A 57,671-nucleotide genomic window follows, 5' to 3' on the forward strand; every position below is an offset into this window, starting at 1 on the left:
ATAAACAACTGCTCATAGGACTTTGCTTCCCGATCGTTGGACAAGAGCTTCTCACCTGCTCGAATAGGCATATTGTCTGGTAGTATACCCATACGAGCCTACTCTCATGCTTGCAAGTTGAGAGAGTTTTGACTTCACAAAAGATCCCACTATTATCTTTTGCGGAAATCCATTTGGCGCTCAAAACAAAAACGAATCAGTTTCTGGCGCTCCCTGTCCAAAATTTCAACAAATCGGACCATGGCAAGCTGCTTGCCGGTTTCCAATTGCTTGACGCGCACAACTTCGCCGTTAAATGGAATATGCTCGATGTTGCCATTCTTGTAAGGAACGAGCAGCCAGCAAGAAATAATCGTGTTGATGCCAAGCGGAATTTGGCCGTCATATTCCATCGAGATGCCGCCACCGCCAACATCGTCCGTCACACCGATAAATTGAATCTGGTCAGACACTTTGACCGCAATTTCCAGTTCAGCCGGCACCCTTAGAAAACTTCGGCGTTGGACTTGCGTAATAGCTTCCGGTTCGGGCTTATGAAGTTCGACTAACCGTAACACGTCTTCCCGAAACCCGGTAACCGATGTTGTGAAGTAATGTTTCACACCGCCTTGTGCAATATAGAAGGTGTTCAACTCATCGCCATAATACAGCTTCTTGAGACGGCCTGTCTGCTCATTCATAGGAATTTCTATCAAGATTGAGTTATCCGTTACATCGGCGATTCTGGCTTTGTATTCAATCCTGGATTCTTCATCATCAATACTGTTGACTTGTATATGTAAAATTTGGTTAACCTTGGGCAGCAATCCCTGCACCTCCGAAACATAGGATGACACAATTATAACCACGACGCTCTTATTTGAATAGCAAAAAAAAGAAGATGGGCTCGAATCTGCTCGAACCCACTTCTCTTTTTCGGCTTTATGTTGTTTTATTTGCCGCAGCTTGTGCTTGATCCGGGCGAATCGTCTCGATTTTTTCCTCCATTCCCAAATCAGCATTGATAAAAACACGATATAGATTATTGTTCATTTTCCCGATAAATTCATGGCAGAGAACCTCTTCATCCAGATCATTTTTGATGATAGCGAGAGATTCCCCCGTCACTTTCATATTAGGGCTAAGCTGTTTCCGCGCTTCGGCCGCTGTAATTTTGGGTTGTCCAATATTCCTCTGGACTTGGCCATAAATATAATCCGTCGCTTGGAGTCCGATCACTTCGAGCGTGTCCAGCGCAACCTTAACGCTGATTTGCTGCGGATAAATGGTAACATCCTTCTCACGTTTAGCGAAAATAATATTCGCAATGTTTTGATATTGATCATAGCTGACTGCACTCATATCTTTATATTCATGCTGATCCAAGAACTCATTCGCAATATCGCGGGCTTGTCTAAGATCAAACTTCGACTCTTTGACATCACGTGGCTTCATGAAATAAATCAAATGTCCGCCTTTTTTCGTATAATCCATTTGCGCACTGTCGGCGCCGTTCGTTCCGCTCGGAACCACAACGCTAAAGCTCTGATTTTCAGGCGTATTCCCGCCGTTTTCTACGACTTGCATATTGGCCGTGTCGGCTTGCCCCAGGAATTGAGCTGCCTTTTGCTTAATTTGATCTGCCGTCATATCATTGCCGGACAGCATGCTTATTTTTTTCTGGGAAAGCATGCCCATACTGCCAGGGCCCCAATTCAGCTCCTCGTAGGCGCCAACTTTTTTATCAACGATGGAAAAACCGTCAATGATCGCATTATCATGCACTTCATTTTCGGAAGCCAAGGCCATTTCCACGTCCATCCAACGCAAATTGTTCGTCATTACTTTGTCCTGAACCCCGCGTATTTCCTTCGTAATCTCAGCGGAATGATCGTAAAGCGAACTTAGCGTTTTTATTTCCGTTTCCGTTAACGGCTGCTTGGTCATGTCGCGGACGGACATCCGGTAGGAATAATTTGCCATATTCGCTAAGAAGTCCTCGGTTTTGTTGAAAGGCAGCAAGGTTAGCGGAAGCTGTGTAATGTCACTTTGAGCCTGGCTGGTCAACCGCCATACATTCACAAGTCCTTTGCGGTATGATGGCTCCGCCGTCGAATTAACAGCAAGTGTGTTCCCTAGCTCCGTATGCAGCTTATCCATATGGAAGGAGAGATCATGGAACGCACGCTGATATTGGTTCTCTGCTTTAATCAAAATCGTATTTTTCTCCTGATGCTCCAAGTAGCCCCAAACCGATGCACCGATTAAGGCAACTAATAGAAATGGAAACATGACAATGCTCAATCTTTTATACACGTGAATACCCCTTTCATCCCCTAAACTTGCGCTTAGTTTTTGCGCGGATAGACAGGTTTATACAAGATTGACAACAAAAAGAGGCCTATTCGTAAAGAATGGCCTCCCGTTATTCATCCGTCTCTATTTCAAAGTCATGCTCATTGCTGCAAATACATTGCCTGAATCCCGTTTCGATTTTACCTTTTTCTCTTTTACCTTTCAGCACGAACTTTTCCCCGCATTGTCTACAACGGATCTTTACTTTCACTCGTGTTATGGACATGTACACCCTCCCGGTGCTTCCGAGCCTATGAGCCAGGAATCGCGTTCTATACAGTCCAGTATTGCCCAAATTAACTCATTTTAATCTTCTCATCTGCTGATGCGACGCGTAGTGGGGAATGCGCATTCGCCCGGTCAACCCGCCAAATCGTCCGAATCCATAGAAATGTCATAACCGGAATCATGACCCAAATCCAGTTGGATTTGAAAAAGAGCAAAATGTAATCAAACAATCCATGCCAGAAGATGGGCAGAAGAAGTGAGAACCACAGGTACTTTTGGGCCTTGTTAGGAACGAATTTGGCTTTACCCAAATAATAACCCATCATAACCCCGAACAGCGCATGCGCCGAAACCGGCAGCAATGCGCGGATCATTAGCGCGGAGAAGGATGCTGCATTTAAAAATGCGTAAATGATATTTTCTAATGTCGCGTAACCCAAGCTTACCGCAACCGCGTATACGATACCGTCATAGGGTTCATCGAATGCTTCATGTCTGAAGATCAGATGATACAGAACGAACCATTTCATGAACTCTTCAATGCCCCCGGAAAGGAGAAACGATGAAATAAATGTTCCCTCGCCAAATTCTTGAACCAAAGCATTTTGAAGCACCATAGTCGGGTATACAAGCAGCACACCAAATAGGAACATGCGGATAACTAAATGAATAGGTTCCGTTTCGTATTTATCTTTTAGATAAAAATAGGCAAGCAGTGAGAGGCCTGGGGCTACGGCTGCAAGAACAATCGGTAGTATTTGCAAATGCGGCTTCCCCCTTATGCTAGAAGTTATGAAGTACCCTCAGTACAGTCATTTTATATTCCATTATAGTCATTTTGAAATGACTTTTCTATGATTTATTCCGTAAAGAGTGCGCAATCATTATGGAAAACAAGAGGGATATTCCCTATTGTGCCATTTCGGTTCTTCGTTAATGCCAGCGATATCGCCTGTTGGCCCTCCACATCCGATGCTACAGGCTGCATGATCATCACGACATCGGCGGAAGCCTGCACCCGGTCTGGAACGTTATCTTGACCTAACTCCAGTGCGGTAGCTGCGATAATCGGGCAATCCCATTCGCGGGACCATTGCTTAAGCGTAAACGCGATAGCCGCTTGTTGCTGCTGCCAAGTTAATGCCGCCGCGGCTTCGCCCATCGGAATTCGTTGCAAATGATCAATGAAAATGACGGGTTCTTTGCCCACGATCACGGCGATTCGCTCAATATTTGCAGCTACTTGATCCAGCGTTGTACTCATCGTACACTCAAGCATCCAAAGCATTTTACTAATCTTGCCGTACTGCTTATTCGCCTCAGCCACTTGTTCGGGATCAATTTTTCCCCCAAGCACTTTCTGCGGCGCTACACCGATAATCCGCGCAATGCTGCGGGACCACAATTCGAAATTCGTCATGTCCCAGGAAACAAATATGACCGGCGTTTCTTCAAGTGCGATATGATCAGCCATTTGTTTCAGCAGCATGCTTTTGCCTATTGATCCTGACCCTGCAAGAAGGTACAAACCGTTGCCAAATCCGCCGAATAGGAGCGTGTCCAGCTTATCAAAGCCCGTTCGAATCGAGGCGACTTGCCCGCGGAATCTTTTCATATATTCTTCCAAATAAACCGTACTATTCTTAATATCCGGCGCTACAGGAGCCAACATAGCCTCCTCAACAGATTGATTCACGAGCCCCAGGAGAGCTTCAACCGGGTTCTGCGCTCTGACGAAAAGATCATTGATGTCGCGAATAGTCTCAGGTAAGGAGATAATGTAAGTTTCGTTTCCCTGCTCTCTCAGAACAGATTCAATCCTTGTAGACTCTCTCCGTCCGTACTCATCGTTCCCCATGCAAATATAGACGCGTTTTCCCGTAAAAAGGGAGAGATGATGTTCTTTGAATATCCCATAATCCGGCACACAAACAGCCGGGACTTTGGCCTGCGTAAGAGAAAGCACATCGAAAATGCCGCTGCACAAAATAACTTCATCGGAATCTTCCAAGGCGGAGTAATTAAAAAGGTATTGATCAACTCCGTACAGAGCCTTGTATTTCGGTTCCTTATTGTCAATCGAGCGTCCGATTAAGTCGACAATCTCACCGTCGTAATTACGGATTGGCAGGATCACTCGATGCTCAAAATAATCGCCTAGCTGATTCTGATCGACGTAGAACCCAATTTTTCCGATTTCAAAACCGATCCGGAATAATTGAGCGGTCTCCTCGGTGATGCCTCTTTTTTGCAAGTACAAATAGGCTTCTTCTCTCATCTGTTTCTGGTAATAGCTTAGTAAACTGTCCAAATCAACCGCTGCCAATGTTGGCGCCAGGCGTTTATGCTCTAAGTTCGTCATGATTTTCTCCCCCATCGTCTCTTTACAAGGATGCAAAACCACTTTCTATCCAATTAAAAAAAGCATCAACAAAAACGGTTGTTTTTGAAGATGCTTGTTTCATTCAACAACAAAAGAAAAAGAGGAAGGCCTTTATTTAAAGTGCTGACAGAGCACCTTCACGGCGTCATCGGCAATAATCGTCTTCCCATACTCTTCAAGCACCGCTTGTGTTACGGAAGCAGCTTCCCCGAATTCGGACAGGACCGCGATTAACGCTTGGTACTTCGTATCTTCAAGGTCAACAGGTTCTAGTTGTAAAATATATTTCCCTTTGTAGGAATAAAGGGTACCGCCTTCAATAAGAAGCGGATTGATTACTTTGGAGACACGCAGCAGATCTTCAAAATCACGGAACGCATAGGAGACTAAATCGCTTTGTTCAAGCGTTACTTCCATCTCATACACTTCTTCAGCTTCATGATCATCATACGAATCTGAATTCGCATACAAATCAAGCTTGCCTCTTGTTACAATGACAACCATTCCCTGGGCTGGCAGTGCAAACACCTCAACAGCTAGAGGTCCGGACGGGTCAAATCCGAGCTCTGAATAGGCTTGATCCATCATTTCACTGAATAGTTCGTGTACTTTGGGGATTTCTCTCCACATGTCGTCCTTTTGAATTCCGCGTTCAGTTAAGTCATCGAATGTTAGGAAAATCCGTATCTTATCCTGACTTAAGCGTTCTATTTTCATGATAGGATCCTCCTTTGAGCCTTCCGATTGGAAAGCTTGCATCGAAAGCATGGTCATCTTATTAAAACAGAATATGATAAAAAAATAAAAATGTGAACCTTGGAGTAAGATTTGGACAAGTATTCTTTTATCGTTTTCACCTACCATGTTAACACTATTTGATTCCAATTGCACGCGCAAGTTATGTATAAAAGAAAAAGCACAGCCGGCCCCGTGGGTTAGCCTGACTGTGCCTGCTGCGAGAATTTATTGAATTGTCGACGTATTTTCTTTGTTGGCTTGCAAAATTTCGTTAACCGTTACACTCAAATGCGGATCTTCTTTCACGATTTTTTCCACCTGGCTGAGCCCTCCGCTTGAGTTTGCGCTTGAGTTAGCACTCGAATTGGTGCTTGTACTTGAGAAATTCCGGACCGGTGAATCGCCAAATGATTTGCTCGCAAAGGTATCTTTCGCCTTATCCACTACCTTGCCCATCGATTCACTGGATGAGCTGAACGCGGAGAACAACATGGATTTACTTTTGCGATTCAGATATACGACCGCCGCTGCTCCGGCAATGCCACCTAACAAGAAAGTACCTATTTTCATTGGGTCTCCCTCCATGTTAATTTAGTATGAATCCTTCATAGGTTGCGCGAGTTGAAGATTGGGCATACGTCCAAACAAGAGGAAAACAAAGGAGATATGTTCTGGAAGAAATGTGGTACTATAAGGAGAGATATAAGAAGTTAATTTGCCTGAGGAGAACGAGAAATGACTAACAAAACCAGTGTCCTGTTGATCAGCATGATGATATTCCTAACGGCCTGCAGTGAAAGCCAACCGGCCAAGAGCCCGGTTTCCACAGCCAGTGCGACACCAACAATGGCAGCCACGACTGCTGCTAGCCCTACTCCCACGGCGGCACCTACCCAAACACCGGCTCCCACACCTACGCCGGAGCCAACGAAAGCAGTCCCGCAAGAAGTGAAGAAGGACTATCATATGAACAAAAATTATGATATCGTCCCCAATGACCCTAACGGAAACAAGAAAATTATTCTCCTGACTTTTGATGATGGACCCAAAGAACAAGAGATGAATCAATCGTTAATCAATATTCTCAAAAAACATAACGCGAAGGCGATTTTCTTTTTTAACGGCTACCGGATTAAGCAAAAACCCGAACTCGTTAAGCTCGTCCATGAGAGCGGCAATGTCATCGGCAACCATGCCTGGGACCATGACAATATGAAAGACATGCCGAATGCCAAAATTGATCAGCAAGTGGACGATGTTCAAAAAGCGATTACAGACTTGACGGGGCAAGCTCCGCAATTTTTCCGTCCGCCATTCGGTTCGGGCAATGACTATTTGAAAGCCAAAATCAAAGCCAATCATATGCTCTATATGACTTGGTCAAACGGTTCATTGGATTGGGAAATGACCAATCAAAAAAACGATCCGAACAAGGTCATTGAGAATGTCATGAAGCAGCTGCATGGCGGCAGCAACATTCTGATGCATGAATTGCCTTGGACGGTCAAAGCCCTGGACACTCTCCTGACGCAGTTAGAGGAGAAAGGGTATACGTTCGTCGATCCCAATGCCATTGAGCTCGAAATGCGATAAAAAAAGAAGCTTTGCAGCCCTCTTTCCTAACACAAAGGGCTTGCAAAGCTTTTTCTGTTAATAGCTGATATTGACCGTTTTCGAGCTTTCCACATAGGTGACTTTCGCTCCAAGCGCTTCAGACAATAGCCGAACCGGGATCATCGTTGTTTCATTCACCAACTTGGCCGCGGCCCCGGTTTGATGCTCCACCCCGTTCAAGCTATACACATCACGGTTCGTATAGAACATGATCGTTTTGTCTTTTTTCTTATAAACCGCAGCCTTAAGCTTATCATCCCACTCGACCGTTGCACCAAGTGCCGCGGCAAGATCTCGAATATATAGAAACGAAGTACCCTCTTGAATATAAGGCTTCTGTTTCATCGTATATGGAATGAGGTCCAGAACATATTTATCGCCGGACAAGGCGAAGGAAACGGTATGATTTCGATTAAGCCCGAAATTGCCCATTTGCAGGACATAAGAAGCCGGATCACTATGCAGTTTTAGCACACCTAATCCTTCGCGCGGCTCTGTGCGGAATGTCCATTCCTTGTCGTAAGACTTTGTGCTGCCATCCTTCATTGTTGCTGTCAGTTTAACTTTCGCTTCATAGGTCGTATCCAACGTTAGCAGCTTAGAAGGCATCAAGATAACCTCTGTACTCAAATGATCGTCTGTGCCTGGTTCGTTCTTCAAGAGGCTGACAGCACGGCCGTTTTCATCCTTTAGTTCCGCCTCGTCCAAACTCACACTCTTCACGTCCGGCCCATTGATTGAGGCCATGATCGGATAGCCGACCGGATAGGTCTCTTCAGCATGAATACGAATCGGATCTGGCGTTTCATGTCCATCAAAGACGGTTGGCACATAAACGTCGTTGCTTCCTGGCGAAACAACGAGTTCAGGTGCTGCTCCATCTGAAAATCCAAATTCAATTACATGATAGGCCCCTACTCGATAAACACCAATTTCGGTGAGACCAGGCACCATGAATGGCGTTCGGTGATAAGGCGCATCAAACAAACTATCAATAGCTTCAACGAGCGAAACCTGATTGTAAGCAACATCTTCGCTGCTCGCGCGTGCGTATCCGATAAATTGCGAGCGTTCTCTTAAGGACTTTCCGATATAGCCTGGCAGCGCCGGATCCTCATCATGCAGGGAAACTGCCGTTTTGATCGGATCGATTTTGTTTTGCGACAAATATTGCGCATGCTTCTGAGCCGCTAGATTCAGGGCATCACTGAATTTTACTTGGGGCAAGCCCATTTTGATCCGATAATCATTAATCGCTTGCAAGCCATCTTGCTGCTCCTGGCTTGTCTCCGAAGATAGCGTGGCAGCTCCTTGTACCACGGTAAAACTCCAATTCATTTGAACAGGCTCATAACCGTCAAATTTAAAAGACAAACGGGCTGAATACGTGCCAGGTGCCAAATCTTCCTTTGGTTGATATACATATTTAACAGAAACAGGATTGTAAGTAGCTTGCACTTCCTGATCATTGAGATAAAAATGATAGCTGTCTGGTGTTTTCCCTTCACTTAACTCTAAATCAACCCCGATATCCGGTCTCAATAAGCCTACATTTCCCTGCGGATAAGCCAAATACCCATAGGAAAACGCGTAAGACGGCTTTGAGGGCCAAATGAAACTGGATAATAAAACAAAAAGCGCAGCTATTATTTTGACAGAAGCAGTCCATTTTCTTCTCGCTTGAATCGCATTCATTGCAACTAAATCCTCCCATGACAAAATGAGCCCATAAAAAAAGAAGCTATGAATCTATCATAGCTTCTCTATTTGCTTAACACAAACTTAACTCAACTGGCAGATTTTACGAATAGTTCCTAATCCCCCAAATCGTTAAACTGATGACAAGAATTACAAATAACCACAGCAATGTAACATAAAAAATTTGGGTCCATTTTCCCCGTTCAGAGGGATGCACTGCTTTCCGCGGCGGTAAATAGGTGTCATCTTCCTCCATTTCAATCGTCCTTCGTTGAGAACGAGAAGGCATTTTTCCCTCTGCATTCATGTGCTCTGTTCTTCCTCCTCCTTACCAAAACGAAGTATGCATCCCATGACAAAGTCAATGATAAAGTGGGCAATGATTGGCGTCCAGAGGCTCCCGGTTTGTAAGTAAATCCAGCCGAGGCCGTAGCTTATACTAAACACCATCCCTGTCATGAGCCAATGCTGCAAATAACGGATATGGATCGCCGCGAACAATATACTGGTCCAATAAGGTCCCCAGGCATGCTGAATGGCTCCGCGAAAAAGCACTTCTTCGCAAATCGCAACAATAAATGAAATGAGCGCGATATGCCAGATCGGACGCCGTCCGAAAATCATCTCATTGATTCCGCCGTCATCAGACACTTCTTTGGGCACCCACCTTGAGATTAACATATCAATCCCAAGAACGGCTATTGCAAATAAAGTCCCCCAAATCGGAATTTTCCAACCGCCCTGAATCGTGAACATGGAAATAAAGTTATGATTGCTCTGAAATAAAATGATAATAATTCCGATAATAAGCGTAAGCACTTGGGTTATGTACAGATTGAGCAGTAAAGTTCGGTCATTGAGATCATTCACATCGACTTTTCCGAAGCGGATATTCTTAAAATCGAATTTTTTCATAGATGCAGCCTCTTTCCTCACATATTCCCTTTTATACCTATTTCACCTATACTAAGTTAAAAGAAAAAGAGAGAATAAGGAGCTTGATTATGGATAAGCGTCTTACCCGCACTGATTATTTATTTGCCCTCATGTTTATCTTTATGCTTGTTTGTATCCTTGGCGCCTTCTTCTACGGATTGAAAATCGGGCAGGAAAAATCGGATCAGAAATACGAGAAAATATTGCACGCTGACAAAGCGGTTGCTCAGGAATATGGAGCCTACGACCAACAAGTTCTCGTTTCTTATTACCATACCATCTTTTTGCCCTTTAGGGAATTTCAGAATAAATGGTTTGAATTAATGAGTCAAATCGAAGCCGGCAATTCAACCGTCGATGCCTCGGCCGTTCTCAAAGAATTGAGCAAGCTGGCTGACGAGAAATATACCGCCCTCCAAAGCAAAAATATGCCGGCTACCTCGCCGCTGCTCGTCCAATCCCATCAAGGATATCTCAAAAGCTTGAAGCTCTTTGCGGATACGTTGAAAGGGTATCAAAGCAAAGCCAATGGGCTAAGCGGACCTCAGCTGCTTGATGCTATTCAAAAAGATGCTTATTTCGTAGAAGCCAAAACACAAGCGCTAACGTCTCAGAAAAATTACTTTGATTCTATTGTTGCTTGGAATGGCACAATCGATCCTGATATTGAAAACTTCGACCCTAACAATAATGCGAACTTGGATCAATGGCGTGCAATGAACTTAAATGTCAAAAATCTGTACATCACAGCAAAATTGCTGAAAAACAAATCGTTTGCTCCTTTTTACCCACAGGATTTGACGATTCGCATTGATGAATTTATCGCCTCCGGAGAAGCCAAGAAACTGAACGTGAATGATGTCAATCAAACGATGGACCTTCTGCTTAGTACGAATGCCGTTCGCTCCGGCGATTTTGTGAAAGGCAAAACCAAATGGTATGCGAACGAACCGCTGCCACAACTCCCTTTCTTCTCGGATGTCACTTAAACGAATACATAACATGAGCAAAAAGGAGTTAAGCGCCCTCAAGGTGCTTAACTCCTTTTGGTGCCAATAATGTGGCTCAGTCGTATTGAAATCCTCGAAGCATCCCAACTGCTGCCATTCCACCGTCAACATTAATAACGCGCTCTATGCCGTTCTCTTGCAAATACTCAGCAACCCGATAACTGCGCACGCCATGTGCACATACGAGATAAATGTCCTGATCTTCCGGCAGTTCTCCTAAACGATGGGGGATTTGTCCCATTGGGATCAGCTTGGCTTCATCCAGATGATAATAATCCCATTCATGGGGTTCCCTCACATCGATAATGATGCTATCCTTCAATGTCTGTTGAACCAATGCTTCAACAAACTTCTGTGGGTGAATACTGGCAATCTCCACTATAGCACTTCCTTTCTTACCTGCTGCAATGCAATACCTATTTATCCAGTACAATAGCGAAAATCGTAGTAAAATTCAAGCAAAAATACCATTGCTTTCTGAGGATCCTTGCTTTAAAATAAACAAAAATGCTTTCGCATCGCTGTCAAATATGGCTTTCATGTGAATTTGATGAAAATGATTCGACATGTATTGACACGATTTCAACAGCATGGTAATCTAATGAAAATTCTATCACAGTAAAGCGTTGACGGAGCCAAGCAAGTAAAGTAGTTTTCAGAGAGCCGATGGTTGGTGCGAATCGGTAGCGAACATTTTGCGGAGCACTCCAGAGTTATTGCATTGAACGAAAGTAGATGCAATCGGAACAGGAACACGTTACAGTTCCAGGTCGAAAGACCGATTGAGGCTTCTCATGCGAATGGGCAGCGAACTAGGGTGGTACCACGAAAGCAATCTCTCGTCCCTTTGGATATAGACATCCGTGTCTGTTCCGGAGGGTTGGGAGTTTTTTTTATGTTCATATTCTAAGGAGGTTCGAATGATGTACAAAGTTCTAGTATCCGATCCAATTAGTGACATGGGAATTCAAATGCTTTATGATGCAGCTGACGTTGAAGTGGTAAAACAAACGGGTCTATCCGAAGATGAGCTCGTTGCCATCATTGGCGAATATGATGCTCTCCTGGTTCGCAGCCAAACGAAAGTAACAGAGAAAATAATGAGTGCGGGGTCAAAATTAAAAGTAATCGGCCGCGCTGGTGTAGGCGTCGACAACATTGATCTCGAAGCTGCAACAAAACGCGGTATTATTGTTATCAATGCGCCAGACGGCAATACAATTGCAACTTGCGAGCTTACTTTTGCCATGATGATGTCTACAGCTCGTATGATTCCACAAGCCTATAAGAAAACAGTTGGCGGCGAATGGGACCGCAAATTTATCGGTGTTGAGCTTCGCAATAAAACACTCGGTATCCTCGGAATGGGGCGTATCGGAAGCGAAGTAGCAAAACGCGCGAAAGTATTCGGCATGGAAGTTATCGGGTATGATCCGTTCTTGACGGAAGAGCGCGCTGAGAAACTGGGCGTTAAGCTTGGCACTGTGAATGAAATCGTAGCGAAAGCTGACTTCATCACGGTTCATACACCACTTACACCTGAAACACGTCACTTGATTTCCAAGCCTCAATTCGAGATCATGAAACCGGGCATGCGCCTGATCAACTGTGCTCGCGGCGGAATTATTGATGAAATGGCGATGGTTGAAGCTATCGATCAAGGGATCGTAGCTGGTGCTGCTTTTGATGTATTCGAAGTAGAACCTCCGCAAAAGGATCACCCGTTCTTGAACAATCCAAAAGTAATCGTCACTCCTCACCTTGGTGCTTCTACGATTGAAGCACAAGAAAACGTGGCGATCGACGTTTCTGAAGAAGTTCTTCATATCCTGCGCAACGAGCCGTTCAAAAATGCGGTTAACTTGCCGCCAGTACCGGCAAATGTTTTGAACAAACTTCAACCTTACTTCGGACTTGGCGAAAAGATCGGTTCCATTCTGGGTCAAATCGCACAAGGCGCTGTATATGAAATTGTCGTCAATTATGCAGGCGATCTCGTTGATGTGGATACAAGCCAATTAACTCGTTACATTGTTAAAGGTGTTTTCGAGAACCAATTGGAAGGCATCAACATCGTCAACGCGATGCACTTGGCTAAATCACGTGATGTGAACATCGTTGTTCAAACTTCAAATACATCCAGCTCTTTCACAAACCTTGTAACAGTTACCGTAAAAACGAAACAAGAAGAAAAAACGCTTGCTGGAACTTTGCTTTCCGGTTACGGAGAACGTATCGTGCGTATTGATCAATATCCAGTTGACTTCTCTGCTGAAGGAAACCTGCTGCTTATTTCCCACAATGATAAACCAGGGATCATCGGTCGCGTAGGAACACTTCTGGGAAGCAACAACGTGAACATTGCAACGATGCAAGTAGGCCGTAAAGTGATCGGCGGTTCCGCTATCATGGTTCTGACAATCGACAAATCGGCTCCTGCTGAAGTGTTGGCAGAACTGTCGACCCAAGCCGAAATCGTGAATGTTCGTGCGCTTAAAGTATAAACCACTCGCTTAAAGGTACAAAGTGTTTCACGAACAACAAGATTTTGTCTGAATATTCTACAAAATGAAAGGCGTTTGCTGTGAGTTTTCACAGCAAACGCCTCTTTTGTGTCGAATTTGTGACATTAATTGGGTTCACAAGGCAGTAAAATCGTGAACGTTGTTCCTTGCCCCAGCACACTTTGGGCTGTAACGATTCCGAAGTGCGATTCTATAATATTTCTAACGATGGCAAGACCCAAGCCTGTTCCTCCCGATGAACCGCGCGTACGGGCTTTATCGGCTTTGTAGAACCGTTCGAAGATGAACGGCAGGTCATTGGCAGGTATCCCCTGCCCCTCGTCGGAGACCTCAATGCGAATTGCGGGCTTATTCTTATACTTAGCCCGCTCCGCTTTCACGGCAATATTGGCACCTGAGGCCGTATGCCGGAAAGCATTATCGAGCAGGTTCGTCAACACCTGCTCGAGCCTGTCCTCATCCCCTCGTTCGAGGATGAGGGGCTCATCCGGCAGCGCCATGCTTAGCGCGATGCCACGCTCTTTGGCCAGCACCGAAAATTTGCGGTGCATGCGCCGGATCAGGGAGTCGACTTCGACCTCCCTGAATACCAGCTCGAGATGGCCGGCCTCCATCCTCGCCAGATCGAGCAGGTCACGGACGAGGCGCCCCATGCGGAGCGACTCGTCGTGGATGACCTGCACAAGCTCCATGCGCTCTTCCGGCGTGGTGGGGATATCATCCAGCAGGGCTTCACTATAGCCCTGCAGCATCGAGATCGGCGTACGCAGCTCATGCGAGACGTTCGCCACAAAATCTTTGCGCAGCTTGTCGAGGAGCTCTTCCTCCGTCACATTACGGAGAACCGCTACCGCGCCGCGTACCTCTTCGCTTTGCTCGCTCATGTATAAGGGCGTCATGGCTACAGACCATACGCCGTTCTGGACATGGAGCTTTGTTGCAGCTTCCGATGATTCATCCACAACCGCCTCAAACAGCGGGATCAGCGGGACGGGAATCGGAACCAGGAACGGATTGCTGTAGCTGGTCAATCCCCAATCACCGAGCGCTGTATCCGGCTTACGGTAGCGTTTGGTCTCCTCATCATCCTCCGACCATTCGATGGTGCTCCACTCCTGCACGATTTTCTCCCCTTGCGGATTCGTCAGCATAACAGACCCATTCGCATCCAAGGTGATGACCGCATCGGTCATACTGTGCAAAATGCTGGACAAGTGCTCTTTCTCTTGGGAAAGCTCACGGATGCTTTCCTGCATTTTCTCTCCCATATGGTTAAACGTCTTTGCCAATTCACCGATTTCATCTTTGGAAATAATAGGTACTCTGGTCCCGTATTCTCCTCTGGTGATGAAATCCGCCGCTTTTTTCAACTGCTGAAGCGGTCTTGTAATTTTAGCAAACAGGAAGAAAGCAAAAAAGGTCGTCATCAGAAAACCAACAATAGACACATAAATAAACAATCTGAGCATGTAGGACTGTGTCGCTTCAAGAGATTGCAAGGATTGATAAATAATCGTCGCTCCGGCGATGCTGCCCTGCAAATTTTTCAGCGGAACAGCTACAACCAGATACTCTTCACCGGCTTTTAAACGGCCAATTTTGGATTTGTTAATTGATTTATCGATGGTTTCACCGGCAAATACACGCTGCAGTTCAATATCCGTGTACAGATCCCTGGCGTGGAAACCGCCTAACGTATTTCCTAGAGTGGATGGCAACGTCATTTCCTTCATATCCTTGGAAATCACCAGCATTTTCGCATCTTGAAACCCTAGCAGTTCATTGCTTAACTGATAAAACTGTTCATTATACATATGATGAGAGGCTTCTTCAGAGAAATTCCGAGCAAGCTTCTCGATATTGGCGGTTTGATCCTTGGCTTGGGAGAAATAGTTTTCCATATAATTGACAAGAAAAAGACCTAGTATGAGCAGTACTACCCCAACTAGGCCAATGATGGTCAACCAAAGCTTACCTACGACGCTTCTGAATATAAACACGTTATTTAGGCACCTCTAGCTTATAGCCTACTCCCCACACGGTCGTAATCATCGCAGCTGCATCCGGGGAAACTTTGTTTAATTTTTCGCGGAGTCTTTTCACATGGGTATCGACCGTCCGCAAATCTCCAAAAAATTCATAGTTCCAAACATCCTTCAAAAGCTCCTCACGTGAGAACACTTTATCCGGTGACACAGCCAAATAATGCAGCAGTTCGTATTCTTTTGGCGTCAACGCCACTTCCTGGCCACCTGCCGTTACACGATGGGCATCATGTTCAATGATTAGGTTTGGAAACACGATATTGTTGCTTGAGCTTGCATCCTTAGACAGATAAGCTGTCGCTGAGGAACGGCGCAAAATGGCTTTAACCCGGTAAATCACTTCGCGTGGAGAGAACGGCTTCACGACATAGTCGTCCGCACCCACTTCAAATCCGCTGACACGGTTCGTTTCCTCCCCTTTGGCGGTCAGCATGATGACTGGCGTAGATTTCACCTGGCGAAGGCGCGCACACACTTCAATTCCATCTATTCCAGGGAGCATGACATCGAGAAGCACAAGGTCATAGTCCGTTTCAGTCGCCATGCGCAGAGCGTTCTCTCCGTCCTCTGCTTCTTCAATGATATAGCCCTCTTTTTCTAAATACATGCGGAGCAGTCTCCGAATTCGTTCTTCATCATCAACAACGAGTATGCTAGCTTTCATTTCCATGGAGCTTCACATCCTTATCTAAATTAAGTTCGATTTGATTTATACACCTGCATAGGAGTGCAGCCCAGCGATAACAAGGTTTACCCCAACTAACGTAAACATAACCACGATAAAGCCGATAACGGTTAACCAAGCTGATTTCTTGCCTTGCCAGCCTTTGGACAACCGAAGATGTAAAAATACGGCGTAAAATAACCAAGTAATCAGTGCCCATACTTCTTTGGGATCCCAGCCCCAGAATCGTCCCCACGCTTCCTGAGCCCAAATCATCGCAAAAATCAATGCGCCCAATGTGAAAATCGGATAACCGATGGCAATAGCGCGATAACTGATTTCATCGAGATCCTCAGGATCCATCCCTTTCACGATAGGACCAATAGCTGCCCCTAACGGTTTGCGGGCTATCAGTCGAGCCAGCCAGTAAAGAACTAGACCTCCAAGAACGGACCAAATCACCGTGTTCAACTTACGCCCCGCACTTGCGCCTTCCATCCAGGACGGTGCTGTAAACAGCGGTTCCGTCATGCCCAAGAACGGCTTCATTTCAACTACCTTCGTATTGTAAGGCTTCACGATCGGAGGCAGTACGAAAGTCTCTTCTTGAATGCTCGTTTGCTGCTGCCCTTGCGCATCCATAACCGTCACTTCTTTGGAGAATACAGCTTTATAGCCCGAACCGTTAAATGTAAAAATAGAAGCAATAAAAGCGATTAGCATTAGGATAAAAAAGAGCGTTAGCTCCACGCCTCTTTGTTCACGTTTATCTGTTTGGGTGGTGCCTTTAAAGTCCACGGCACGCAGAAGATACATAAGTCCGCCAGCAAAACCGACGCCGAAGAAGGCTTCACCGGTTGCCGCTGTCGTTACATGGATCTTCAGCCAGTAACTTTGCAGTGCCGGAATCAGAGGCTGAACCTCGCTTGGGAAGACAGAGGCATACGCAATAATAATAAAACCAATCGGCAATGCGAAAACACCAAGTACAGGCGTTCGATAAATGAGATACACGATCAAGAAAGCGAACATGATCATCATCCCGAGGAAGGTCATGAATTCGTACATATTTGAAGTCGGAATGTGATTCCCTTCCGCCCATCTTGTAAAAAAGAATGTCACTTGGCAAGCAAATCCGACAACAGAGGTAAGGAAGGCTACGAAGCCCCACTGTTTCTGATGCTGTTCCGGATCACGATTGCTCCACTTTTTCCCGGTAATCGAGAGGACGAAAAGCAAAAATGCTGCCAGGTAAACGAAAAATGCGATAAGTAAAAAGGTGCTGCTGACTGAATTGACATTCACCCCTGGTTCCCTCCATTGTCTAATGATTTCGGCAGTATGTCCAAATTATTTTTCTTTAAGGCTGCTGCAACCTCATTGCGTAAGCCGAACCAGTTTTTGTTCGTATGTCCGCCGAGTGTAAGTTTACCTTGGTCGATGCGAATCCAGATACGGCGATGCTGCCAGTAGAAGCCCATAATGACCCCAATCATGAAGATCGCAGATCCTACCCAGATATAAGGCATGGCTTTGTCAACACGAATGTTAAGGTAAGTCGTATAGTTGGCAAACTGAACGCCTTCCATAGTCCCAACGGCAATCTTTAGCTTCTGGCTAATCGCGCCGTTAATCGTATCTTGGGAGAACGTTTCTTTGTCAATTTGTCTTGGGAAATACAAATACGGTTCACCATTGGCCGCCAATCCCGGACCTGTGATGCTAAAAATAAATGCCGGGGCTTTCGGCTCATTCGACTTGGAGATAGGTTGTCCTTTCTCTAGGCCAAACTCAGGGAAGAACCCTTTTAAAGTCAGCTTATAAGGGCCAACTTGATAAACATCCTTCGGATTATTCATCGGAAGATCGAAACTTCCATACGTTTCGCCTGTTGCTGGATTGCTAAGTGTTGGCTTGACTGAAATCAGGAGCGGTGTGGCTTTGTAGTCAAATTGATACGCTTGCAAGCCTTTATAATCCAAAGGATGATTCACGAGAATATTCGCTTTATGCACTTCTTCTAAAACAGGCTCTTTCGTTGAATCGTCACAATTCGCCGAGCAGTGATACAAGACAGCCTGTGTTTCATACGTTTTGGGAACGATTTGTCCCTTGGACTTTATGCTTTCAGGCAAATCTTTTTCGTCATAAAGCTCTAACGTAAATTTTTCATTTTTTATAAAATAAGAAGTATGGGGGATGGCTTTGGTTTCACCTTCCAAAATACCCATATACTCATCCATATGCCAGCCCGGGATGCTTCTCATCAAAACACCGATCAGAAAAATAATAAGACCAATATGGTTAATGTATGGGCCCCAACGGCTGAAACGGTATTTCTCGGCAAGCAGTGCCGTTCCATCTTTATGTATGCGGTAATTTTTTTTGCGTAAAATCACGCCGAGCTTATCGGTCCATGCTTCCTCATCTGTACCTGACGGCAAGTCGGTCACAAGGGTCACCTTTTGCCGGGTCAAGAAATTGAGATGCTTGCGGATTTGCTGCTTGGATAATGCGCGGTAGAGCGGCAAAACACGATCCAAACTGCAGATGACAAGCGACGTCCCGATCATAAATAGCAAGGTGATGAACCACCATGAGCTGAATGTGTGCGAGAGGCCAAGAAAATGATAAATTGTTCCCAGTTTCCCGTACGTTTCCGAATAATATTGCGCAGGGTCCATATCCAAAAACGTGTTTTCCTGCGGATATATCGTGCCAACGGCAGAAGCCAGCAAGGTGATGAAAATAATCCATACCGCTATTTTAACCGAGGAGAAGAAATTCCAGACTTTATCTAAAATTGAGGGGTTCGATTTCTGCGAGCGGCGGGCCATACCGTCATAACGCATTTCAAGTATATCTCTGCCATCCGTATCGATCAGCGGATTCCCGCAGGATTCACAGAGCGTAGTTCCTGTGGGGTTCTGATGCCCACAATCGCATTTGGTGTTGTAGAACATGATGACCTCCTGAAAACTCTAAGCATTCACTTCAATTAAGATTTAACGGCAAGCTTCGAAAGCGTTTCATCAACAAAAGCTTCGGTCATTTGCCCAATTTTTTTGACGGCTACTTTGCCGTCTGCGCCGATAAAGAAGGTCGTCGGATAGTCCATTACGCCATATTGCTTGCGCACAACTTCTTTCGCATCCAACAGTACAGGCATGTTCAAGTTATACTGATCCATGAAGCCTTGAACGGTCACTTTGTTTTTGTCGACATTTACTTCCAGGAAAATAACGCCTTCTTTGCTCCATTTGTCATACTGCTTCTGCAGCGCAGGCATTTCTTCCTTACACGGCGGACAAAAAGTGCCCCAGAAATTAATTAAAACCGGCTTTCCCTTGTATTCCGATAACTCATGTGTCTTGCCATCTAAGCCGACTAATGAGAAATTCGTCGCTTTGTCGCCAACTTGGGGGTATTTTTTACTGTCAGAAGCCGACAAATTCGTAATAATGGTAAACACGCCAATAATAAGCACGATCGCAAAGATCCCGATCTGTACCCATTTCTTTCTTGCACCCACGATTAATCACCTTCACTTTTTCTTTAGCTATGTTAGATTTTTCACATAGGGTAATACCTTTATTATAACGAAAAGAAGGCCAATTCTTATTGGCCTTTTTGAACGTTATGTGTCTTGAGAGCCTCGTTCCTAAGCTCTTCAACCTCTTTGGGCGTCAAGTGGCGAAACTTCGCTCTTGGCAGCCCTGTAAGAAAGATTGGACCGAATTTAATCCGTTTCAATCGAATCACCGGGAAGGAAATCGCTTCGAACATCCGTCTGACTTGCCGATTCCTGCCTTCGTAGATCGTGATCTGAATGACGGACTCATTCTTCTCTAAATTCACATCCGCATACTCAACCTCAGCCGGTGCTGTCATCCCGTCTTCTAACTGTATGCCCGTTTTTAGCTTGTCTAATAACGTCCCGTGCGGCACTCCTTTGACAGTTGCTTGATACGTCTTCGGCACATGATGCTTAGGATGCGTGAGCAGATGAGCAAATTCCCCGTCATTGGTTAAAATGAGCAAGCCTTCCGTATCATAATCCAACCGTCCGACCGGATACACGCGTTCTTTGATTCCTGGCAAGAAGTCTGTAACTACTTTACGTCCTTCAGGGTCCGTCGCGCTTGTAATGACACCCTTCGGTTTATGTAAAATCACATAAATCTTCTTTTGTTGGCCGATAGCTCGTCCATCGACTCTGATTTCATCCTCAGCCGGGTTCACCTTCACGCCAAGCGTCGTGACAACTTCACCGTTCACTTGCACACGCCCCGCAGTGATGATTTCTTCACATTTCCGGCGGGAGGCGACCCCCGCTTCGGCTAATACCTTTTGCAGTCTTTCCATTATCCGCTTTCACCTCAAGCTAATGATAACGGAGTTGACTGCAAATCACAAGAGCGCCGGCTCAGCTAAACACTAAATAGCAGATGACAATCGATGCAACGAAGCCGACAATGTCTGAAATGAGCCCTACCTTCAAGGCATACCCTGCCTTACGAATGCCAATCGCTCCAAAATACACCGTAATTACATACAAAGTTGTATCCGTGCTGCCTTGAACGGTAGAGGCGATTCGGCCAATCATCGAGTCCGGACCAAATTGTTCAATCAAATCGGTCGTAAAAGCGAGCGAACCCGCTCCGGTGATCGGCCGTAGAATCGCCAGCGGCAGCACTTCGGTAGGAACACCGATGCTTTCAAAGAAAGGCCGCATCCAGCCGATTAACAAATCCATCGCACCCGAAGCGCGGAAGACGGAAATGGCGACCATCATGCCGACCAGATGCGGAATGATTTTGATCGCCGTATCAAAGCCCTCTTTGGCGCCATCAACGAACGATTCATAGACAGGCACCTTGCGATAAGCCGCATATAAAGGGATGAACACGATCATGATGGGAATAGCCCATGCAGATATGAGCGAAACGAAGGCATACATGCGGAATCATCCTTTCAGCGGAGGGATGGGAGAGCGAGACCTTCGGTACCATCGGTCCACAAAAATAGCAACGGCCGTCGAGATGATCGTAGCAATCAGCGTCGTACCCACGATTTCCGCAGGATTGACGGAATTGTAATTCATGCGTATGGCAATTAACGTTGTAGGAATTAACGTGATGCTTGACGTATTCAACGCAAGCAGCGTACACATCGCTGTACTTGCCGTGTCTTTATCCGCATTCAACTTTTGCAGCTCTTGCATGGCTTTAATCCCCATCGGCGTTGCCGCATTGCCCAAACCCAGAATGTTGGCGCTCATGTTTGACATGATATAACCGATAGCCGGATGGTTTTTGGGGACGCTCGGGAACAAAAATCGCACCGCAGGCTGCAGCAATCTGGCAAGCTTGCTCAGCAGGCCGGCATCTTCGGCAATTCGCATCATTCCCATCCAAAAAACGAGCACGCTAATGAGTCCGAAGCAAACCGTCACACCGCTTTTTGCGCCATCGAAAGCAGCTTGCGTCACGGCTTCAACATTCCCATTCAAAGCAGCAACAACGAAGCCGATGACGATAAAAAACAACCAAATCCAATTCACCATATCGATGGCCTCCTTGTGAGCCCTCTAGTCCGCCCACTCTGATCTAGAGATTGAAAACAACTCCTGAATTAACATCCGGCAAATTAAACTATAATGGGTGAGCAGCGTTTCTTGATAAGGTTTGCTCTCTTGAAAAGAGAACGTGGACTGGCTCTGCGCTTGTAATAACGGACTCGCTTTATCGTATAGCGGCACCGTTTGAATCAGTTGCTGCTGCAATGAAAACTGTATGCTCCCCCGCTCAGCCAACCGGTATGCGGTGGAAGAAGGATCGACCAGTTTCACTTGATGCGTCAACTGAGCCGCTTCGCCTTCCGCCAGTGGATAAGAGAACGTTCTACCCGCTACCCATGGCGTTCCCTCGACGGCATCACCTTTGTTGACGATCGTCTGCAGCGGATAATAGGTGAAACCGTATTGCAGCAGCCTTGCATGATCGGCCCAATCATCGCCATCATTCAGTGTGACGACGGCGAGCTGTTGGCCGTTCCTGGTCGCTGAAGAAACAAGGCAGCGCTTCGCAAGCTTTGTATACCCTGTTTTCACACCGTCCGCTCCTTCAAAAAGAGAGAGCATCTTGTTTTTGTTCAACCACGAATAATCCCAAGCTTCATTCGGGTTCGGCACTTTTTTCAGCTTCGTCGAGACAATCTCCTTGAACACCGGATTCTTAAGCGCATAAGCCGTAAGCTTGGCCAAATCGTTAGGACTCGAACGATGGCCTTCGCCTTCATCGAGCCCGGATGGATTCGTAAAATGCGAATGATCCATGCCAAGCGAACGCGCTTTCTCATTCATCAGATAGACGAAGCCTTCCACGCTTCCGCCCACATGTTCGGCAATGGCCGTAGCTGCGTCATTCCCCGAGCGCAGCATCAAGCCATACAGCATATCATGCAGTCTCATCTCTTCGCCAAGCTTCAGGTAGATGGATGAGCCTTCTTTGCCGAAGGCCGTTTTGCTAACCTTCACTTTATCGTTCAACTTCCCTTGTTCAATCGCGATAATGGCGGTCATGATTTTGGTCAAGGAGGCGATCCGCATAGGCGTGTCCCCTTTTTCACTATAAAGGATGCGTCCAGACTCCACGTCAATGAGCGAGGCACCAACCGCATTGGTACGAATGCCTGGCGGCGCTGCTTCCACTTGCGCCCAAGGTGCGAGCAATAGACTGATCAATGCGCTGCACAAGATGATGAACCCGACACTTTTCTTCATCGTTATCCCCCTACTTACCAAATAGACAAGACAAAAACTTTGTACAAGTATATGCTTTGGAAATGGGGATATGTCCAAGTCCTGTTATTTACAAAAGGAGAATCCATCGGTATAATGGGTTGGAATTGAATAACGAGATCACCGGAGGAGCCTGTCATTGCAGGCTCCTTTTTGCCATTTTTCGGATATTACGGGGAAAATGGTTAGTATCTGTGTGCTTGTGCAATAACTAAAACGGAAGAAGATGGAGGTTAATTATGCTTACTTGGATAGCTCTTATTATTTTTTTAGTCACTTATGCACTCATTATTTCGGAAAAAGTCAACCGCGCCGCGATCGCCTTATTGGGTGCTGTGATCATGGTTTTCGCGGGTATTCTGGATGTTCATAAAATATTCGTGCAATATATGGAATGGGAAACCATCACGCTCTTAATCGGAATGATGATCCTCGTGGGTATTACGAACCAAACAGGCGTCTTTCAGTTTGTTGCCATACGCGCGGCCAAAGCCGTCAAAGGCGATCCGATGAAGATCTTGCTTGTTCTATCCACGTTAACCGCTTTTGGTTCTGCCCTTTTGGACAATGTAACGACGGTTCTGCTTATTGTCCCAGTTACCATCGCGATTACGCGCATATTGGAAATAAACCCTGTCCCCTTTCTGATGGCTGAAATCATTGCTTCCAATATCGGAGGAACAGCTACATTAATAGGCGATCCGCCTAATATCATGATTGGGTCCGCGAACCCGCATTTAACGTTCAATGCTTTTCTTATTCATCTAGGCCCAATTGCACTCATTATTATGATTGTATCGCTTGTCATGCTTTACCTCATGTTCCGCAAACAGATGCATCCCAATCCCGTATTGCAAGCCAAACTGATGGAAATGAATGAACGGGAAACCATCCAAGATCAGCGGCTCATGGTCAAATCCTTGATTGTTTTAGCGCTAACCCTCATCGGTTTTATGCTTCATGCGGTCATTCATGTCGACGCGGCCGTCGTTGCGATAACAGGTGCGATTTTACTAATGCTTTTCGGATTAAAAGAACACGATATCGAGAAAGCTTTCGCTTCGATCGAGTGGGTGACGATTTTCTTCTTCGCGGGATTATTCAGCCTGGTGGGGGGATTGCAAGAGGTTGGACTGATTAAAAAGCTGGCCATGCTTGCCCTGGATGTAACAGAAGGCAACATTCAAAGCGCCTCCTTGCTCATCCTTTGGGGTTCTGGATTGGCTTCGGCAACCATCGACAATATTCCATTTGTCGCGACCATGATTCCTCTCATCAAGGATATGGCGGATGGGCTTGGCCTTGCGGTAGATTCAGCGCCAATCAACACATTGTGGTGGTCGCTTGCATTAGGCGCATGTTTAGGAGGAAACGGCACTATCATCGGTGCGTCAGCGAATGTCATCGTGGCTGGCCTTGCTGCCAAAGAGGGGAAAGGTTTTAGTTATTTGGAGTTTTTAAAAGTAGGCGTTCCTATTACGCTGGTTTCATTGCTGCTCGCGCATGTCTACATTTATCTTCGTTACTTGCTGTGATCACGCATAAAAAAAAGCTGTCACAGAGGACAGCCCAGGCGATAACCGACTCTTATACGATGAAGTTTTGATTCTCGATATTCGTTACGTTGTTGGCGCCGTTTGTTCCGACTGTGCCCGATTTCGTGTTAAAACCTTTAACCATGCTTTGAATGCGGTCTACAACCTGCGGCGCAGAATCGATGAGGCGTTCCAGGATATGCGTTTGGTTGTCGAGAGGAACAACTTTAACGCCATTTTTGCCAACAACGAGGAAGGCAATCGGTGTAATGGAGACCCCGCCGCCGCTGCCTCCTCCGAAAGGAAGGGCAACCTTGGCGTTCAGCGCATCGTTTTTGCCCATCGTGCCGCCTTCAATCTCAATTTCGGAATCGGTCACGAACTCGCTGCCGCCCGCTGCAAATCCGAAACCGACTTTGGATATTGGCATAATGACACTGCCATCCGGAGTTTCAACAGGGTCTCCGACAATCGTGTTAACGTCGACCATTTCCTTGATATTTTCCATGGCGACTTTCATGAGTCCTTGAATCGGGTGTTCTGACATGATAATATTCCTCCTTAGCGTTTTTCGCCATTAAAAACTGGCATCGGAAGCTTAAGTGTCTAAGACCAATATTGGTTCTTTTTTAGAGTACCCTTAGAGGAATATCGTTATGTACATCACGAAGCTGTTTTAAATCTTGACCTTGCTTTCAGAGCCATTTGAATCCAGGTGCGTATGCCGCCTTTTACTTTAGCAGCCCTGACCATTAGCCTGACGCCTGCAAAAACCATATGCCAGACGCGGATTCGGGCAGCAACCCGTACTTCCGTTGAGAAGTGTTTCTCATTAAATTGCGGAATCACGTCTACCCGCGGCGTTGCCCTCACCTGAACATAGCGCATTGTAAAGCCTAAGAGCGACGATTTAATCCCCCAGATGGCTCCCGTCGTAATAGCCGTTTCCGGAGCATCTCCCACACCGACGCGCGTTACCCATTTTAACTCGGTACATTCCACTCTGGCTAAAGTTTGCCGCGTCCAATCATACAAATTGAGCGTATGAACAAGCAAGTCTTTGGTTTCCTTATAAAATTGAATCACTTTGTCCTTCGTAATGTGATCCTTGCTCTCATCTTTCAGCTTTGCGTATGTTTTATTCACAATTTCCGATTTGATCAGGATCCCTTTCGTGAATCCCTTGAACTGTATGATGGGGATGACATAGCGATAACGGATTAATCCAAATAAAGCACGCATCTCCACAGTAAGTGTGTCATTATCTTTCACTCTGGAGAAATAAAACTCTCCCCGAATGAAACTGAGCAGCGCAATGATAATGGCAAGGATGACGATTAGAAGCACGAATCCTACCCACAACAACCCCATTCTCCCCCTTAACAAAAAAACTCCACAGCCAGAAGAGATCTTCTGGCAAGTAGAGTTAGTATGAGCTAATTTAGGAAATGAAATGCATTTACCGTTACTCGGTTTCCTCCGAAACATCCTCGAGTGTAATCTGTTTCTGATCTCCGCTCATCCGATCAAACAACATGCGAGTTTCTTCCTCCAGATCAAACTCTCCTTGGAAGCTGCCTGAATCCGGCAGTTCCTGGATGGAGCTGAGCCCGAAATACTCAAGAAATTGTTTGGATGTGCCATACAAGATCGGTTTTCCTACTGCATCTGCACGTCCAACTTCCAATATAAGATCTTTTCCTACCAGAGTAGCCAAAGCACGATCACATTTCACGCCGCGTATCTCTTCGATCTCTACTCTGGTAATGGGTTGTTTATAAGCGACGATGGATAAGGTTTCCAGTGCTGCTTGCGATAAGGATGAACGTGAAGGTGTGTAAGCCAGCCGCTCAAAATATGGCGCATGCTCAGCCAAAGTCGTTAACTGGTAAGCACCGGCTACCTCAACGATCTGGACTCCTCTTCCCTTGCGTTTAAATTCCGTGCGCATATCCTTAAGCAAATCGCGAACGATGTACAAATCAAGCTCCATGACCTCAGCTATTTGTTTGGCATCCAATCCCTCGTCACCAGAGGCAAAGAGGAGTCCCTCAATAATCGATTTCATCTGTGGAAAACTGAGTGTCAATGTCTGAACCCTCCTCTTTGGCTTGAATCACGATATCTTCAAATAATTGATATTGATAACATACGACTTTTTTCATTTTCATCAATTCAAGAATGGCTAAAAATGTGACGACGATCTCTTCCCGAGTCATTTCATAATCAAACAATTTCGAGAAAAGCAGCTTGCCGCCTTTCACTTTTAGCAAATCTATAACCTCTCTAATCCGTTCTTTGACAGATATTTCGTCTCTTCGAATTCTAGTAACAATATTGCGGTTCACAAGCTTGCGAAGCGTCCGCTGAAAAGCGAATAGCAAATCAGCAACGTCCAGCCCTTCAACAGGGTTCTCCTGCACATGCGGCAGGAATGGCGTCAGGTCTTCTGGCTCACGCGTATACACCAGACTCCGCTCTACTTCTTTATCTCTAAGCATATCGGCAATAGACTTGTACTTTCTGTACTCAATAAGTTTAGCGACCAACTCTGCGCGAGGATCAAGCTCGTCTTCCATATCATCAAAATATTCGTCAAATTCAATAACAGGCGGCTTAGGCAGCAGCATTTTGCTTTTGATAGAGAGAAGTGTAGCGGCCATGACTAGAAACTCGCTTGTAATCTCCAACTCCAACTCTTGCATGGCTTGTACATATGCCAAATACTGATCTGTAATTTCTTTGACAGGAATATTATAAATGTCGAGTTCATTTTTATCGATAAGATGAAGCAAAAGATCAAGGGGGCCTTCAAAAGCTTCTAACTTATAGGTAACTTTCATGTCATCTCCCCCTTGTCATAGTGAAAATATATTCATAACAAACTGCGCGGCAAACGGATAAATACGTTCCAAGGCCCATTGGCCGGTAGGTGTAATCATCAAAACGATGACAAGAAAAAGTGCATATCGCTGATTGCGATCCATCCATCTTTGATTTTTCGAAGGAATAAGGCCTTTAAGGATATACCAACCATCTAGCGGATAAAGCGGTAACATATGTATAAGGCAAATCATGAGATTGACAATGACGCCGTACTGCAAATAGACTCGCCATTGTTCCACGGTGATCGACTCGGATGCTCCTCCGAAAAAATCAGGAAGAAAGAAATAGAGCCACCAGAAAAACAAAGCGAGCAGCAAATTGGTCAAAGGACCTGCTGCATACACAATTGTATGATAAAGTTTTGGCTTTTTAAACTGCATCGCCTCTACCGGCATTTTCTTCGACCAGCCATATGGACCAAAAACAATCATCGCCAACCCCAAGGCATCCAAGTGTACCAAGGGGTTAAGCGATAAGCGTTTGCTATCCCGGGCTGTCCGGTCTCCGAGCAGCCAAGCAACTCCTGCATGTGCAGCATCATGGAGCGTCATCGCAATCAGGAAGGCGAGCAGCCTGGGAAGCAGTGATTCCAGATGATAATAAGAAAGCATTAGGAAGTGAATTGTTTCGTCAAGTTCGCCATCTCAATGGCCGTTACTGCCGCTTCCCAACCTTTGTTGCCAGCTTTCGTTCCCGCGCGTTCAACCGCTTGCTCGATGGAATCCGTCGTTAAAACACCAAAGATTGTTGGAACGCCTGTTTTCAGGTTAATGGCAGATACACCTTTTGCAACTTCACTGCACACATAATCAAAGTGAGGAGTTGAACCACGAATGACGGCGCCAAGGGTAATAACCGCATCATATTTCCCGCTCTCCGCCATTTTTTGAGCAATAAGCGGAAGTTCGAACGCGCCCGGTACCCAAGCAATATCCACTTCACTATCTTGTACGCCATGTCGTTTCAAAGCATCCTGCGCGCCGCCAAGCAATTTGGAAGTAATAAATTCATTGAAACGTCCTACGACGATACCATATTTCAAATTCTGCGATACTAAATGTCCTTCATAAATTGTAGCCATGATTAAATTCTCCTTTTCTATATAAAAACCGTTATTTGTAGTGTAAAGATCAGATCCCGCTGCCGGAATCATGGAAGCTCAGCATGTGGCCAAGCTTTTGTTTTTTTGTCCGCAAATAATTGACGTTGTCCTCTTTGCTTGGCATTTGAATCGGAACGCGTTCAACAACTTCGAGACCGTAGCCTTCTAACCCTTTAATTTTGCGAGGGTTGTTCGTTAACAAACGCAGCTGCGTAATGCCAAGATCTCTCAGAATTTGCGCGCCAATGCCATAATCACGAAGATCTGGGGCAAATCCAAGCTTAATATTCGCTTCTACAGTGTCTAATCCCTGCTCTTGCAACGCATAAGCTTTTAATTTGTTGATCAGACCGATACCGCGACCTTCCTGTCGCATATATAATAATACACCATTGCCCTCTTCATCAATCTGTTTTAATGCAGCATCGAGTTGAGGACCGCAATCGCAGCGGTGTGAATGGAAAACATCACCAGTTAAACATTCGGAATGCACACGAACGAGCGTTGGTTTGGAAGGGTCAATTGTTCCTTTGACAAGGGCAACATGCTCTTTGTTATCCAGTTGATTCGTATAGGCGATTGCTTTAAAAGTGCCGAAATCCGTAGGCAGCTTAATTTCAACTTCACGCTCAACCAATTTCTCCTGTTGATTGCGGTAGTGAATCAAATCTTGAATCGTAATGATACACAAATCATGTTTCTTCGCGATTTCCATAAGGTCCGGAACTCGAGCCATCGTTCCGTCTTCCTTGATCACTTCACAAATGACCGCGGCAGGATAGGACCCGCATAAAACAGCCAAATCAACCGCCGCTTCCGTATGTCCGGCTCTGCGGAGTACGCCGCCTTTTTTGGCGATTAGCGGGAAAATATGACCCGGTCTGCGGAAATCCTGCGGTTTCGTATCCGGATCGATCAAGCCCATAACCGTTCTTGAACGCTCATGCGCGGAAATCCCCGTACTCGTCTCAACATGGTCTACAGAAACGGTAAAGGCAGTACCATGATAATCGGTATTTCTAGCGACCATTGGCGGCAAGTCAAGCTCTTTCGCCCGTTCTTCCGTAATTGGTGTGCAAACCAGCCCGCGGCCTTCTTTGATCATGAAATTAATCACTTCCGGGGTCGTTTTATCCGCCAGTGCGATAAAATCCCCTTCGTTCTCGCGATCTTCGTCATCCACAGCGATAATTACTTTCCCTAAGCTGAGATCTTTCAGAGCTTCTTCGATCGTGCTGAATTTTATTTCTGTCATATTCACCTCTCCTAACCGAACTATCTTTGTAAGCTAGTTACCTTACATAAAGCCATGATCCGCCAAAAAGCTTGCAGATAGCGTGCTTTGCTTTTTACCGTTACCCGCTGAGGCATCAGCAGGACCGAACTTTAGCAGTCGTTCCATATATTTGCCCAGAACATCGCATTCCATGTTAATAGTATCTCCTGCTTTTTTATCATACAGAACGGTTTGAGCCAGTGTATGCGGAATAATCGAAACCGCCAGATCGTGTTCTGTGACATCGACAACCGTAAGGGAGATCCCGTCAATGGTGATCGAGCCGCCAGCTATAATATATCGGAAAATATGTTTATCCTCCGGTTCGAACCGATAAACAACCGCATTTTCTTCTGGAATACGCGAAATAATCGTTGCTGTTGAATCTACATGTCCCTGCACGATGTGTCCGCCGAAGCGACCGTTTGCCGCCATCGCTCGCTCCAAATTCACGCGTGTACCGGCTTGCAGTTTGCGCAAGTTCGTCTTGCGGTAAGTTTCCGGCATCACGTCGACGGAGAAAGATTCGTTGTCAAACGAAATGACTGTGAGACAAACACCATTCACCGAAATGCTGTCTCCCAGATGAACATCTTCAAGGATCTTTCTTGCGCTAATCGTTAATACCATAGCCTGACCTACGCTATGAATGCGGCGCATGTGGCCGATTTCTTCAATAATGCCGGTAAACATGACAGCCCTCCATTCGTTAGCTCTTAAAAACCGGATACCCGGTTAGGCATACATCCGGTCCGAACTGCTCGACCTTTAAGCGGTCGAGCGTAATTGCGTCATCCATCTTCGCGAAGCCTTCGAAGGTGATGTTCATGGGTGCTGCTTGCCCGCCGCCGATAATTTTCGGCGCAAACATCAGCACCAGCTTATCCAGCAGGCGCCGCTTCAGCATGGCGCCGCTCAGCTTGCCTCCACCCTCTAGGAGGATGGAGCCGATCTCTCGCTCGCCGAGCTGCCGCATGGCGAGCGTCAGATCCACCTGCGGGCCGTCGCCGCAGGTGAGGACCGTGATGCCGCGCGCCTCCAGCGCGGCACGCCGCTCTGCGGGCGCCTGTGCGGTGGCGAGCAGGATCGTCGGCTGACGATCCTGCTCGGTGAGCACCTGGGCGCCCAGCGGGACCCGCAAGCGCGAGTCCGCGATAATCCGTACCGGCTGCACAGCCGGTACGTCGCCGCGCGCGCTTAAGCGCGGGTCGTCGGCGATGACGGTATCGACGCCGACCATAATGCCCTGATGCCGATGCCGCAGGGTATGCACGAATGCGCGCGACGCAGGCGACGTAATCCATTTGCTGTCGCCTGTTTTCGAGGCAATGCGGCCGTCGAGCGTGCTGGCTGTTTTCAGGGTCACGAAAGGCATACGCGTGACGATGTACTTATTAAAAGCCTCATTCATCAGCGAGGCTTCCTCGCCCAGCAGCCCAACGGACACGTCTATGCCGTGAGCGCGCAGTTTGGCAATACCCGTGCCCGCAACCTGCGGGTTCGGATCGGTGCCCGCAACGACAACGCGGGCAACACCGGCCTCAATGAGACGGTCGCTGCAAGGCGGCGTCTTGCCGTAGTGACTGCACGGCTCGAGTGTGACATACGCCGTACTGCCCTTCGCTTCTTCGCCAGCCATCTGCAAAGCAAGAACCTCAGCATGGCCATGTCCGCGCTTCAGATGCGCCCCCATCCCCACGATACGCCCGTCTTTTACCAGGACGCATCCAACAACGGGATTAATCCCTGTTTGGCCGAGAGCACTCTCAGCCATTTGCAGAGCGAGCCTCATATAAGCTTCATCATTCAAGACATGCATGTGTGTCCACTGCCTTTCCAAGCTATTTTGTAATAGAATGCAAAAAGACCCCTCCGCATATCGGATAGGGGCCAGAGATTGTTTAGGTAACACGAAGAAGCTTCATCCATCCATACTTGCTGCATTTTTGATCAAATCAAACAAGCACGGCGTACCCATGCCAAAGCATAGACCTGCCGAATTTTTGTTCTCGTGAAAAAATGTACAAGTATGCATAGCGAATCTAATGTTCGCGTATTCCTTCTCCCATCCAGACTATACTGTCGGTCCCGGATTCTCACCGGGTCAGCCGTAGCGAAGCTGTATATCAGGTACCGCTAGCTTCAAAACGGGTCACGGACTAATTGAAAGCAGCCAGATCAGCCTGCCATCAAATCACCGCCGGTGTGGAATTTCACCACGCCCCGAAGGTTTGCACACATATGAAAAGTAACTTATGAAAAATTTATCACTCACACATCGAAAAAGCAAGGTCTTTTTTACCTCACCCTACAAAAAACGACTCATTTTGCATTGCTTCAACTCGATTGCGATTATGTTTCTGGAAGCACTATTTGCATAAAACCGGATATATTCCCCCTTCCAAATGGAATATACTGACGTGCGCAGGCTCTACCCTCATCCACCCTCATCCTAACGAACCACACAGCCGCTATTCCCGTTAAATCGCGCATTTCTCAGCTCTAACAGACTCCAGAGTCATTATCCGATCAATACACGGTCATTTTGCAAGCAATTATCATGAATAGCGGCTCTCGTGTCCGTTAAAATTTCACAGAGCCTTATTTCTGCGAAATAGGGTCATCTCTGTCCGTTAGCTGACATTCTGTATCTCCACCACTCCAACGATAAAAGTCTCCGTGGAGCACCCTGCGCAGCTCCCTCAAATAAAAGAGCCTGCTGACAACTGTCAGCAGGCTCTTCCCATTTTCCGATATTAAACTTCTACAACTTCTACTTTTTCCATCAAGTCTCTGCCTTTGAAAGCATCAACGAGTTCCATACCTTTGGACACTTTACCGAAGACAGTATGTTGTCCATCAAGGTGAGGTTGTGGTTGGTAAGCGATGTAGAATTGGCTTCCACCAGTGTTTCTGCCTGCATGAGCCATAGCCAGGGAGCCGCGCTCATGTTTGTTAGGGTTGATTTCACAGTTGATTTGGTAGCCTGGGCCACCAGTTCCTGTGCCGGATGGACAACCGCCTTGTGCAACGAATCCTGGGATTACGCGATGAAAAACAAGTCCGTTGTAGAAACCGGAGTTTGCTAATTTTTCAAAGTTGGCAACGGTATTTGGCGCGTCATTTTCGAAAAGATCGATTAGAACTTCGCCACCGCCTGCTAGTTTAATTTTTGCTTGTTTGGCCATTGTGGTCCACTCCTTTAGACAATAATATCTTATTCTACTATGAAAAGATGCATTTCACAAATCTGCCTTTCAGCTAAATAGAGAACTCTAGTTCCGTGAGCACACAAAAAGCTATCCCTCAAGTCCTGAAGACCTGAGGGATAGCCCGTTCTCAGCTTGGAAATCCAGCTGTTTTCTATGTTAAACCGTTTTGCTCACTTGTTTCATTCTAGCAGGAATCAGATCGTTCCCGACAATGTTGTCGAACGTTTCACGCTTCACGACGAGATCGCTTTGCCCCTCGCTCACGAAAACTACGCCTGGACGGCGAATGCGATTGTAGTTGCTTGCCATCGCATAGTTATATGCGCCTGTGCAAGACACGGCAAGCACGTCGCCCGAGTTCACTTTCGGGAGGTTCACGTCCCAAATCAGCATATCGCCGCTCTCACAGCATTTGCCGGCAATCGATACGACCTCGGTAGGCTCTTCGGTTGCGCGGTTCGCCAGCATTGCCTCATACACTGCCTCATACAAAGCAGGGCGCGGGTTATCTGTCATACCGCCATCGACAGATACATATTTACGTACACCAGGAATATCTTTCGCCGTTCCAACGGTGTACAAGGTCGTTCCTGCGTCGCCAACGATGCTGCGGCCCGGCTCCACCCAGATTTCGGGAAGCGGATATTCGTTGCGTCCGAAATTGTCTTTAATCGCATCCGTGATCGCCTTCACATAGACGGATACCGGAAGCGGAGTATCTTCGTTCACATAACGGATGCCAAAGCCTCCGCCAAGGTTAATGACTTTGAACGTCACGCCAATTTCTTGGCGAACTTGAACGGCAAAGCTGGCCATTTTCTCGGCAGCCATGCGGAAACCTTCCACTTCAAAAATTTGCGAGCCAATATGGGAATGAATACCGAGCAGTTCCAAATGGCTTAGCTTGGAAGCCTCTTCCACCGCGCGGAATGCGGAACCATTGCCTAGATCGAAACCGAACTTGGAATCCGTTTGGCCTGTGGAAATATATTCATGCGTATGTGCTTCGACACCTGGCGTAATACGCAGTAAAATTTTCACTTTCTGACGTTTCTCACCGGCAATGGCGTTCAGCATTTGAAGCTCGATAAAATTATCTACAACGAAACAGCCGATTTTCGCATCAATCGCCATCTCAATCTCGTCAATTGTTTTGTTGTTGCCATGGAAATGAATCCGCTCTGCCGGGAATCCAGCTTGAAGAGCTGTATACAACTCACCGTCCGATACAACATCAAGAGACATTCCTTCTTCTTCGACAATGCGGCACATCGCCATCACGCAAAAAGCTTTGCTCGCATAAGCCACTTGGAATTTGAGACCGGACGCTTTGAAAGCATCTACAAACTCGCGGCAACGTTCACGTACAAGAGCTTCGTCAAACACATATAAAGGTGTCCCGTATTCCGCAACCAGCTTCGTTGCGTCGACACCACCGATTTCAAGGTGACCTTGACCGTTAATTTTACTTGTACCATGCAAATACATAGCTTCATTTCCCCCTCACCCTGAACCTGCTGCTGCTCATATTCCGCTCAAACGGCCGAATGCGCATTACTATTTAAATTAACATAGGAAAAGCGCATTTGACAATATCCTTGCGGCCCGAAATCGTAAAAAGGACAAGATGAATGCTCTTGTCCTTTTAGTTTATTAAGATTTAGGTTGACGTGTGCCGTCAATCGGTTTTGTAATGCTTAGACGCGTTTTGGCTGCCAATACGGGACGGCGTAGAATAATCGCAAAGAAGCTTTTCGCGTTGAAAGGAATGAGCGGCCACATGTAAGGGGCATTGTAGGACTTTCTTGTAGCCAGCCAGAGCAGCCACAATGTTGATCCGACTACAAAACCCGGGACATGGAAGATAGCCACAGCAATGAGCAGCCCCAGCCGGACAATCCGGTTAGCCAGCCCCAATTCATAACTTGGAGTGGCAAACATCCCAATGGAGGCAAGAGCCAGATACAGAATCACTTCATTGATGAATAATCCTGTTTTAACAGCTATATCCCCCACCAGAATGGCTGCTACCAAGCCCATTGCCGTGGCGAGCGGAGACGGGGTATGCACCGCGGCCATCCGCATCAGATCGATCCCGATATCGGCGATTAGGAATTGAACTAGAAGTGGAAGTGTTCCCTCTTTCTGCGGCCCGAGAAATTCTAAACCGGGAGGCTTTAAAGAAGGATCCATCACCATCATAAACCAAAGCGGAAGCAGGAAGATGGAGGACATAATTCCGGCGAACCGCACCCACCTTAAATAGGTGCCGATAAACGGCGTTTGTCTATATTCTTCCGCATGCTGCACATGATGAAAGAAGGTCGTCGGCAATATCATAACGCTTGGGGATGTATCTACAAACAAGCACACATGCCCTTCCATCAAATGTGCGGACACTACATCGGGACGTTCAGAGAAACGTACCATCGGATATGGATTCCAGCCTTTATTCACGATAATTTCCTCCAGCTGCTTTTCGCCAAGGGGGAGACCATCTATTTTCACTTCGCTAATTTTCTCTTTAATCGCATCGACCAAATCCGCATTAGCAATATCGTTGATATAACCGATGCAGACATCTGTTTTGGTTCGTTTGCCAATTTGCATAATCTCCAGCTTCAACCGCTCATCCCGCACTCTTCGTCTCACGAGTGTTACGTTCAATAATAAGGTTTCGACGAAACCGTCCCGTGAACCTCTGACAACCCGCTCCAAATCTGGCTCGCCGATGGATCGAACGGGATAGCTCTTGACGTCGATGGCGATGGCCGCCGTTTCTCCTTCAATGAAGAGTGCGGTCCCACCCATGAGCACCTGCCCTACGATTTCGGACATTTTTTTGTAGGACTTGACTTGATTATGAGGGATTAGATAATCCATGAAAGATTCGACCGTGTGGTGGTTCACACTTTTTTCACTAGCATAGGAAAGGCGTGTCAGAATATCGGATAAAACCGTATCTTTGACGAACCCGTTACAGTAGAAGATCCCTACTCTTTTTGATCCGAACACCATCTCCCTCATCACAAGATCGAAGCTGCGATTAAGGCCAACGCGCTCCTCCAGAACTCGTTTGACATCCTCTAAATTATCGGGAATATCTTCCTGAGTTTTCAACTCCTTTTCCTCAGGCGTCAGATTCGTGATCGGATTATATTCCGATAAATTCCCTTCCTCATCAATGGCCAGTTTATCTAAATTTTCTTTGGATTCGTTCACATGATCGTGTTCATGTTCATGGTCATTCCCAGTCTTGACGATTACTTTCATGTCCGTGCGCCTCCTTCAACCCTTAATAAAACAACCACTCAAACAAGGATCCAAACACTTTGCCGAAAATCATCGCCATCAGCAGCAAAATCATATAGGAACCCATACCCACCCTCTTGGCAAGGATCGGCAGCACATTAATAATTTCAGTAAGCGCAGCTGCTAACATCCCAACAAAACAGCCGGCAAATAGTCCAATGAGCGCAGCACTTATCGGAAATAGATGCACCTTCATATCGCTAAAATCCACCCAAGTAAACAAAAGGGAACCTAACACAACCGCAGCTTCATACGCACGTATTTTTGAGAATGTTCGTGTGATCTGCGCCAGCCTCGGAATAATGTCCAGAACCACAAGAAAGGCCACCATCCCGCTGCCGACGGCAATTCCTCCCGCTAAACCGATAAAAGCAATCAGAAGGACTTCTCCAAGGAGAGTCATCCCTTCGACTCCCCTTCCTCATGAATTTTCATATACTCTTCGGTGATCACATAATGGTTAATATTCTCCTGGTACATGAACATTTCCACTTCGAGCGGACTTGGTTCCTCATTGAATTTCTTTTTAAACAAATGGTTGAAGAAGATCACCATCCCGACACCTATGCCGAGGGAATACGGTATTTGCAGAATGAGCGGATGTTCTACCTTTTTACCCGTCATCAGCTCGTAGATCCTCTGGTGAACCTCCAGCATAGAGACATCGGCATGGAAATTCATGATGGCCAGACCTGAACCGATGAAAAGCAGCAACCATACCAATCCGATGAGTACTGGACTTGCTTTTTTATTATCAGAAAAAATTTCAAGGAGCACATGAGGTTCCCCAAAATGCTCAATTTGCAGCTCCGGGTACCGCTCTTTCACTTTTCGAACAATCAGCATCATATCAATCAGGACGCGGTTGCCATCCTCCTGCTGCGGCTTATGAATAATCAGCTCGTTCAAGGCTGTTTCATAGTCAGGTTCCACAATAATTTGCGCGATATGCCGCAGCTGAACGACACTTCCTTTGCGAACACTCGCTTTACGCCTGAGCCGGATATACAGGTATGGAGCTCCACTATTAGCCATGGTCTCACTCCCTTCACTACTTACGGGTATCATCCATGTATAGGAGTAGTATGCAAAATGTTTCCTACCCATAATCACCCGCTGCAATGGTAAATTCTCCAGGAATAAAGCTCTCCTCAAATTGACATAGTAAGAAATGAATAACGATAACTTATTCCATACAAAGAAGGTGATAACATGGCAAAAGTAGCGTTAACTCTTGTGATTATCGGTGCGCTGAATTGGCTTTTAGTTGGGCTCTTCGAATGGGATTTAGTTTCAGCTATATTGGGTGGGGATTCACATCGGGAATCTTCGGTTTTAAGTCGCATCATCTATACCATCGTCGGCTTATGCGGAATTTACTGCGTAAGATTCTATTCCGACAACAGATATTCTGCACGATAGACGTATAGGTGTATAAAAAAAGCCGCCATACCCAGTAGATTGAGGGTAAATAGCGGCTCTTTTTCATTTCTATAAATTAGTAAGACAGTATTTAACTTGCTTGCTTTACCAAAAGCTTACTTTCCTCATTCAATCCAATGCAAATCACCGTTTTGCCCAGCTGCTCATACTTCGCAATGGTTTTAGCGATAGCCGTAACAGCGGAGTGATCCCAGACGTGCGAACTGCCAAAATCAATCGTAATTGTCTCGGGGTCGTTTCGATAATCGAATAAATCAATAAAATAAGTCATTGTGCCAAAAAACAACTGACCGGAAACCCGATATGTTTTTGCTCCGTTAGCGTCTATCGAGGTAAAAGCTTTAATCTTGGCCGATCTCCAACCAAAAATGAGCGCACTTAACGTAACACCGGACAAGACCCCAATCGCTAAGTTGGACGTTGCAACAACGATAGCGACAGTGATCACCATGACTAACGCGTCGCTTCTTGGAATTTTGGCTATCGTTCTCAGGGATTTCCAATCGAAAGTGCCTATAGAGACCATGAACATGACCCCGACCAATGCCCCCATCGGAATTTGCTTAACGACATTACCAAGCACCATGATCAAAAATAGCAAAAACACGCCGGACACAAAGGTGGATAGGCGCGACCTTCCTCCTGATTTCACATTAATCACCGTTTGGCCGATCATCGCGCAACCTGCCATCCCGCCAAAAAAACCGGAAAACACATTGGCAATGCCTTGCCCGCGAACTTCTTTGTTTTTATCGCTTTTTGTTTCTGTCATTTCATCCACGATCGTAGCCGTCATCAAGGATTCCGTAATACCGACCACGGCCAAAGCCAAGGAAATCGGAAGAATCACTCCTATGGCTTGCAAAGAGAGATGGAAGTCAGGGATATGGAAAAACGGCAATGTCTGCGTGATTTCCCCCATATCTCCTACCGTACGCACATCTAAATGCAAATTGATCGAAATGATCGTCATCACAATAATCGCGACCAACGCAGAAGGGACGGCTTTGGTTATCCGCGGCAGTCCATACACAATGACCAAGGTGCCTGCTACCATCGCGTACATCTGCCAACCCGCACCTGCAAAGCTAGGGAGCTGAGCCATGAAAATAATAATGGCCAGGGCATTTACAAAACCAATAACAACAGAATGCGGAATGAAAGTGATAAATTTGCCGAATTTGAACACACCCATGAGATATTGAATGATACCGGTTAAAATGCTGGCGGCGAATAGATATTCAATGCCATACTTCGCTACCAAAGGCCCCATCAGAGAGGCCATCGCGCCTGTTGCTGCCGAAATCATCCCCATCCGGCCACCGGTGAATGAGATCACTAACGCAATGATGAATGAAGCATACAAGCCAACCATCGGGTCTACCCCGGCTAAAATGGAAAACGCAATCGCCTCGGGAATTAAAGCCAAAGCCACCGTTATTCCGGACAAAACATCCTTTCGTACGTTAAAAAACCACGAATCCTTCCATTTCCCGTACAACTAGATTCACTCCTCGACTGATAAAAGATTTGATTTTGATTTTTCGCTTTCAGAAAAATCCACACCGTTATTGGCAGTACTTATTATACATAAATCTCGCCAATGTCTCTACGCACAAAAAATAACCGTCCTCCTAATGGAGAACGGTTATTTTCGTTATTGCGCAATCTGATCTTTGATCGATTGCAAAATTTTCTTTTCCAATCGCGATACCTGCACTTGGGAAATACCCAGTCTGCTAGCGACCTCCGACTGTGTTTGATCCCTGAAATAGCGGAGGTAGACAATGAGCCGTTCCCGCTCCGAGAGCGTCCCGATGGCTTCGTTGAGCGCAAGCTTCTCGAACCACTTCTCTCCGCTTTCGTCGGAGATTTGATCCATTAACGTAATGGGATCCCCGTCGTTTTCAAAAACGGTCTCATGAATCGAAGAAAGCGGCTTATTCGCTTCTTGCGCGAAAACAACTTCCTCCGCCGTGATCATAAGCTCTTCTGCCACCTCTTTAATCGTAGGAAGCCTGCCAAGCCTTTTCGATAACTCGTCCTTCGTCTTGCGAATCTTGTTAGCCAGTTCTTTGAGCGAACGGCTAACCTTGAGTGTTCCGTCATCCCGAAGGAAGCGCTGAATTTCGCCGATAATCATCGGCACCGCATAGGTTGAAAACTTCACATCATAGGACAGATCGAATTTGTCAACGGACTTGAGCAGTCCGATGCAACCGATCTGGAACAAATCTTCGGCTTCGTATCCCCGGTTCAAAAAACGTTGAACCACAGACCAGACCAAGCGGATATTGCAGCTGACGAGTGTTTCTCTGGCGAGTCCATCTCCGGATTGGCTGAGGGCGATTAACCGTTTGACTTCCGAATCGTCTAAATAACTGTGAGAAGCATGCTTCAGATCGACATCCATAGATCAAACCCCTAATTGTATAAAGCTTTTTTAGATTCAATTCGCTTCAACATGTTTATTTTGGTTCCGATTCCGACGGCCGTCACAACTTCCACTTCGTCCATGAAATTTTCCATAATCGTGAATCCCATTCCGGAACGTTCGAGTTCTGGCTTGGATGTGTAGAGTGGCTGTTTCGCTTGTTCCAAATCATCTATGCCTGAGCCCTGGTCCTCAATCGTAATTCGGACTACGTCATCCTCAATTTTCGTTGTAATGGTAATTACACCATCCGGTTTATTGTTATACCCATGAATAATCGAATTCGTCACAGCTTCTGAAACGACCGTTTTGATATCGGTTAGTTCATTCAAGGTTGGATCCAACTGTGAAACGAAAGCAGCAACAGCGACACGTGCAAAGGCCTCATTCTCGGAACGGCTGGCAAACTGCAGCGTCATGAAATTGTGCTCACTCATAGTGCAACCTCCAAACTGGACATTGCATTACGTTCGTTATCCTGAATTGATACGATCTTGAACATTCCGGAGAGCTCGAACAAGCGATAGACAGCAGGCGAAACATCACATACGACCATCTTGCCGCCTTTACTCGTGATTTGCTTATAGCGACCGAGAATGACGCCCAGACCTGAACTGTCCATGAACGCAAGATCTTTCAAACTCAGGATCAAGTGATGCGTATGCTCTTTGGCAATCGCTTCCTCCATCCTGGCTTTGACGACATCGGCAGTATGGTGGTCCAGCTCGCCTTTCAATCTAACAATCAGCGCTCTTCGGCCTTGCTCGAATTCAATTTGCAGGCTCAACCTGTTCACTCCCCTCAGCTGAGAGACTTTGAGCTACACTCAAAGATCCCTTAAATAAGTCTTGAAACTTAAGTTTCTACAACTGAGTTGGGAACTCCTGCCACCCCGACAAAACTAGAAGAAAAGCGCTAAAACTAGAAGAAAAGCCTGATTATTCGCGAAATCTCATCAATTATCTGTATGGAACATGTGCGAGGTCGTCCGCTTGAACAGCTTCCACCAAGATGCTTTATCCACAGCTACTGGCGACTCAAGAGGGTACTCCGTCAGCACATTATCCCCGCTGAATACGACAATTTTACCAATCGGTTGACCCAGCGTGATCGGTGCTCGCAAGTTTGGCTCCAACTGCAGCTCATGTCGAATGTTATCTGTTGCCGTGCCCTTTTTCATTAAAATGCTGTAATTTTGCTTCGCAACTAACGGCACTGTCGAAACCTGCCCTTTGTTTACGGTAAAATTCCCCAGGCTATCGCCTGATTTGAATAAAGGATAGTTGGTATATTGGGCAAAAGCGTAATCAAATAGCTTCGTGACCTCCGCATTTCGTGTTTTGGTGTTCGGTTCTCCGAGCACGACAGCCACGACACGCAAATTATCCCGTTTAGCCGTTGCCGATAAACAGAATTTCGCTTCGCTGGTGTAGCCGGTTTTGAGGCCGTCTGCGCCGCTATAGAAGCGTACAAGCTTATTCGTATTTACCAACCAGAAAGGATTTGGTGATTCTTTGCGCAGGTAATCCTGATAAGCACCGGTAAATTTCGTTATCCCTTCATGCTTAAGCAGTTCTCTGGACATGACAGCAATATCATTGGCTGTTGTATAGTGATTGGCGACCGGCAGCCCGTTGCAGTTCGAAAAATGCGTATTTTTCATGCCAAGCTGCTGCGCGCGTTCGTTCATCATTTGCACAAAATTTTCTTCGGATCCTGCGATTTTCTCGGCCATCGCCACCGAGGCGTCGTTGCCAGAAGCCATCGCAATGCCCTTCAGCATTTCCTGGACCGTCATTTCTTCGCCCGGCTCCAAGAAGATTTGTGAACCTCCCATAGAAGCTGCGTATTCGCTGACCCGGACTTTCTCATCCATTTTAATATTGCCTTTGTCAATGGCTTCCATGATGAGAAGCATCGTCATGATTTTCGTAATACTAGCTGGCGGAAGTTTGGTGTCTTTGTTTTTCTCCGCAATGACTGTGCCCGTGTCTGCATCCATCAGTACCGCGGATTGCGCATTCGGCGTTAAATCGACCGTAGGCGCTTTTTTCTCTTCCGCATAAGCAACCGGTAAGATCAGCATCACACATAACTGTAAACAGATTAAACTTATTAGCCCTTTTTTTCGCATAGCCTTTGTACCCCTCCTGTGAGATTATGAAGTGAAAACCAGACGCTTGCAGCTGGAATGACTGCTAATCAGTCTTGACGATTTTCCATCAAAATATTCCAAAGGAGGGAAAATAAAAAAGCTATCCCAAAGGTCTAAAAACCTGAGAGATAGCCTCTTGCATAAGTACGAGTGTGACCCTGATCTACACGATCACATCATAGATCAATTGCACGGGAGCCGGCTGACCAGGAGCAATCCGATAAGCCCCTTGAATCATTGCCATGACTTCCTGTACATCTTCTCGATTGGCATGAATGGTGCAAATCGATTCTCCAGCCTGGACAGCGTCGCCAATCTTCTTATTCAAAGTCAGACCTACTGCGTAGTCGATCTGATCCTCTTTCTTGGCGCGTCCTGCGCCAAGCAGCATGGCCGCGATTCCGATATGCTCGGCATCGATTTGATTCACATAGCCATCCCGCTCGGCTGGCACTTCAAAACGATAGCTCGCTGTCGGCAGCAGCTCCGGTTGATCAACCACCCTCGGATCGCCTCCTTGGCTCGCTACAAACCGTTTGAACGTCTCTAGCGCCTTCCCGTTCATGACAATGTCGCGAACAGCTTCCTGCGCCGCTTCAAAGCTCTCAAACACTTTGCCTAGCAGCGACATATATGCCGCTACGGAAATCGCGACTTCAGTTAGCTCCTTGTCGCCAGTGCCGCGCAGCACTTCGATGGATTCGCGGATCTCGTTAGCATTGCCGATTTCGCGGCCAAGCGGCTGCTCCATATCCGTGATCATCGCAATCGTATTGCGATTCAATTTCACGCCGATATCAACCATTGTGCGGGCAAGCACTCTTGCATCATCGACGGTTTTCATGAAAGCGCCGGAGCCGATTTTCACATCAAGGACAATCGCGTCTGCGCCCGAGGCAATTTTCTTGCTCATGATGGAACTGGCAATCAACGGAATGGAATCTACTGTCGCTGTTACATCTCTTAGAGCGTACATCTTCTTATCCGCAGGAGCCAAGTTGCCACTCTGGCCAACAATCGCAATTTTATTCGTATTGACTGCTGTAATAAAATCCTCTTTCGATAATTCAATCCGGAAGCCCGGAATCGATTCCAGCTTATCAACGGTACCGCCAGTATGGCCAAGGCCCCTGCCTGACATTTTGGCGACCGGTACGCCGAGAGAAGCGACGATCGGGCCGACAATCAGACTGATTTTATCCCCTACTCCGCCAGTCGAGTGTTTATCTACTTTAATCCCGGCAATCTCCGACAGATCAATCATTTCCCCTGATCCAGCCATGGCCATCGTCAACGCGGATATTTCCTCACTGATCATGCCATTGAAGAAAATCGCCATCAACAGCGCTGACATTTGGTAATCCGGAATATCCCCTTTTGTGTAACCCTGTACGATAAACGTGATCTCTTGCTCGGTTAAAACCTCACCGGACCTTTTCTTATGTATTAAATCAACCATTCTCATGTGAGTTCCTCCTTCAATAATAAATCGAAAAAAGGGAGCTGCTTGAGCCCCCCTTTGTACTAGTATTCTCTTTTATTGTACAACTAATTTAGCTTTCATTTTAGCATGGCCTTCGCCACATGGCAGTACGCAATCAATCTCATAAGTTCCCGGTTTGTCAAACGTAATTTCTTTTGAAGGGTTTTCTTTATCCAGCTTGACATCCAACCCTTTAATTTCGATTGCGTGTACGCCTTCTTTCAAAGACAAGGAAACTTTCGTAGGCTCGCCACTTTTGATCGTGTAATCGGTCGAGTCAAATTGCCAGTTAGAGGCTGCAATCTTAAGCTGTTGAATTTTGCTGCCGGCTTCCTCTGCTGCTTTCGCCTCTTGGCGTTCAGAGATATCTTGAAAGAGGACTCCCAGCCCCAGTGCGCCCGCAACGATAAATAACACAAAGAAAATCCACTTTTGCATGCATATCCCCCTCATAATGTGTTCACTTCATCTATTCTACCTAACATCGCGAGACAATCCCATACAGGTTTAGTGGCAAATCTTTGAATATTTTGTGACGGAATTGTGAATGAATCCTCGTAAAAACATCCCCCTTATCGGGGGATATTAACCTTACTATTTCCCACACGGATGCAAATTACACACCGTTCAGCCTCTCCCGAATTTGGAAGCCGCGGAACCCTTTATCCCAGTTGCACGTCACGCACAAAGGCTTTGACCAAAGCAATGAACTTCGGTTTCGTCCGATTGGCCACCGCGACAACCTGTTCATGTGTTAGAGGCTCAAGCTCCTCGCCCACCGCCATATCAGTAATACACGAAATCCCTAACACCTTAAGTCCCGCATGACGGGCCGCGATGACTTCACCTACGGTGGACATCCCGATCGCATCGCCGCCAATGCGAGCCAGCATCGTCAGTTCAGCCGGTGTGCAGTAAGTAGGTCCCGTAATCCCTGCATAAACGCCTTCCTGAAGCTTCAGAGGCACGCCGTCCTCTCCCACTACCGTTTGGGCCAGCTTATGCGCAAGCTCGCGATACTCGCGGCTGTACGCTTCGGACATATCCGGGAAGCGAACACCCAACTCGCTGTGGTTAGGTCCGATTAACGGATTGTCACCCGTCATGTTGAGATGATCGCTAATCACCATGAGATCACCGGCTTTGAAGCCGCGATTCATGCCGCCCGCCGCATTCGTCATAACAACGGAATGAACGCCGATTGCTTTCATGACATACACAGGAAAGACAACCTTTTTCATATCATAACCTTCGTAATAATGAAAACGCCCCTGCATCACGATGACTTGCTTGCCTTCAAGTGTTCCTGCGACAAAACGGCCTTCATGCCCTTCAACCGTTGAAACCGGGAAGTGCGGCACTTCGCTGTAATCAATCGCAATCGGATTTTCCACCTGATTCGCCATATCGCCAAGCCCTGAGCCCAAAACCAGCCCGATAGCAGGTGCGACATCCCCTAATTTCCCTTTAATAAACGCTGCTGCTTCATTAATTTTCTCTATGTACGTCAATGCCATGTTGAATCTCCTTATCTGATAAATAGCCTTAATTTGTAATTAAATAGCCTCAATAATGCCCAGTACCAATTTCAAAAACTTAGGTTTAACTTTCTCCGTAGTTTCCATCACTTCTGCGTGGGAAAGAGGCTGATCCAAAATTCCGGAAGCCATATTGGAAATACAGGAGAAACCAAGCACCTCAATGCCTGCATGACGGGCTACGATCACTTCAGGTACAGTAGACATACCTACGGAGTCACCACCCAGTGTACGGAACATACGGATCTCTGCCGGAGTTTCATAGTTAGGTCCGAGCAGTCCGACATAAACGCCTTCTTGCAGTTTAAAATCTTGCGATGCCGCCACATCATGCGCCAATTTACGCAGACGTTTGCTGTACGCTTCCGACATATCCGGGAAACGAACGCCTAGTGCGGAATCATTGGGTCCAATTAATGGATTGCGGTACGTCAAATTCAAGTGATCGCTAATAACCATCAAATCGCCGACTTGGTAAGACTCGTTAATGCCTCCAGCTGCGTTCGTGACGATCAACGTTTCCACACCCAGCTCTTTCATAACGCGAACAGGGAATGATACGGTTTCAGCCCCATACCCTTCATAGGCATGGAAACGGCCTTTCATGACCAATACTTGCTTGCCTTTAATCGTACCAACAACCAACTCCCCCGCATGGCCTTCAACGGTTGATACCGGAAAGTGCGGAATGCGCGAATAGTCAACGACGATCGGCTGTTCGATTAAGTCAGCAAGCACGCCGAGTCCTGAACCTAAAATAAGTCCGATTTGCGGTTTAATCTTTGTTTCTTTCGAAATAAAGGCGGCAGCCTCTTGAATCTTTTGAATCATGGATGTTTCTGACATGTTATATTCCTCCTTGGCTTTTTCAGTTGGGCAGTCGCTTTATTTGAGAAGATGCAGGAAACTCTCGCCTTGCTCTGTAGGTTTTACGCCGAAATTATCGGCAATGGTAGCCCCAAGATCAGCGAATGTTCCACGAATTCCCAGAGAAACAGGAGCCTCAAAGCTCGGGCTGAATAGCAAAATAGGCACATACTCGCGTGTATGATCGGTTCCCGCATGCACGGGATCGTTGCCGTGGTCTGCTGTAAGAATCAGCAGGTCCTTCGGACCTAGCTGCGCTTTGAGCTGCGGTACGAAGCTGTCGAACTCCTCCAAGGCTCGGCCATAACCTTCAGGATCGCGGCGATGACCATATAACGAGTCAAAATCAACAAGGTTGGTAAAAGCCAACCCCTTGAACGGCTCGCCAAGCACTTCAATCGTCTTCTGTATGCCGTCTAAATTGCTTTTTGTGGATGTCGCTTTCGTGACGCCCTCGCCGTCAAAAATATCATTGATTTTTCCGATAGCAATGACATCATATCCCGCGTCCTTCAAGTGATTCATCACGGTCGGCTCCGGCGGCTTCACCGCATAGTCATGCCGATTCGGCGTACGCTTGAAAGCGCCCGGCTGGCCGACATAAGGTCTCGCAATGACGCGGCCAACTGCAAATTCACCTTGGGTTAGACGTCTGGCAATTTCACAAGCGCGGTACAGCTCTTCAAGTGGAATCACATCTTCGTGAGCCGCCAACTGGAATACGCTATCCGCCGACGTGTAGACGATCCAAGCCCCAGTTTTCATCTGCTCTTCGCCAAGCTCGTCTAGAATTTCTGTCCCAGAGGCTGGTTTATTTCCAATGACCTTGCGCCCTGTCTCCTGCTCAAACTGCGAAATCAATGCTTCCGGGAATCCATCCGGATATACGTTAAACGGTGTAGAAATTCGTAGCCCCATCAATTCCCAATGCCCCGTCATCGTGTCTTTTCCAACCGACACCTCGGCCATTTTGCCATAATATGCTTCTGGCGCGTCAGCGGCCGGGATGCCTTTTATCTCAGCGATACTGCCTAGACCCATACGCTGCAAATTAGGAAGAGAGAATCCGTTCACTCTCTCCGCGATATGTCCAAGCGTGTGGCTGCCTGTGTCGCCAAACGCTTTGGCATCCGGTAATTCGCCGATGCCTACGCTATCCAATACGATTAAACCTATTCGTTCAAAGCGCACACTTGTCCCTCCAAATTGTTCACAATGTTATCCACCCTTGATTATCGCATTTCCACTCTATGAATGCAAAACAGCAGCTTTCCCTTTTCCTTCAGGAAATCGCCGCTGTCATCTTTACATATTCGCTCTCGGGTGAGCGCGGTTGTAAACATCTTTCATTTTGAGCTTGGTAACTTGTACATACAGCTGTGTGGACGAAATATCGGAATGTCCGAGCATCTCTTGGACGGATCTTAAATCTGCGCCATTTTCGATCAAGTGGGCAGCGAAAGAATGCCGCAAGGCATGAGGTGTGATTTCACTTTCAATCTTCATCTCATTTGCGTATCTTTTCAAAATTTTCCAAAAGCCCTGTCTCGTCATCCGGGTCCCTAAGTGTCCGATAAATAAAGCTTCTTCGTCCGCCGACTTCTTCAACAATTTCTTGCGATCCTTATGTATGTAGGCGGATAAGCAGCGAATAGCGATTGAACTAAGCGGGATATTACGCTCTTTGTTTCCTTTTCCCATACAGCGAATGAAGCCAAGTTGCAATTGAACGTCATCAACGTTCATCGAGATCAGTTCAGAGACGCGAATTCCCGTTGCATACAGCAGTTCAAGCATCGCTTTATCGCGCACGCCGCTCACAAGCTCAAGATGAGGCGCATCCAGCAACTTGCCAACCTCTTCGACAGAAAGCACCTTGGGCAGTTTCTTTTCGGGCTTAGGCGCTTCAATGAAAAGGGATGGATCTGCATCCACCAATCGTTCTCTCACCAGATACTGATAGAAAGCACGGATCGAAACGAGATTCCGAGACAAGGTAGCTGTAGCTCTGCCTAACAATTTTAATTGGGACAAGAAACCCGCAATATTGGCTTTGCTTGTTTCTTTCCAAGCTGTAATCCCCTGCCGCTCTAAATAGTCAACAAACTGCTGCAGGTCTCTTTCGTAAGATTCCAGTGTATTCTTGGATAGTCCGCGTTCTACAGACAAAAATCGGATGAAGGATTGCAAATCAACCATCATCATGTTATGTAGCTCCTTCGTTAACCTGCCATATTTCTAACAGATAGCATTCAACGATGGACCTCCGAACTCCTCTTTTATTCACCATACCAATAAAATAAGCGCAGCCTGTCACTCATTTTATCTGACTCCGGAAACGAGGCATGCTCATGCTGTCCAAATACCTTGACGGAATTGCCCGCTGGCGCGCGGTAGCGATTCACAGGCTCTATCCAGCTGGTGAGTACTACCATCACTTGATACAAAACAACCGTCAATGTCATGAAAAGCAATATAAAGCGCAAGCGAACAAGTAATTTTCGATAGGAAAAAATCATAGGCCAGGTCCCCATTTCTGTCCTTTTCTTTAGGACAGGATATGAGGCTCAGGCCCTGTTTATGACAGATCGGACAACTTCACATACGGCATCCCCAGCGCTTCAGCAACAGCTGGATGGGTTACGCTGCCTTTGTATGTGTTAACCCCCAATTGCAGAGCATAATTAGCTGTGATTGCCTCTGTTAATCCTCTATTGGCAAGCTCCAAAGCGTAGGGCAATGTTACGTTCGTCAAGGCAAGCGTCGAAGTGCGCGGGACTGCGCCGGGCATATTCGCTACCGCATAATGCACCACGCCGTGCATCTCATAGGTAGGGCTGCTGTGCGTGGTCACCCGGTCAATCGTTTCGATGGAACCGCCTTGATCAACGGCGACATCCACGATGACAGCGCCTGGCTTCATCGTTTTGACCATCGCCTCTGTCACCAGTCTTGGCGCTCGCGCTCCCGGAATAAGCACGGCCCCGATCAAGAGATCCGCTTTGGCAACGGCGCTTGCTATATTAAACGGATTCGACATCAAGGTATTCAGCCGACCACCGAAAATATCGTCCAAGGAACGCATCCGATCCGCGCTCCGTTCGATAATGGCGACATTCGCTCCTAAACCAAGCGCCATCTTGGCTGCATTGGTTCCAACAATGCCTCCGCCAAGGATGACAACATTCGCTGGCGGCACGCCTGGCACGCCGCCCAATAGAATGCCGCGCCCGCCATAAAACTTCTCCAGAAAATGAGCGCCGATCTGGACGGACATACGACCGGCGACTTCGCTCATTGGCGTTAGCAGAGGAAGCGATCCATTGGCAAGCTGAATGGTTTCATAGGCAACACCTGTCACCTTCTTGTTCAACAGGTGGTCTGCCAAATCTCCCGCTGCAGCCAAATGCAAGTAAGTGAAAAGCACCTGTCCCTCGCGAAAATAGCCATATTCGGCGGGGAGCGGTTCTTTCACTTTCATAATCATATCGCTGCGCGCCCATACTTCAGCGGCATCCGCTATAAGAACGGCGCCTTCCTTGGCATAATCCTCGTCGCTGAACCCGCTGCCCGCTCCGGCACCGGCTTCAACGAGCACTTTATGTCCTGCCATAATAAGCGTCGTTGCTCCGCCGGGAGTCAAAGCGACGCGGTTTTCATTATTTTTTATTTCCTTCGGGACGCCGATCACAAATAATTGCTCCGTCATTCGCGTCTACCTTCTTTCTCATGAACGTTAGTCATAATGTACCCATGCTTCCAGTCCAATTATGTGGAAGGAGATTCTATTTTCTAATATCCAGTATATGAGAAATAAGCAAAAATGCCTGTACGCACCACATGTGCTTACAGGCATTTTCTTTGTATAAACAGCTTTATTCCGCGCTGTTATTTTTGGATTTGTCCAATGAGTCCGGTTTCCCTCGTTCGTTACAGCGATAGCATATACCTTGAAAATCAAGTCGATGATCCAGTACTTGAAAATGAAAATCCTTATCCAGCCTTTCTTCCAAAGGCCCGAGCCAGTCTTCCATAATTTCGTCCACGGTCCCGCATTGAACGCAGATTAAATGATGGTGATGGTGACGCGTGCTGTCATCCCGCAAATCATAACGAGCTACGCCATCGCCAAAATTCATTTTCTCCAAGACATGCAGCTCACTCAGCAGCTCTAATGTTCGGTACACGGTTGCCAGACCGATTTCCGGAGCTTTATCCTTCACAAGCATAAACACGTCTTCGGCACTTAGATGATCTTGTTCATTTTCTAATAGTACACGCACAGTCGCTTCCCGTTGAGGGGTAAGCTTGTACCCTTGGGATTGCAACTGCTGCTTAATTTTCTCAATCCTTGCTTCCATATGCCTCCCCCTCAGAAAGGTGGGCATCCAAGCCCAATTTTAGCCACTCTTTTCATTATAGGGGGAGCTTACTGACAAAGTCAAACAGAAACGTGTTGTTTTCTGTCATCCATAGAGCGGAACCAGCATCGGAGTGACCCATTTCATCATCAATTGCGACACATATCCCTCCCAAAGTGCTGCCCCAAGAAGGAAAACACCCATTAGCAGCGTCAATGTTGTGAAACGCATGAAGGGTTGGTACATGTTGCCATTGCGGCTCATAAACCGATTTTTGATCATATAAATGGAAAAAGACATCGCTGCAACACTACAGAAGAGAATCGCCGGAATGACGATCAAATTTTGCGGAGCTACAGAAACCAGCGCGAACAACATGCCTTTCCAGGACATTTGACCGACCAGATAGCCGACTGTAAAGCCGATCAGCACACCCTTGAGGAAATCCAGCACAAGGATGAGCGGAAGGCCAATCACGGACAGCCCAAACAACCAGATCAGTAAAATCCACTTCATGTGCATGCCAAAAGATTGAACGAACGACTGCCTGCTGTCAAATTCGCCGCCATCATTAATCTCATGGAAAAAACTCCCCAAATGACGCGTCATTTCCTGCTTTTGCTCCAAGGAAAGCGCATTAACCATCACGGCACCGAACACAACACCAATGAGAAAGAGTACGGAGACGAATATAAACAGCGGCAAATTGTCCTTCATATATTGTTTCATCGTTAGGTTCCTATTCACTCTCGCAGCTCCTCCCGTGTGTACAACCTCTACAAAGACAAGCTTATGAGCGAGAGCTGGAAACTATGAACGATTTTTCACTTTGCCATATCTACCGCCTCCGCCAACCTCAAGCGAAAGCGTACCTTCACGCGCACCGACCAGGTATGCGGCTATTTCTTCACCCACTTCACTTACCAGTTCTTCCTGCGTTGTGCGGTGCAGCACATTCATCTCCGTTCCAAAACGTTGAAGCAATTGATTCAATTTCTTAGGACCAAGCCCAGGGATAAACTCCAGTGGGACTTGAAAATGATACGCCGGCCTGTAAGGTGGCAGAAACGGCTCTTGGCGATCCGCCAAATCCAGTATGCGATCCATAACGCCTCGAACGATCTTATTGCTGCCGCAATCTGCGCAGCGCTCTACTGTGCCCTCTTGCTCATCCAGAACGGCTTCACACAAGGAGCAGTAGGTTCTGTGATACTTGCCCAACCGGGGATTCAGCCCGTAGTTTGCGACCACGCCACGCCCTTCTTGGCGATGAAGCGCCTTAACGAGCTCATCATAAGTAGGCGCAGCCAGCTGTATCTCGTTATACTCACGCCCGATTTTACCCAGCGAATGCGCATCTGAATTGGTTATGAATGTAAAAGGATCCAGCTCAGAAATCAGTCCAGCCATCTCCGAATCGGCGCTTAGTCCAAGCTCCACGGCAGAGATACCTTCCAAATCAAGCAGATTTTCCATCCTGCTCGTTGCGCTGCCGTAGACGCTTTTGTGGGGTGTGAAAATGTGAGCGGGAATCAGGATTCCCCCTCTGCCAAGCACCTCTTCCTGCAAGACTCGCGCAGGCACATAGATTCGCTGTGAACTAAGCTCTACATTTTTCATATACCCCTTCATCCAGTTTGTAAATCCTTGCATGACCTCGAGATTGGGCATATACGCTAACAAATGTGCCGGCCCCATGCCAGGTTCCCTGACTTCAATCTCACTTCCCAGCAAGACGGTTGTATCCCGGTACCCGATACCTCCGCCCTCCAATTCCACCATCTCGCCACGATCCAAATAGGTCAGGATGTCGTTTTGCACGGAAGGCGAATGGCAGTCGATGATGCCGATGATCTCCATCCCTTTGCGGACGGCTGCTTCATGGGCAATATTGAAAAAGGTAAGGTTATTCGCGGCGCTAATCTTCACAGCTTGGCCGCTCTCCGTTCGTCCAATATGAATATGAAGGTCTACGTAATAAGACTTCATCTTAGATCTGGCCCGTTAACTTGTATAGCTGCCAAGCGTACACAGCCATAATGGTTTTGGCGTCGCTGATACGCCCTTCCCGCATATACTGCTGAGCTTGCGCCAGGGTAATGGCTTCACATTCCAGAAATTCATCTTCATCCGGATTGGCGTCTCCTTTGACCAAATCTTCCGCGATATAGAGATGAATAATTTCATCAGCAAATCCCGGAGACGTGTAAAAGGAGCTCACCAACCTCACGTTGTCAGACCGGTATCCCGTTTCTTCCTCCAACTCGCGTAATGCCGCTTTTAGCGGTTCTTCCCCTGCGTCCAGCTTGCCCGCCGGGATTTCAACCTGGCTTTTCTCCAGTGGTTTTCGATACTGCTCCACGACGATCATTTTATCCCCAATTAATGGTATGACCGCTACGGCACCTGGATGCTTCACGATTTCTCTCGTTGCCGTTTCCCCGTTTGGCAGTGTAACAGTGTCTAGCTGAAGGGATATGATTCTGCCTTTATAAATGGACTCCGTTTGTACAGTAACTTCTTCGAATTTTTTATGTACGGTCATTTGAACACCTCATCATTTTCTAAAATGGTATAACTTGTCCTACTTTTGCATATCGATCATTATATCAAATTTCAACCGGAAAAGAGGAAGATCGATATGAAGAGCTATATCGCGGAAAAACAAATTCGTCTGGTGGGAAAAGCCTGGGAAGTCAAGCGTCAGCTCCAGCTCATGCTGAAGCAAGGCGGGCCGAACATCACATTGATGGACTATGCATCTGGATTGCACAATCCACCGCAGCGCAAACACCTTGGAAATAAATAGGGTCCTGCCATAATCCCCTTCCCATCGAGGTAATCGGCAGTGGATATGGGCGTAAGCACTCAGCGATTTGCTCCGCCGGTACAGATGGCATCATCCTGATTTGATGCGTCTCCAAACGGTTCAGTTGCTCCTGAATGATCGCATATTCCTCTGCAATATTTTGCGGGAAAGGCAAGATAGCCTGACATCTCGCAGCAAGCTCCAATGCCGTTAGGGTATGGTGGCTAATCCCTCGATGCCGTGGCCGCTCATCGGCAAGGGAAAGGCGCGGAATCACAATCGGAGTCCCGCCTAAGGCGTATACGGCATTAACGAGCTCACCGACTTCAATCCCGGAATAGCCGTATCGTGTACCTGTACCAACAATCCCAGGTCCCATCGTTACGAGACATATGTCCGCTTTGGCAGCATGCTTAGCAGCAATCAACGCGCTAAATTTGTTCACTGCCTCCAGCTTTCCACCGTAAGCTTGCCCATACGTTATTGTGCTCTGAAGCCACCCCATGGCCTCCAGTTGTGCGATATGCTGACTCCAAGCTAACGGGAGTGCGCCGCCGTCCGTCATGATATAGGCAACGTTCCTCGCCATTTCTATCGGCTGAATCGGCTGCTTACGCTGCTGCTCACGGTATCGAAGCCAACACAGCGCCACAGGCAGCATACTATGTAATTCCCCAAGCAAGACTGGCATCCCCTCCAGCGTTTTCTCCTTTTGAAAAAGAGGATGAAACCTGCTGTTCTCTTCCTCCACAGCAAGCACACTCCGCTGCAACGGGGTGTATTTGAGTTTCATAATATGTCCGTCGGGTAGACGTTCAGCATCAGGGATATCGATGTCCATCGCTTGAGCAGGGAGGACGATGTGATAACCTCCTGAGCCTAATCCAAGTTCCTCAGCCGTCACATTCAGAATAACCACATCACCGGGACGAAGCGGCGGTGAACTATCGGTATAATGGACAGCGCGCTCCTCCTTGCCGTTATGCCGCATGATCACACGGACGACCTGCAGCCCTTCCCTAACCGAAATGATCGTGCTTACCTTGCCTTCCGCCCGCCTCAGCATGCCTATCTCCCCCTTGCAACTCGTTCCTTCTTGCAGCATATGTGACTTAGCGCAGAGTTAGGCTTACTATCAAAAAAACCGACTAGCGCGCCAACATTTGGCATCAACTAATCGGTATCTATCGCTTTAAACCTTTGCAGCTTCTTTCACAAGAGCAACGACCAATTCAGCCGTTTTGACCAGATCGCTAATGGCGATATGCTCTTTGGTCGTATGAATTTCGTGGTAACCGACGGCAAGATTCACCGTTGGAATCCCCATGCCGTTAAAGATGTTCGCATCGCTGCCGCCGCCGGAGTGGAACGTGCGAGCTGTTAATCCAAGCGTAGACAACGCTCTGGAAGTAAGCTGAACGATTGGAGCAGAGTCATCATGCATGTAAGAAGCATAAACGATGTCTGCGTTAAACTCGCAAGTCGTTCCTGCATCTGCCGCTGCGGATTCACAAGCTTCTTTCATCGCAGCGATTTGCGCTTCCAGCTTATGCTGCACAATGCTGCGAGCTTCCGCTTCCATCTTCACTTTATCGCATACGACGTTAAGTGGACCTACGCCGGAGAAACTGCCGATATTCGCCGTTGTTTCGTTATCAATGCGACCAAGCGACATGCGCGAAACAGCTTTGGAGGCTACTTGGATGGCACTGATGCCATCTTCCGGATTAACGCCTGCGTGTGCTGATTTGCCATGGAAAATGATCTCGATTTCCGCACGGCCAGGCGCGGCAGTTGCAATATCACCGATGCTGCCATTGGAATCCAGCGCGAAGCCGAATTCGGCTTCCATCATGCTGCGATCCATGGCACGAGCGCCTTTCAGGCCGCTTTCTTCCCCTGCCGTAATTACGAATTGAATACGGCCATGAGGAATGTTTTGCTCCTTAAGCACTTGAATACCTTCGAGCATAGCTGCGATGCCCGCTTTGTCGTCACTGCCCAGGATCGTAGTTCCGTCGCTGCGGATGTATCCATCTTCGCCAATTTGCGGCTTGATGCCTTTGCCTGGAGCAACGGTATCCATGTGCGATGTAAAGAAAATCGTCGGGATTGCGGCATTGCTGTCCGTCGCTTCCAATGTACAGATCAAATTGCCTGATCCGTGACCGCTTTTCGCCATCGAATCATCTTCAACGACCTTTAAGCCTAATTGACTGAACTTCTCTTTCAGCACCACACAAATTTCTTGCTCAAAGCGTGTTTCGCTGTCTACTTGCACGAGCGATATGAATTCTTCCACTAAACGGTTTTGCTGAATCATGTACTTTCCTCCGATACTCACTATGGGTTACAATAATACGGTACAAGCTTTTACGATAAAGGAGTGACTCTTCATGTTGCAGAATAGACGTTGGTTTAAAGTCGTGATTTACGTAATGCTCATCACCATGCTGCTATCCAGCATATTGTTTACTGCCGGATTATTTTTTGATTCCTAGTTTAATAAATTTTTGTATCGGCATTGTAACTTTCCAAATTTTCTTTGACTCTCTGCAGGAACCTGCCGCAGATCACACCATCCAGAATGCGGTGATCAAGCGACAGACACAGGTTAACCATAGAGCGGACTGCGATCATATCTTGAATAACGACAGGCTTCTTCACAATCGATTCGAAGGTCACAATGGCTGCTTGCGGGTAGTTAATGATCGGATAAGACAGAATCGAACCGAAGGAGCCTGTGTTGTTAACCGTGAACGTTCCGCCAACCATATCATTCAAGGACAACTTGCCGGCACGCGTCTTCTTCGTCAATTCATCAATTTCTCTGGCCAATCCGGCGATATTCTTTTGATCCGCCTTCTTAATCACTGGCGTCATAACCGAATCTTCCGTCCCTACGGATAGAGAGATGTTAATATCGCGTTTCACGATAATTTTATCTACGGCCCATACCGAGTTGATAATCGGGTAATCTTTAATCGCATTCACGACCGCTTTCATCATGAAAGCGAGATAGGTTAAATTAATGCCCTCGCGGCGCATAAAGTCGTCCTTCACTTTGTTCCGCAGAACGACGAGATTCGTCACATCCACTTCGATCATCGTCCATGCATGCGGAATTTCCGTTACACTTTGGCGCATGCGAGTAGCAATGGCATTACGAATTGGCGTTACATCGATGAAGTGCTCATTGCGCGAGTCCAGCGAATGACCTTCCGCTTCAATGAGCGGCGTCTGCGGGTTCGCAGACAGATGGATGCCCGAGCTGCGCACTGGCAGATTGGCAGGCTGCGTCTCAACTTGCGGAGCCGGCGCACTGTTTGCTACCGGTGCTGCTTGCTGGTTCGCATGAACAGCCGCAGCGGCAGGAGCCGATTTGGAGCCGCCGCCTGCGACGAATTGCTCGACATCCTTGCGCGTAATTCTTCCGCCAAGCCCTGTCCCAGGCACACGTGATAAATCTACGTTGTTCTCTTGGGCCAGGCGCTGAACAGCCGGTGAATAGCGGCCGCGCATGCTTTGGTCGCTGCCCTCTTCCGGCACGAACACACTCGTACCGCCAGCCTGTTCCGCAGCAGCAGCTGGCGAACCAACTGCTGCTCCTGCCGACTCCTCGATCAAACAAATGGCCTCGCCGACAGCCGCTGTTTCACCGTCGCCGACAATAATTTTCACTAAGGTGCCTTCAATCGGTGAAGGCATTTCTGTATTTACTTTCTCTGTGAAAAGCTCACAAAGTACGTCATATTGTTCGATATAATCGCCTGGCTTTTTCAGCCATTTGCCGATTGTAGCCGATACGAGGCTTTCCGCTAAATGCGGAACCGTTACCTCGGTGAGTCGACCGTTCGTTTGGTTCATGGGTGTACCTCCTAAGTTCAGGAAATGATCAATGGCATAAAATTAGACCAAAGGAATTGTAAAGCGATTAAAACATGGCAAGCTGGCGCATAGCTTCCTTCAGCTTATCGCTATTGAGCAAGAAGAACTTCTCCATAGGAGGGTTGCTGCCCACAGCCGGTGCGTCCGGTCCGCAAAGTCGCGCGATCGGTGCATCAAGTTCAAACAGCAGTTCTTCGGCGATGATGGCGGACACTTCAGCCCCAACGCCGCCTGTTTTGTTATCTTCATGCGTGATGAGCACTTTGCCCGTCTTTCTCACCGCTTCCAGGATTGCCTCTTTGTCCAAAGGCTGCAAAGTTCGCAAGTCCAGCACGTGGCAAGAAATACCTTCCTTCGCAAGCTCCTCAGCGGCTTGCAGCGCAAAATTCACGA

61 protein-coding genes, 1 pseudogene, 1 riboswitch and 1 other annotated feature (2 of these 64 cut by a window edge) are annotated in these 57,671 nt (G+C 47.0%); of the genes and pseudogenes, 7 read left to right on the plus strand and 55 right to left on the minus strand.

All coding sequences use genetic code 11. The features are described from left to right. The 8 genes from AC3WTJ_RS08815 to AC3WTJ_RS08850 form a co-directional block, all read right to left on the minus strand. Positions 1-92, minus strand: partial view of a hypothetical protein gene (locus tag AC3WTJ_RS08815; RefSeq protein ID WP_246068972.1) — the beginning only. It extends 181 nt beyond the left edge of the window; 92 of the gene's 273 nt are visible here — the first part of the coding sequence; it begins with the start codon at positions 90-92; the stop codon falls past the left edge of the window. A gap of 60 nt (positions 93-152) precedes the next feature. Beyond that, positions 153-806, minus strand: a complete 654-nt coding sequence (locus AC3WTJ_RS08820; protein ID WP_407872143.1) for a flagellar brake protein — start codon at positions 804-806, stop codon at positions 153-155. Between the two features lie 115 nt (positions 807-921). Beyond that, complete coding sequence (gene ypeB, locus AC3WTJ_RS08825) at positions 922-2,295, minus strand: germination protein YpeB (protein ID WP_181646561.1); 1,374 nt, start codon at positions 2,293-2,295, stop codon at positions 922-924. A gap of 109 nt (positions 2,296-2,404) precedes the next feature. After that, positions 2,405-2,560, minus strand: coding sequence for a hypothetical protein (locus AC3WTJ_RS08830; RefSeq protein WP_164819461.1), 156 nt, complete (start codon positions 2,558-2,560; stop codon positions 2,405-2,407). Between the two features lie 70 nt (positions 2,561-2,630). Beyond that, a complete protein-coding gene (gene prsW, locus AC3WTJ_RS08835) occupies positions 2,631-3,326 on the minus strand; it encodes a glutamic-type intramembrane protease PrsW (protein ID WP_127451210.1) in 696 nt (231 codons plus the stop codon). Positions 3,327-3,421: 95 nt separating this feature from the next. Beyond that, positions 3,422-4,924, minus strand: coding sequence for a DnaB-like helicase C-terminal domain-containing protein (locus AC3WTJ_RS08840; RefSeq protein WP_492521482.1), 1,503 nt, complete (start codon positions 4,922-4,924; stop codon positions 3,422-3,424). A 132-nt stretch (positions 4,925-5,056) separates the two neighbouring features. Then, complete coding sequence (locus AC3WTJ_RS08845; RefSeq protein ID WP_127451207.1) at positions 5,057-5,662, minus strand: genetic competence negative regulator; 606 nt, start codon at positions 5,660-5,662, stop codon at positions 5,057-5,059. Between the two features lie 246 nt (positions 5,663-5,908). After that, the gene (locus AC3WTJ_RS08850; protein WP_127451205.1) at positions 5,909-6,253 is read right to left on the minus strand and encodes a hypothetical protein; all 345 of its coding nucleotides are present in this window, start codon (positions 6,251-6,253) and stop codon (positions 5,909-5,911) included. Positions 6,254-6,418: 165 nt separating this feature from the next. On the opposite strand from AC3WTJ_RS08850, the gene AC3WTJ_RS08855 reads away from it, so the two are divergent. Continuing rightward, complete coding sequence (locus AC3WTJ_RS08855) at positions 6,419-7,276, plus strand: polysaccharide deacetylase family protein (RefSeq protein ID WP_492521483.1); 858 nt, start codon at positions 6,419-6,421, stop codon at positions 7,274-7,276. A 57-nt stretch (positions 7,277-7,333) separates the two neighbouring features. Here AC3WTJ_RS08855 and AC3WTJ_RS08860 read toward each other — a convergent pair whose 3' ends face one another. Further along, positions 7,334-8,992, minus strand: a complete 1,659-nt coding sequence (locus AC3WTJ_RS08860; protein WP_492521484.1) for a stalk domain-containing protein — start codon at positions 8,990-8,992, stop codon at positions 7,334-7,336. A 306-nt stretch (positions 8,993-9,298) separates the two neighbouring features. Further along, positions 9,299-9,910 (minus strand): CPBP family intramembrane glutamic endopeptidase, encoded by a 612-nt coding sequence (locus tag AC3WTJ_RS08865; protein WP_492521485.1) that lies wholly within the window; start codon positions 9,908-9,910, stop codon positions 9,299-9,301. 89 nt (positions 9,911-9,999) lie between these two features. Between AC3WTJ_RS08865 and AC3WTJ_RS08870 the strand changes: the two genes are divergently transcribed. After that, positions 10,000-10,920, plus strand: coding sequence for a hypothetical protein (locus tag AC3WTJ_RS08870; RefSeq protein WP_492521486.1), 921 nt, complete (start codon positions 10,000-10,002; stop codon positions 10,918-10,920). 76 nt (positions 10,921-10,996) lie between these two features. Here AC3WTJ_RS08870 and AC3WTJ_RS08875 read toward each other — a convergent pair whose 3' ends face one another. Beyond that, positions 10,997-11,320, minus strand: coding sequence for a rhodanese-like domain-containing protein (locus tag AC3WTJ_RS08875; RefSeq protein WP_492521487.1), 324 nt, complete (start codon positions 11,318-11,320; stop codon positions 10,997-10,999). 238 nt (positions 11,321-11,558) lie between these two features. After that, positions 11,559-11,791, plus strand: a binding site (T-box leader). Positions 11,792-11,864: 73 nt separating this feature from the next. On the opposite strand from AC3WTJ_RS08875, the gene serA reads away from it, so the two are divergent. Beyond that, positions 11,865-13,445 (plus strand): phosphoglycerate dehydrogenase, encoded by a 1,581-nt coding sequence (gene serA, locus AC3WTJ_RS08880; protein ID WP_157319972.1) that lies wholly within the window; start codon positions 11,865-11,867, stop codon positions 13,443-13,445. 125 nt (positions 13,446-13,570) lie between these two features. Here the strand turns inward: serA and AC3WTJ_RS08885 are convergent, their stop codons facing one another. The 9 genes from AC3WTJ_RS08885 to AC3WTJ_RS08925 all read right to left on the minus strand — a co-directional run bounded on the left by AC3WTJ_RS08885 (position 13,571) and on the right by AC3WTJ_RS08925 (position 22,959). Next, complete coding sequence (locus AC3WTJ_RS08885) at positions 13,571-15,466, minus strand: HAMP domain-containing sensor histidine kinase (protein ID WP_492521488.1); 1,896 nt, start codon at positions 15,464-15,466, stop codon at positions 13,571-13,573. A gap of 1 nt (position 15,467) precedes the next feature. Then, complete coding sequence (locus tag AC3WTJ_RS08890) at positions 15,468-16,181, minus strand: response regulator transcription factor (protein WP_127451191.1); 714 nt, start codon at positions 16,179-16,181, stop codon at positions 15,468-15,470. A 39-nt stretch (positions 16,182-16,220) separates the two neighbouring features. Further along, positions 16,221-17,480 carry a cytochrome c biogenesis protein CcsA gene (gene ccsA, locus AC3WTJ_RS08895; RefSeq protein ID WP_492521489.1) on the minus strand — a complete coding sequence of 420 codons (1,260 nt, stop codon included), beginning with the start codon at positions 17,478-17,480 and terminating at the stop codon, positions 16,221-16,223. Next, complete coding sequence (gene resB / locus AC3WTJ_RS08900) at positions 17,477-19,138, minus strand: cytochrome c biogenesis protein ResB (protein WP_492521490.1); 1,662 nt, start codon at positions 19,136-19,138, stop codon at positions 17,477-17,479. The genes ccsA and resB overlap by 4 nt, the downstream gene beginning before the upstream one ends. Positions 19,139-19,173: 35 nt before the next feature. Continuing rightward, the gene (gene resA, locus AC3WTJ_RS08905; protein ID WP_127451188.1) at positions 19,174-19,707 is read right to left on the minus strand and encodes a thiol-disulfide oxidoreductase ResA; all 534 of its coding nucleotides are present in this window, start codon (positions 19,705-19,707) and stop codon (positions 19,174-19,176) included. An 86-nt stretch (positions 19,708-19,793) separates the two neighbouring features. Then, positions 19,794-20,540 (minus strand): pseudouridine synthase, encoded by a 747-nt coding sequence (locus AC3WTJ_RS08910; protein WP_127451187.1) that lies wholly within the window; start codon positions 20,538-20,540, stop codon positions 19,794-19,796. 61 nt (positions 20,541-20,601) lie between these two features. Then, positions 20,602-21,135, minus strand: a complete 534-nt coding sequence (locus AC3WTJ_RS08915; protein WP_127451186.1) for a spore maturation protein — start codon at positions 21,133-21,135, stop codon at positions 20,602-20,604. A 6-nt stretch (positions 21,136-21,141) separates the two neighbouring features. Continuing rightward, positions 21,142-21,741 carry a nucleoside recognition domain-containing protein gene (locus tag AC3WTJ_RS08920; RefSeq protein WP_127451185.1) on the minus strand — a complete coding sequence of 200 codons (600 nt, stop codon included), beginning with the start codon at positions 21,739-21,741 and terminating at the stop codon, positions 21,142-21,144. Between the two features lie 24 nt (positions 21,742-21,765). After that, positions 21,766-22,959 carry a D-alanyl-D-alanine carboxypeptidase family protein gene (locus AC3WTJ_RS08925; RefSeq protein ID WP_492521491.1) on the minus strand — a complete coding sequence of 398 codons (1,194 nt, stop codon included), beginning with the start codon at positions 22,957-22,959 and terminating at the stop codon, positions 21,766-21,768. 251 nt (positions 22,960-23,210) lie between these two features. Between AC3WTJ_RS08925 and AC3WTJ_RS08930 the strand changes: the two are divergent. Then, positions 23,211-24,512, plus strand: a pseudogene (locus AC3WTJ_RS08930) (ArsB/NhaD family transporter); the annotation flags it as partial. Between the two features lie 52 nt (positions 24,513-24,564). On the opposite strand, the gene ytfJ reads toward AC3WTJ_RS08930, so the two are convergent. The 14 genes from ytfJ to AC3WTJ_RS09000 all read right to left on the minus strand — a co-directional run bounded on the left by ytfJ (position 24,565) and on the right by AC3WTJ_RS09000 (position 37,335). Continuing rightward, positions 24,565-25,059 (minus strand): GerW family sporulation protein, encoded by a 495-nt coding sequence (gene ytfJ, locus AC3WTJ_RS08935; RefSeq protein WP_127451181.1) that lies wholly within the window; start codon positions 25,057-25,059, stop codon positions 24,565-24,567. Positions 25,060-25,175: 116 nt separating this feature from the next. Then, entirely contained in the window at positions 25,176-25,877 is a 702-nt protein-coding gene (locus AC3WTJ_RS08940) for a DUF2953 domain-containing protein (protein WP_157319968.1), read from the minus strand. Positions 25,878-25,977: 100 nt separating this feature from the next. Continuing rightward, positions 25,978-26,580 (minus strand): SMC-Scp complex subunit ScpB, encoded by a 603-nt coding sequence (gene scpB / locus AC3WTJ_RS08945; RefSeq protein ID WP_492521667.1) that lies wholly within the window; start codon positions 26,578-26,580, stop codon positions 25,978-25,980. Continuing rightward, a complete protein-coding gene (locus tag AC3WTJ_RS08950; protein WP_157319966.1) occupies positions 26,564-27,355 on the minus strand; it encodes a segregation and condensation protein A in 792 nt (263 codons plus the stop codon). Before AC3WTJ_RS08950 ends, scpB begins: the two co-directional genes overlap by 17 nt. 15 nt (positions 27,356-27,370) lie before the next feature. Then, entirely contained in the window at positions 27,371-28,009 is a 639-nt protein-coding gene (locus AC3WTJ_RS08955; RefSeq protein ID WP_492521492.1) for a site-2 protease family protein, read from the minus strand. Beyond that, positions 28,009-28,479 carry a 6,7-dimethyl-8-ribityllumazine synthase gene (gene ribH, locus AC3WTJ_RS08960; protein ID WP_127451174.1) on the minus strand — a complete coding sequence of 157 codons (471 nt, stop codon included), beginning with the start codon at positions 28,477-28,479 and terminating at the stop codon, positions 28,009-28,011. The genes AC3WTJ_RS08955 and ribH overlap by 1 nt, the downstream gene beginning before the upstream one ends. A 49-nt stretch (positions 28,480-28,528) precedes the next feature. Next, positions 28,529-29,755: a bifunctional 3,4-dihydroxy-2-butanone-4-phosphate synthase/GTP cyclohydrolase II gene (locus AC3WTJ_RS08965; RefSeq protein WP_492521493.1), complete on the minus strand. Its 1,227-nt coding sequence runs from the start codon at positions 29,753-29,755 to the stop codon at positions 28,529-28,531. A gap of 42 nt (positions 29,756-29,797) precedes the next feature. Then, positions 29,798-30,469 carry a riboflavin synthase gene (gene ribE, locus AC3WTJ_RS08970; protein ID WP_492521494.1) on the minus strand — a complete coding sequence of 224 codons (672 nt, stop codon included), beginning with the start codon at positions 30,467-30,469 and terminating at the stop codon, positions 29,798-29,800. Positions 30,470-30,485: 16 nt separating this feature from the next. Then, positions 30,486-31,595: a bifunctional diaminohydroxyphosphoribosylaminopyrimidine deaminase/5-amino-6-(5-phosphoribosylamino)uracil reductase RibD gene (gene ribD, locus AC3WTJ_RS08975; protein ID WP_492521495.1), complete on the minus strand. Its 1,110-nt coding sequence runs from the start codon at positions 31,593-31,595 to the stop codon at positions 30,486-30,488. Between the two features lie 234 nt (positions 31,596-31,829). Beyond that, positions 31,830-32,011: riboswitch (FMN riboswitch) on the minus strand. Positions 32,012-32,532: 521 nt separating this feature from the next. Next, positions 32,533-32,964, minus strand: coding sequence for a peptidylprolyl isomerase (locus tag AC3WTJ_RS08980; protein WP_127458246.1), 432 nt, complete (start codon positions 32,962-32,964; stop codon positions 32,533-32,535). 180 nt (positions 32,965-33,144) lie between these two features. Then, positions 33,145-34,476, minus strand: a complete 1,332-nt coding sequence (gene lysA, locus AC3WTJ_RS08985; protein ID WP_127458245.1) for a diaminopimelate decarboxylase — start codon at positions 34,474-34,476, stop codon at positions 33,145-33,147. A gap of 165 nt (positions 34,477-34,641) precedes the next feature. After that, the gene (locus tag AC3WTJ_RS08990; RefSeq protein ID WP_492521496.1) at positions 34,642-36,261 is read right to left on the minus strand and encodes a spore germination protein; all 1,620 of its coding nucleotides are present in this window, start codon (positions 36,259-36,261) and stop codon (positions 34,642-34,644) included. A 22-nt stretch (positions 36,262-36,283) separates the two neighbouring features. Further along, positions 36,284-36,703, minus strand: a complete 420-nt coding sequence (locus AC3WTJ_RS08995) for a stage V sporulation protein AB (protein ID WP_407872128.1) — start codon at positions 36,701-36,703, stop codon at positions 36,284-36,286. Continuing rightward, on the minus strand, positions 36,700-37,335 hold the full coding sequence (locus AC3WTJ_RS09000; protein WP_127458242.1) for a stage V sporulation protein AA: 636 nt from the start codon (positions 37,333-37,335) through the stop codon (positions 36,700-36,702). The genes AC3WTJ_RS08995 and AC3WTJ_RS09000 overlap by 4 nt, the downstream gene beginning before the upstream one ends. Before the next feature lie 177 nt (positions 37,336-37,512). On the opposite strand from AC3WTJ_RS09000, the gene AC3WTJ_RS09005 reads away from it, so the two are divergent. Then, a complete protein-coding gene (locus AC3WTJ_RS09005; RefSeq protein WP_127458241.1) occupies positions 37,513-37,722 on the plus strand; it encodes a DUF378 domain-containing protein in 210 nt (69 codons plus the stop codon). 91 nt (positions 37,723-37,813) lie between these two features. On the opposite strand, the gene AC3WTJ_RS09010 is transcribed toward AC3WTJ_RS09005, so the two are convergent. From AC3WTJ_RS09010 to AC3WTJ_RS09090, 17 genes are all read right to left on the minus strand, one after another. Then, positions 37,814-39,244: a SulP family inorganic anion transporter gene (locus AC3WTJ_RS09010; RefSeq protein WP_492521497.1), complete on the minus strand. Its 1,431-nt coding sequence runs from the start codon at positions 39,242-39,244 to the stop codon at positions 37,814-37,816. Positions 39,245-39,400: 156 nt separating this feature from the next. After that, on the minus strand, positions 39,401-40,156 hold the full coding sequence (gene sigF / locus AC3WTJ_RS09015; protein WP_029192952.1) for an RNA polymerase sporulation sigma factor SigF: 756 nt from the start codon (positions 40,154-40,156) through the stop codon (positions 39,401-39,403). Positions 40,157-40,167: 11 nt separating this feature from the next. Then, positions 40,168-40,614, minus strand: coding sequence for an anti-sigma F factor (spoIIAB, locus tag AC3WTJ_RS09020; RefSeq protein WP_127458239.1), 447 nt, complete (start codon positions 40,612-40,614; stop codon positions 40,168-40,170). Next, entirely contained in the window at positions 40,611-40,964 is a 354-nt protein-coding gene (gene spoIIAA, locus AC3WTJ_RS09025; RefSeq protein ID WP_492521498.1) for an anti-sigma F factor antagonist, read from the minus strand. Before spoIIAA ends, spoIIAB begins: the two co-directional genes overlap by 4 nt. A gap of 168 nt (positions 40,965-41,132) precedes the next feature. Next, positions 41,133-42,311 (minus strand): D-alanyl-D-alanine carboxypeptidase family protein, encoded by a 1,179-nt coding sequence (locus AC3WTJ_RS09030; protein WP_492521499.1) that lies wholly within the window; start codon positions 42,309-42,311, stop codon positions 41,133-41,135. Between the two features lie 184 nt (positions 42,312-42,495). Beyond that, positions 42,496-43,797: a pyrimidine-nucleoside phosphorylase gene (locus tag AC3WTJ_RS09035; RefSeq protein WP_492521500.1), complete on the minus strand. Its 1,302-nt coding sequence runs from the start codon at positions 43,795-43,797 to the stop codon at positions 42,496-42,498. 72 nt (positions 43,798-43,869) lie between these two features. After that, positions 43,870-44,253, minus strand: coding sequence for a cytochrome c oxidase subunit II (locus AC3WTJ_RS09040; RefSeq protein ID WP_127458235.1), 384 nt, complete (start codon positions 44,251-44,253; stop codon positions 43,870-43,872). Between the two features lie 224 nt (positions 44,254-44,477). Then, the gene (locus AC3WTJ_RS09045; protein WP_492521501.1) at positions 44,478-45,332 is read right to left on the minus strand and encodes a purine-nucleoside phosphorylase; all 855 of its coding nucleotides are present in this window, start codon (positions 45,330-45,332) and stop codon (positions 44,478-44,480) included. Positions 45,333-45,371: 39 nt separating this feature from the next. After that, entirely contained in the window at positions 45,372-46,199 is an 828-nt protein-coding gene (locus tag AC3WTJ_RS09050; protein WP_315949179.1) for a purine-nucleoside phosphorylase, read from the minus strand. A gap of 39 nt (positions 46,200-46,238) precedes the next feature. After that, a complete protein-coding gene (gene deoB / locus AC3WTJ_RS09055; RefSeq protein WP_492521502.1) occupies positions 46,239-47,411 on the minus strand; it encodes a phosphopentomutase in 1,173 nt (390 codons plus the stop codon). Between the two features lie 114 nt (positions 47,412-47,525). Next, positions 47,526-48,422: a site-specific tyrosine recombinase XerD gene (gene xerD, locus AC3WTJ_RS09060; protein WP_127458249.1), complete on the minus strand. Its 897-nt coding sequence runs from the start codon at positions 48,420-48,422 to the stop codon at positions 47,526-47,528. A 77-nt stretch (positions 48,423-48,499) separates the two neighbouring features. Continuing rightward, positions 48,500-48,739, minus strand: coding sequence for a DUF4227 family protein (locus AC3WTJ_RS09065; RefSeq protein ID WP_407872121.1), 240 nt, complete (start codon positions 48,737-48,739; stop codon positions 48,500-48,502). Positions 48,740-48,798: 59 nt separating this feature from the next. Next, positions 48,799-49,929 carry an alanine dehydrogenase gene (gene ald, locus AC3WTJ_RS09070; RefSeq protein ID WP_492521503.1) on the minus strand — a complete coding sequence of 377 codons (1,131 nt, stop codon included), beginning with the start codon at positions 49,927-49,929 and terminating at the stop codon, positions 48,799-48,801. A gap of 166 nt (positions 49,930-50,095) precedes the next feature. Next, positions 50,096-50,581: a ferric iron uptake transcriptional regulator gene (gene fur, locus AC3WTJ_RS09075; protein ID WP_127458229.1), complete on the minus strand. Its 486-nt coding sequence runs from the start codon at positions 50,579-50,581 to the stop codon at positions 50,096-50,098. A gap of 105 nt (positions 50,582-50,686) precedes the next feature. Continuing rightward, positions 50,687-51,328, minus strand: a complete 642-nt coding sequence (gene spoIIM / locus AC3WTJ_RS09080; protein ID WP_309492296.1) for a stage II sporulation protein M — start codon at positions 51,326-51,328, stop codon at positions 50,687-50,689. Between the two features lie 63 nt (positions 51,329-51,391). Then, positions 51,392-52,570, minus strand: a complete 1,179-nt coding sequence (locus AC3WTJ_RS09085) for an endonuclease Q family protein (protein ID WP_492521504.1) — start codon at positions 52,568-52,570, stop codon at positions 51,392-51,394. Between the two features lies 1 nt (position 52,571). After that, entirely contained in the window at positions 52,572-53,126 is a 555-nt protein-coding gene (locus AC3WTJ_RS09090; RefSeq protein ID WP_492521505.1) for an NUDIX hydrolase, read from the minus strand. A gap of 96 nt (positions 53,127-53,222) precedes the next feature. Between AC3WTJ_RS09090 and mciZ the strand changes: the two genes are divergently transcribed. Then, on the plus strand, positions 53,223-53,390 hold the full coding sequence (mciZ, locus tag AC3WTJ_RS09095; protein ID WP_492521506.1) for a Z-ring formation inhibitor MciZ: 168 nt from the start codon (positions 53,223-53,225) through the stop codon (positions 53,388-53,390). Here the strand turns inward: mciZ and AC3WTJ_RS09100 are convergent. Together AC3WTJ_RS09100 and AC3WTJ_RS09105 are read right to left on the minus strand one after the other, a co-directional pair. Then, complete coding sequence (locus tag AC3WTJ_RS09100) at positions 53,323-54,456, minus strand: DUF3866 family protein (RefSeq protein WP_492521507.1); 1,134 nt, start codon at positions 54,454-54,456, stop codon at positions 53,323-53,325. The genes mciZ and AC3WTJ_RS09100 overlap by 68 nt on opposite strands. Before the next feature lie 126 nt (positions 54,457-54,582). After that, a complete protein-coding gene (locus tag AC3WTJ_RS09105) occupies positions 54,583-55,713 on the minus strand; it encodes a M20/M25/M40 family metallo-hydrolase (protein ID WP_157319948.1) in 1,131 nt (376 codons plus the stop codon). Between the two features lie 73 nt (positions 55,714-55,786). Between AC3WTJ_RS09105 and prli42 the strand changes: the two genes are divergently transcribed. Then, the gene (prli42, locus tag AC3WTJ_RS09110) at positions 55,787-55,891 is read left to right on the plus strand and encodes a stressosome-associated protein Prli42 (RefSeq protein ID WP_307719957.1); all 105 of its coding nucleotides are present in this window, start codon (positions 55,787-55,789) and stop codon (positions 55,889-55,891) included. A 1-nt stretch (position 55,892) separates the two neighbouring features. Here the strand turns inward: prli42 and AC3WTJ_RS09115 are convergent, their stop codons facing one another. Continuing rightward, complete coding sequence (locus AC3WTJ_RS09115) at positions 55,893-57,257, minus strand: dihydrolipoamide acetyltransferase family protein (RefSeq protein WP_492521508.1); 1,365 nt, start codon at positions 57,255-57,257, stop codon at positions 55,893-55,895. Between the two features lie 67 nt (positions 57,258-57,324). Continuing rightward, on the minus strand, positions 57,325-57,671 hold the 3' end of the coding sequence (locus AC3WTJ_RS09120; RefSeq protein WP_127458222.1) for an alpha-ketoacid dehydrogenase subunit beta. Its footprint extends 634 nt past the window's final position; the window shows 347 of its 981 coding nt (coding positions 635-981); its start codon lies off the right edge, out of view; its stop codon occupies positions 57,325-57,327.

It is taken from the genome of Paenibacillus sp. FW101-FHT12H11 (genome assembly GCF_058790355.1).

Bases quoted from the DNA above. Each gene is read 5' to 3' on its own strand.
- AC3WTJ_RS08860 (WP_492521484.1), bottom strand. From the start codon at position 8,992: ATGAATGCGATTCAAGCGAGAAGAAAATGGACTGCTTCTGTCAAAATA.
- fur (WP_127458229.1), bottom strand. From the start codon at position 50,581: ATGGAAGCAAGGATTGAGAAAATTAAGCAGCAGTTGCAATCCCAAGGG.
- AC3WTJ_RS09005 (WP_127458241.1), top strand. From the start codon at position 37,513: ATGGCAAAAGTAGCGTTAACTCTTGTGATTATCGGTGCGCTGAATTGG.
- AC3WTJ_RS08980 (WP_127458246.1), bottom strand. From the start codon at position 32,964: ATGGCCAAACAAGCAAAAATTAAACTAGCAGGCGGTGGCGAAGTTCTA.
- AC3WTJ_RS08870 (WP_492521486.1), top strand. From the start codon at position 10,000: ATGGATAAGCGTCTTACCCGCACTGATTATTTATTTGCCCTCATGTTT.
- ribE (WP_492521494.1), bottom strand. From the start codon at position 30,469: ATGTTTACCGGCATTATTGAAGAAATCGGCCACATGCGCCGCATTCAT.
- AC3WTJ_RS09030 (WP_492521499.1), bottom strand. From the start codon at position 42,311: ATGCGAAAAAAAGGGCTAATAAGTTTAATCTGTTTACAGTTATGTGTG.
- mciZ (WP_492521506.1), top strand. From the start codon at position 53,223: ATGAAGAGCTATATCGCGGAAAAACAAATTCGTCTGGTGGGAAAAGCC.
- AC3WTJ_RS08910 (WP_127451187.1), bottom strand. From the start codon at position 20,540: ATGGAAAGACTGCAAAAGGTATTAGCCGAAGCGGGGGTCGCCTCCCGC.
- AC3WTJ_RS08955 (WP_492521492.1), bottom strand. From the start codon at position 28,009: ATGCTTTCTTATTATCATCTGGAATCACTGCTTCCCAGGCTGCTCGCC.
- AC3WTJ_RS09115 (WP_492521508.1), bottom strand. From the start codon at position 57,257: ATGAACCAAACGAACGGTCGACTCACCGAGGTAACGGTTCCGCATTTA.
- spoIIAB (WP_127458239.1), bottom strand. From the start codon at position 40,614: ATGAGTGAGCACAATTTCATGACGCTGCAGTTTGCCAGCCGTTCCGAG.
- ald (WP_492521503.1), bottom strand. From the start codon at position 49,929: ATGACGGAGCAATTATTTGTGATCGGCGTCCCGAAGGAAATAAAAAAT.
- xerD (WP_127458249.1), bottom strand. From the start codon at position 48,422: ATGATGGTTGATTTGCAATCCTTCATCCGATTTTTGTCTGTAGAACGC.
- lysA (WP_127458245.1), bottom strand. From the start codon at position 34,476: ATGTATTTGCATGGTACAAGTAAAATTAACGGTCAAGGTCACCTTGAA.
- AC3WTJ_RS09035 (WP_492521500.1), bottom strand. From the start codon at position 43,797: ATGAGAATGGTTGATTTAATACATAAGAAAAGGTCCGGTGAGGTTTTA.
- AC3WTJ_RS08850 (WP_127451205.1), bottom strand. From the start codon at position 6,253: ATGAAAATAGGTACTTTCTTGTTAGGTGGCATTGCCGGAGCAGCGGCG.
- AC3WTJ_RS08925 (WP_492521491.1), bottom strand. From the start codon at position 22,959: ATGAAGAAAAGTGTCGGGTTCATCATCTTGTGCAGCGCATTGATCAGT.
- AC3WTJ_RS09085 (WP_492521504.1), bottom strand. From the start codon at position 52,570: ATGAAGTCTTATTACGTAGACCTTCATATTCATATTGGACGAACGGAG.
- AC3WTJ_RS08920 (WP_127451185.1), bottom strand. From the start codon at position 21,741: ATGGTGAATTGGATTTGGTTGTTTTTTATCGTCATCGGCTTCGTTGTT.
- AC3WTJ_RS09090 (WP_492521505.1), bottom strand. From the start codon at position 53,126: ATGACCGTACATAAAAAATTCGAAGAAGTTACTGTACAAACGGAGTCC.
- AC3WTJ_RS09000 (WP_127458242.1), bottom strand. From the start codon at position 37,335: ATGGCTAATAGTGGAGCTCCATACCTGTATATCCGGCTCAGGCGTAAA.
- AC3WTJ_RS08965 (WP_492521493.1), bottom strand. From the start codon at position 29,755: ATGACAGAAATAAAATTCAGCACGATCGAAGAAGCTCTGAAAGATCTC.
- serA (WP_157319972.1), top strand. From the start codon at position 11,865: ATGTACAAAGTTCTAGTATCCGATCCAATTAGTGACATGGGAATTCAA.
- ytfJ (WP_127451181.1), bottom strand. From the start codon at position 25,059: ATGTCAGAACACCCGATTCAAGGACTCATGAAAGTCGCCATGGAAAAT.
- ribD (WP_492521495.1), bottom strand. From the start codon at position 31,595: ATGCATGTCTTGAATGATGAAGCTTATATGAGGCTCGCTCTGCAAATG.
- AC3WTJ_RS09045 (WP_492521501.1), bottom strand. From the start codon at position 45,332: ATGGCATTGACGTACATAGAGAAAATTAATGAAGCAGCAGCGTTTATT.
- scpB (WP_492521667.1), bottom strand. From the start codon at position 26,580: ATGAAATCGATTATTGAGGGACTCCTCTTTGCCTCTGGTGACGAGGGA.
- AC3WTJ_RS08995 (WP_407872128.1), bottom strand. From the start codon at position 36,703: ATGACTCTCCTTGGAGAAGTCCTTCTGATTGCTTTTATCGGTTTAGCG.
- AC3WTJ_RS09100 (WP_492521507.1), bottom strand. From the start codon at position 54,456: ATGCTGAGGCGGGCGGAAGGCAAGGTAAGCACGATCATTTCGGTTAGG.
- AC3WTJ_RS08830 (WP_164819461.1), bottom strand. From the start codon at position 2,560: ATGTCCATAACACGAGTGAAAGTAAAGATCCGTTGTAGACAATGCGGG.
- AC3WTJ_RS09105 (WP_157319948.1), bottom strand. From the start codon at position 55,713: ATGATTCAGCAAAACCGTTTAGTGGAAGAATTCATATCGCTCGTGCAA.
- sigF (WP_029192952.1), bottom strand. From the start codon at position 40,156: ATGGATGTCGATCTGAAGCATGCTTCTCACAGTTATTTAGACGATTCG.
- AC3WTJ_RS09040 (WP_127458235.1), bottom strand. From the start codon at position 44,253: ATGCAAAAGTGGATTTTCTTTGTGTTATTTATCGTTGCGGGCGCACTG.
- resB (WP_492521490.1), bottom strand. From the start codon at position 19,138: ATGTTCTACAACACCAAATGCGATTGTGGGCATCAGAACCCCACAGGA.
- AC3WTJ_RS08855 (WP_492521483.1), top strand. From the start codon at position 6,419: ATGACTAACAAAACCAGTGTCCTGTTGATCAGCATGATGATATTCCTA.
- AC3WTJ_RS08915 (WP_127451186.1), bottom strand. From the start codon at position 21,135: ATGTATGCCTTCGTTTCGCTCATATCTGCATGGGCTATTCCCATCATG.
- AC3WTJ_RS08890 (WP_127451191.1), bottom strand. From the start codon at position 16,181: ATGGAAATGAAAGCTAGCATACTCGTTGTTGATGATGAAGAACGAATT.
- prli42 (WP_307719957.1), top strand. From the start codon at position 55,787: ATGTTGCAGAATAGACGTTGGTTTAAAGTCGTGATTTACGTAATGCTC.
- ribH (WP_127451174.1), bottom strand. From the start codon at position 28,479: ATGGCTACAATTTATGAAGGACATTTAGTATCGCAGAATTTGAAATAT.
- AC3WTJ_RS08840 (WP_492521482.1), bottom strand. From the start codon at position 4,924: ATGACGAACTTAGAGCATAAACGCCTGGCGCCAACATTGGCAGCGGTT.
- AC3WTJ_RS08845 (WP_127451207.1), bottom strand. From the start codon at position 5,662: ATGAAAATAGAACGCTTAAGTCAGGATAAGATACGGATTTTCCTAACA.
- AC3WTJ_RS08865 (WP_492521485.1), bottom strand. From the start codon at position 9,910: ATGAAAAAATTCGATTTTAAGAATATCCGCTTCGGAAAAGTCGATGTG.
- AC3WTJ_RS09050 (WP_315949179.1), bottom strand. From the start codon at position 46,199: ATGTCAGAAACATCCATGATTCAAAAGATTCAAGAGGCTGCCGCCTTT.
- AC3WTJ_RS09065 (WP_407872121.1), bottom strand. From the start codon at position 48,739: ATGATTTTTTCCTATCGAAAATTACTTGTTCGCTTGCGCTTTATATTG.
- AC3WTJ_RS08950 (WP_157319966.1), bottom strand. From the start codon at position 27,355: ATGAAAGTTACCTATAAGTTAGAAGCTTTTGAAGGCCCCCTTGATCTT.
- AC3WTJ_RS08990 (WP_492521496.1), bottom strand. From the start codon at position 36,261: ATGAAAGTAATCGTCAAGACTGGGAATGACCATGAACATGAACACGAT.